This is a genomic window from Pedobacter nutrimenti (assembly GCF_003208655.1).
Taxonomy (GTDB): domain Bacteria; phylum Bacteroidota; class Bacteroidia; order Sphingobacteriales; family Sphingobacteriaceae; genus Pedobacter; species Pedobacter nutrimenti.
In genome coordinates this window covers 806,709-862,860 of sequence record NZ_QKLU01000001.1, presented here as the reverse complement: position 1 = coordinate 862,860, position 56,152 = coordinate 806,709, and the positions used below count along the sequence as shown (strand labels likewise).

Genomic DNA, 56,152 nt, shown 5'->3' with positions numbered 1-56,152 from the left:
CTTAAGCAGGGTAGGCGATAACCGGGTAAAGATCTTTCATAAAAAAAGACCGGCTTTCTACAAGAAAGCTGGTCTTTTTTTATACCATTAAGTCTGAATTATTTTTGCTTTTAGAATTGGAATTTTTTAGGATCAAAACTGTTGACCTTAAGTGCAATTTTAGTGGCATCGGTTGCATTAACCAGACCATAAGCCAATACACTGTAATAAATACCGTCTTTAAACTCTACATTTGGCAGGGTGGCCAGTACAGCACCGGTTGTGGTGTTTTTTAAAGTCAGGGTAACACCGGTTCCAATCGGGGTTGCTTTAAAGTCTGTATTGCCTTTGTAAGCCACATTTTCCAGTTTGGTGGTGGCATCGCTGGAAATTTCAACGTTTACGGCCGGAGCATCCGGAGAAAGGTTCAATAAACGTACAGCAGATTTTCCGGTGGCCAGTGTAATCCCGACATTCCTGATGAGCAGATAGTCCATGCGTTCTTTTTCTGCTTTGTCCCCAACAATATAACCTGAGTAGATATTTGGTGATTGAAGTGCTATCGTTTTAGCAAAAAGAACAGTTGTGCTGCCTGATAAAGTTACAGCAACCTGTCCATAACCCTGACCAAATCTGAAAAAATCAGTGGTATTCTGACCAAAGGAAAATGGTGTTGTATTTAGTTTTACAGGCGGATTATCACCGACATAGACATCCAACGAACTTGTGCTGACCAAAGCATTGAAAGTTTCCAGGTAGGTTATGGCAGGGGTATACACATAGTCTTTGTTTTTACTGCAGGAGCTAAATGCCAATGCAGCGGCAACAGCACTGAACAATACAGATTTCCTGAAAAAATTAGTAAAGGTTAATGGGGATCTCATAATCAATATGTTTTAATTTTATTAAATGTGTTTAAGACTAAAACGGGAGCCCGTTTGAAAACGCTACAATTTTTTTTTAAAAAAATATAGCCTGGTTAAAATGTGACGGCAAGAGATTTTTTGTGTTCTTTTTGATGAAGGGATTTTAAGGTTGTTTTTTGAATAGAGAAAAAGAATAAAAAAGATGAACTATTTTTGTAGCGTTTGTCTTCTTACACCCGTTTAGGGGTATACAAGTTCCGAAATCAGAGTTCCGGGAAAGCAATAATTAAACTACAGAAAGACAGGCCCAGCTGCGTGGAGAAAAAAAATATACTGTTCCGGGATATTATAAAGGGCCTTAAGGCCCGAGATCAGCGCATACAGGAGCCTATATATAAATATTACTGGGGTTATCTGATGGGCGTTGCTGTGCGCTATATCCAGGACAGGGATGTGGCCAGGGAGGTGGTGAACGATGGTTTTGTAAAAGCCTTTAAACATATGTACGATTTTAAACATAATGGCATTTTAGAAGACTTTGAAAAAACTTTTAAAGCATGGTTGGCCAGAATTACGGTCAGAACAGCACTGGACCTGATCCGGACAAATAAGTCGCAGCTGAGCTTTGTAGAAAATTATGAAGGGATAGAGATAGATAATGTACAGGTTTCAGATGCCCTGCACGTAGAAGATATTATGAAATTACTTTTTCACCTTCCGGACCTGCACCGGACGGTATTTAATATGTACGAAATAGAAGGTTTTAGTCATGAGGAGATTTCCAGCAGTCTGGAAATACCGGAAAGCTCCAGCCGGACCTATTTGAGCAGGGCGAAACAAAAATTGAGGGAGTTGTATTTAAAAAATCATTCACTGGCAAATGGAAACCCCGGATAAGAAAGAATTGATTGAAGAGATCTCAGCGCTCTTCCATGCCCATGAAGAGATTTATGAGCAGGGGGCCTGGGAGAACTTTGTGAAAGAAAAGAAGAAGAAAAGGATATTATTGCCCTGGATCGGGGTTGCTGCTGCGTTATTGCTCGTGTGTTCGGTTGTGCCTTTTGTATGGAAAAAAGACTTTGCATCTGGCCCGGAAATGGTGAAAGGCACCTTGAAACATCCTATAGAAACTTTGCCAAAAACTGCCGCCCCAGGACCTGTTGATTTGGGAACAAGAGTTACTGCGCCCAAAACAGACCCATCGGGTGTTGAAAGTACTGTAGCTGTAGGACAGGTATTTGCAAAAAATAAAAATGTGACAACCATGGGCAAGGTGAAGCAAGGGAAAGCGCTTCATGAGTACAATGTAATGGCCAAAGCTGGTGTGGAAAGATCGCTGATTGCTGCTGCGGGGACGGTAAAACCGGCAAATGATCAAATTGTGCAGGAGGGAAAACCGGTTGAAACAAGGGTTAAAACAGCAGCGGTTCCTGAAAAAAATACAGATGCTCAGCAAGCAATTGCACAGAACACAAAGAATCCGTCTGCTGCTGAAGAAAAGCAGCAGAAAAAAGAAAAAGATTTTCTGGATTTTCTGAAGGCAGAGAGCAGGAAAAAAGAGCTGGCCGCCCAGAAAGACAAAGCGAAAGAAGCAAAATGGAGTTTTGGATTGGATGTTTCCCCTGGTCTGATGCAGTCTAAACTGAGCATGAGCGGAGGTTTTAGTACAGAGCTTAAACTGGCCGGGAAGTTTTCCCTGAGTTCTGGAATTTCCTATACCGCTCTGAACGCAGGAAATCTGCCCTCAGCAGGTAATCCGTCTCTGAACAGTGCTTCCCCGGATGGGGGGGGATCTGCTGCGTATAGTTTGACCTCCTCCAATACCACCATCAAAAGAAAATTGGTTTCTATAGACGCCAGGATCCGGGCGATAGATGTTCCGGTGTCGCTGGTTTACCATTTGAACAAAAAAATGTATGTCTCGGCGGGGATTTCTTATTTTGGAGTGTTCAGTGAAGAACGGAATACGAATTATACGACCGAAACCATTCAGAACAAAACCTATCAGGACCTGAGTACGGGCCAGATCCGTACTGCAGAGCAGGTGGTGACCGGAGAAAGTAAAAGTGTTTCGGAAACTACTCCTCTAAAAGGCAACAGCTACATTGGATTTTTTAATTTTTCTACCGGACGCAAGCAGCAGATTTCACCAAAAAATTACCTTATTCTGGAACCTTTTATTAAAGTTCCTATCGGAAAGTTGTCACAGGATGAACTTCGCTTGACCAATGGCGGACTAAGACTGAAGCTTACGTTTTAGGAAGTATTTTGCGGTTTTCTGCGGTAAATTTTCTTTTTTGTACCAGAGGAATTTTTTCTTTTTTGTACGGGATTTGTAATTTCCTGAACAGAAATACAGTAAAAACGCTGTAAATAGAAAAAAAATGTCTACTTTTGGACCGAATTTGAATTTCGGTCTGTTTTGTAGGCCAACTCATGGAAAAAGACGAACTGGTCATAACGGAAATCCTAGCAGGTGCCAAGAAACTCTTTGGCAAACATGGTTTAAAAAAAACAACCATGGAAGAGATTGCTATGGCCGCCGGCAAGGGCAAGAGCACACTTTACTATTATTTTCCAAGCAAAAAAGAAATTTTTGAATCCGTAGTGGAAAGCGAAATGAAAAATGTCGTGAAGAAACTTCGGGAGGCTGTAAATGCTGCGTTTACTGCCAGAAATAAACTTAAAGCCTTTTTAAAATCGCAGATTACTGCGATTGCAGATTACCACTCGTTTAAAGAAGTGGTGCTGGAGGATTCTTTGGAAAGCCTAAAAGTATTGGTGTATCTTAAGTCCCGGTATGAACAGATCCAGATCGATATGATCCGTGAAATTTTATTGGGTGGTGCGCAAAGCGGGGAATTCAGAGATCTCTCTTTGGTGAAAATGAATAAGATTGCCTTTATGATGGTGACCGCTTTCAGAGGACTTCATTATCCATTGAGCATAGAGAGTGCTGAGTTTGAATCAGGAGAATATTTTGACGAAATGATCGATCTGCTGATTGAAGGGATCGGCAGCCGGAATTCATAAAACATTAGACTAAAAAAGGAAAACAGTCGGGAGATTTGTGATAGAGAAAATATATAAGAATAGCTTTAAACAATAAAAAGGGAAAACTCAAGGGGATTTTTTTATTTGACAAAAATATTATAGACCAAAATATAGATAAAGTCGGGTAATGAATTACTTTTGTTTCATCTTAAATTAACATATTTTTAATATATTAGATCGAGTTTTGATTGGACGGATACGGTCTGATCGGACGTAATAACAGAATATTATGAACCCCGCTGAAGTAAAAAATACATCATTCAGGCATGCGTAAAAAATTACACGATAGGATTGCATCATTCAAGGATGCAAATGCAATCAAAGAGAAAGGTCTTTATCCTTATTTCCGTTCTATTGAATCGGCACAGGATACAGAGGTGATCATTGATGGCAAAAAAGTATTAATGTTTGGATCTAATTCATATTTAGGATTGACCAATCACCCAAAAATTAAAGAAGCAGCAAAACAGGCAGTAGAAAAATACGGTACCGGATGTGCTGGGTCGAGATTTTTGAATGGTACACTTGATATTCATCTGGAACTGGAAAGAAGGCTGGCGAATTATGTTGGGAAAGAAGCTGCTGTTTTATTCAGTACAGGCTTCCAGGTGAACCTTGGCGTAATTTCCTGTTTACTGGACAGGAACGATTACCTGATCCTGGATGAGTATGACCATGCTTCTATTATTGATGGCAGCAGGCTTTCTTTCTCGAGGTCTATTAAATATGCTCATAATGACATGGACGACCTGAGGAAAAAATTAAGCCGTTTGCCGGAAGATGCAGCAAAATTGATTGTTGCTGATGGTATTTTCAGCATGGAAGGGGATTTGGTCAATTTGCCGGAAATTGTAAAGATTGCAGAAGAGTTTGGTGCGAACATCATGATGGACGATGCCCACAGTCTTGGGGTAATTGGTTTTAACGGATCAGGAACAGCTTCACATTTTGGACTAAATGATCAGGTAGACCTGATTATGGGTACGTTCAGTAAATCCCTGGCTTCATTGGGTGGTTTTATTGCAGCCGACGAGCAGACTGTTGAATATATTAAACACAGGGCCCGTTCATTAATGTTTAGTGCAAGTATGCCTCCAAGCGCAGTTGCAAGTGTGATCGCCGCACTGGATATTATTGAATCAGAACCGGAAAGAATTGATAAACTTTGGGACAATACCAATTATGCAAAAAAATTACTTTTAGAAGCTGGTTTTGATATTGGGGCGACAGACAGCCCGATTATCCCTGTATACATCAGAGACAACGATAAAACTTTCCAGATTACAAACATTCTTCACAACAATGGGATTTTTGTAAATCCGGTAGTTTCTCCGGCTGTTCCTTCGGATTCTTCTCTGATCAGATTTTCTTTGATGGCCACACATACTTTTGCACAGATTGAAGAAGCTGTGGATAAATTGTATGAGGCTTTTAAAGAAGTACAGCTGACTCCAGTTAAAGTTAGTTTATAATCTCGCAGGATTGAGATGACCATTGAACGCTATGGGCATGGTTATTTCGGTCCTCAACGGATTCACCCGGCAAACGAACCACAATAAATAAAAACTGATGAAACGTATAGTTGCCGTTAATGGCAAGAAGGAACTTGGAACTTTTATTGACTTTCCACACGAATTATATAAACAGGACCCGAACTATGTGCCTGAATTATTTATTGCACAAAGGGATTTGCTAAGCCCGGGAAAACATCCTTTTTTTAAGCATTCTACCCTGCAAACCTTTCTTGCCTATGACGGAGACAAGGTTGTGGGCAGAATTGCTGCCATTCAAAACAACAACCACAATACCATAAATGGAGCCAACGATGGCTTCTTTGGTTTTTTTGATTGTTATAACGATCAGGAAACTGCGGACCTGTTGTTGAATACTGCGGCAAAATGGTTGAAGGATAAAAAACTGGACAGTATGATCGGACCGGTGAATTTTTCAACCAACGAAATCTGTGCTTTACTGATCCAGGGCTTTGATGGCCCTCCGGTAGCCATGATGCCTTACAACAAACCTTATTATTTACAATTGCTGGAAACTGCCGGTTTTCATAAAAAGGTCGATTTAAGGGCTTACCGTTTTACGGCAGGCAATTACAATGACCGTTCTTCCAAACTGGTTACTGCCCTTGAAGAAAGGCTCACCAGAAGCAATATTATTATCCGCAAAATTGAGGTTAAGAATTTTAATAAGGAAGCGGAAGCCATCCGGGAAGTGTACAACAAAGCCTGGGACAAGAACACGGGTTTTGTGCCGATGACACCCGATGAATTTGATTATACGGCAAAAGATTTAAAAATGATCCTGGACCCTGATTTTTGTCTGTTGGCAGAACAGGAAGGGAAAATTGTGGGTTTCGCTTTGGCGGTTCCTGACATCAACCAGGTTTTGATAAAAATCAAAAGAGGAAGGTTGTTTCCAACAGGTTTGTTTAAACTATTGACCCAAAAGAGTAAAATACAAGGCATCCGGATTTTATTACTGGGTGTGGTAGATGGTTACCGTAAAATGGGTATAGAAGCCTGTTTGTATGGCCGGATCATTCAGTCTTTCCAAAAAAAGAAAATGACCTATGCAGAGGCTTCCTGGACCCTGGACCATAATGAAATGATCAATAAGCCGATTGAGCAGATTGGTGGGGAGTTGTACAGGAAATACAGGATCCTGGAAAAAGCGATATGAAGAAAAAGGTGTTAATTACTGGTGCAAGCGGTTTTGTCGGCTACCACCTGATTACTGAGGCCCTGGCCGCAGGATTAGAGGTGTATGCAGCTTTACGTCCCAGTAGTAATGTAAAGCACCTGGAGGGCCTTCCGATCCAGTATGTAAATCTGGATTTTTCTTCGGTCGATGCCTTGAAACAAGAAATTGAAGAAAAAAAGTATCCCTATATCATTCATGCGGCAGGGATTACCAAAGCAAAGACGACAGACATTTACAATAAAGTGAACGCAGAATATTCCAGGAACCTGGCACAGGCAGCGATGTCATTGGGTGATGGTCTTGAAAAGTTTGTTTTTGTGAGCAGTCTGGCGGCAATGGGCCCTTTAAAGGATTTATCCGGGGAAATTGAAGAATTGTCATCCGCCAGGCCGGTAACCAGTTATGGTAAAAGTAAATTGCTTGCCGAACAATTTTTAAAGGAAATACCGGGTCTACCCCTGGTGGTCATCAGACCAACAGCGGTATACGGGCCAAGAGAAAAGGATATTTTTATTTTGTTTAAAAGCATCAGCAGGGGACTGGAGCCTTATATTGGCAGTTTTCCTCAGCAGCTGAGTTTTGTATATGTTAAAGATCTTGCAGGTCTCATTGTGAAAGCCTTGGGATCGGGTGTGATTAACAAAAGCTATAATGTTTCTGATGGAGAAGTTTATGGGAGGTACGCCTTAGGGGACCTGACAAAAAACTTGCTCCATAAAAAAACGTTTAAATTCCATTTACCGGTAGGAGCGGTAGATGCCCTGGCTTCTTTAATGGAAATGATGTACAGGGGAAGTAAAGACACTCCTGCCCTGAATAAAGAAAAAATGGCAGAACTTACTGCGGTAAACTGGGCCTGCAGTATAAAAAATGTAAAAAATGATTTGGGATATGTGCCCAGGTTTAATTTGGAACGGGGATTGACAGAAACCCTGAAATGGTATAAAACAAATCATTGGTTATAAGCGTATTAATAATAAGTGCACCTGAATGTTGTTTCATAAAATTACATCGACCAGCTTTGGCATAGGTTATATCGGAAAAGGAGCGGGCACTGCTGCTGCAGCGGTGACTTGTCTGGTCTGGTATATGACCCAGTCTGGGGGTGCCCATTTTTTACCTGCGCTGGGGATTACCCTGGCGATTTCTCTTTTAGGGATCTGGTCTGCAAATAAAGTAGAGGTGATCTGGGGCAAAGACCACCAACGGGTCGTGATTGATGAAGTAGCAGGGATGTGCATCGCTTTATTATGGGTACCGGTTACCCCGGTTAATGTACTGATCGGACTGGTCCTTTTTCGCTTCTTTGATATTGTAAAGCCCTTATATATCCGTAAACTGGAAAAACTTCCCGGAGGCTGGGGGGTGATGTTTGATGATATCCTTGCCGGAATTTATGCGAACATCCTTTTACAAATTATTTTAAAACTTAGAATCACTTAAATATGGCGACTTTTTTAAAGGCTCAGGTCGCCTCTTTATCGGCGTCAATCTTTGACTTTCTTACCACATTAGTCTGTACGCAGTATTTGCACTTCTGGTATGTGCTCGGTAGTGCAACCGGTACAACGGTAGGCGGAATTATTAATTTCAGTATGGGAAGACATTGGGTATTCGGAGCTGCACATAAAAGGGTCCATCACCAGATCTTAAAGTACATTATGGTCTGGGGCGGAAACTTACTATTAACCACATCAGGGGTTTATCTGGTGACACATTATTTAAATATTAACTATATTATATCTAAAATTATCGTTACCTGTACCGTAGGGGTAACGTATAATTACCTGATGCAAAAGAAATTTGTATTCGCATAAGCAATTTACACCCATGAAGAAACAGATCAATAGAATCATATATATACTCGGACTGCTGCTGCCCCTGACGGCATGGTCTGTATCGGCCCAAACCGTAGTTTCCGGTGTGGTCACCGATTCCAAGGATAAAGACCCGCTGCCTTATGTAACGGTGTTGTTTAAAGGAACCAATATCATTACCAAAACAGACGGTGATGGAAAGTTTAGCATCAGCACTTCAGAAAGCCATACCCAGTTGCAATTCAGTTTTGTAGGTTACAAAACTAAACTGGTTGACATTAAAGCGGGTCAAAGCCAGAACATAATGGTAAAACTGGATCCGGAGGCCACTTCTTTGAACGAGGTGGTGATCAGCCGGGGTAAAAGGCCATCTTATAAAAACAAAGGGAACCCTGCTGTAGAGCTGATCCGTAAGGTCATTGACCATAAGGAAGCCAACCGTATGGAAAGCTATGACCAGGTCCAGTTTAAGCAATATGAAAAGATGATCTTTTCGATGAGCAATCTTTCTGAGAAATTTAAAAATAAAAGGCTGTTCCGTAAATACCAGTTTCTTTTTGAGGAGCAGGATTCATCAAAAATAGGAGGTAAAAACATCCTTCCTATTTTCATTGAAGAAAAGCTTTCCCAGAACTATTTTAACAAGAACCCGGAGAAAAACAAAACCATTATCCTGGGTGAAAAAACAGTAGACTACAACAGCCCGCTGATTGATAATAAAGGTTTGAGCCAGTATTTTGAGCGGATGTATGCGCACATTAATATTTATGATAATAATATTTCGCTGCTGAGCAATGAGTTTTTAAGCCCAATTGCGGATGCTTCCCCAACATTTTATAAGTTTTTTATCACAGATACCATTAAAACACATAGTCCTCAGCTGATCGAGTTGTCCTTTATTCCAAGGAACAATACCGATATTTTGTTTGAAGGAAAGATTTACATTACAATGGATGGGCGTTATGCGGTTCAGGATGCTTTTTTAACGGTCAACAAAAACATTAACCTGAACTTTGTACGGGCAATGGAAGTAAAGCTGGATTTTGATAAGGCACCTGATGACCGTTATTACCTGAGTAAAACCCGTTTGCTAATGGATTTTGGGATCAACAAAAACAAAGGTGGTGGTTTTACAGGAGAAAGAACGGTTACCGTTAAAGATTATCAGATCAATGTAAAGCAACCGGAAAGTGTTTTTCAGGGACCAAAGGTTGCCATTGTACCCGAGGCAGATAAACGTTCGGAGCAATACTGGACGGAAAACCGTTTGGATACTTTAACTGCTGCCAACCTGAAAATTTACAAGAATATTGATACCCTGTCCAAAATGAGTTCTTTTAAAAAGACCATGGACCTGGTGACCTTATTGTTTGCCGGTTACAAAGACTTTGGACCTTTTGAGGTTGGGCCGGTAAACACTTTTTACAGTTTTAACAGCACCGAAGGTTTAAGACTGCGTCTTGGAGGAAGGACCACGCCGGCATTGAGCAAAAGGTATTATTTTGAGACCTATGCCGCTTATGGTTTCAAGGATGAGAAATGGAAGTACTTTTTAAGTGCCACTTATTCTTTGAACAATAAATCTATTTATTCTTTTCCTCAGCAATACATTAGGGGAAGTTTTCAGCGGGATACCAAAATTCCGGGACAAGAGCTGCAGTTTGTGCAGGAAGATAACTTTTTGCTGTCTTTCAAAAGAGGGGAAAACAATATGCTCCTGTACAATGACTTTTACAGACTGGAGTTCATGAATGAATTTGAAAACCATTTTTCAATCAATGTACTTTTCAAAAAATGGAACCAGAAACCCGGAGGAAGTCTTTATTTTAACAATATTGTAAATGGCCAGCCCAATGTGGTGGACCATTTAAATACCACCGAATTAACCGTTGGCCTTCGTTATGCACCAAATGAGAAATTCTACCAGGGAAAAATATACAGGATTCCAATTTTTGACCGTTACCCGATCTTTAACCTGCGTTACACTGCCGGTTTAAAAGGGGTATTTGCAGGAGACTACAACTATCATAACATTTCCGGAAGCATAGACAAACGGTTTTACCTTTCGCAGCTCGGTTATGCCGACATCACAGCAGAGGGAAGCTATATTTTTGGAAAAATACCTTTCCCTTTAATGGACATTCACCGGGCGAACCAGACTTATGCTTACCAGCTGAACTCTTATAACCTGATGAATTTCCTTGAATTTGTCTCGGATCATTATGCGAGTGTAAATATTGATCAAAATTTCAACGGATTCTTCTTTAATAAAATACCTTTGTTAAAGAAATTAAAATTAAGAGAGATTGTTTCCTTTAAAATCCTTTACGGTGGGATCAGGAATGAGAATAATCCGGTCAATGACCCTTCTCTGCTGAGCTTTCCGGTAAACAGCGCAGGCGTGGCCACCACTTATTCTTTAGGTAAAGAGCCTTATATGGAAGGAAGTGTGGGAATTGGAAACATCTTTAAAATTTTAAGGGTGGATATGGTGCGAAGGTTTAGTTACCTGGATCATCCTGTGGTATCCAAATATGGGGTGCGTGCAAGGGTGAAATTTGATTTTTAAAAAAATAATAAAGAATAGATGGCTGCTATAACTTTAAGAGATCGTCTTCAGCAAGGGATTTATGTGGTGATTAACCCTTTTGTAAAAGGGCTGATCCGTATGGGACTGACCCCCAATGCGGTGACGACTATTGGTTTGATTTTAAATATTGGCGTTGCGGTAATTTTTATATTCGGTGCTGAAAGAAGCAACAGAGGGGACCTTTCTTTTGTAGGATGGGGCGGAGCACTGGTGCTTTTTGCAGGCCTTTTTGATATGCTCGATGGCCAGGTCGCCCGTTTGGGAAACATGAGCTCCACCTTTGGGGCCCTGTATGATTCTGTGCTGGACCGTTACAGTGAACTGATTATGTTTTTGGGCATTTGTTATTACCTGGTTTCCCATCATTATTTTCTAAGTTCTCTTTTTGCCTTTATTGCATTGATGGGTTCAATGATGGTGAGCTACACCAGGGCCAGGGCTGAAGGCTTGGGCATTGAATGCAAGGGCGGGCTGATGCAACGCCCGGAGCGTGTGATTACCATAGGTGTGGTGGCCATCGCTTGTGGGGTAACCGGACATTTTATAGGAGGTGATTACAAAATTTATGTTCCGGGGATTTCCTTTCACGTTTTTGAAACCATGTCTATTTTCACCATCCCGATTACCATTATGGCCTTTATGACCAATATCACTGCGATTAACCGTTTAAGAGATGCAAAAAAAGCACTGATGTTAAGGGACCAGCAACAGAAAAATTCTTTTAAAGGCACAAAAGTTTTAGTTATTGCCGGTTTGCTGATCAGTTCTGTTTTTGCTCAGGTTTCAGTAGGGCATGCCCAGGATAAAAGCGATCCTTCTCCTTTGAAGTTTCCTACGCCCAAGGGCATTGCCAATCAGCTTTTTTATTTACAGCGTGACCCGAATACCAATACCATTATCTGTGAGCTGAATGTCAATTCGAAAGGAGAGGTGGATAAAGAGGAGCCGATTAAGGTGTATTGGATCCGGTATCAGGACAATGGTGAAAAAAAAGACCTGAATTATATACAACGTAAATTTGCTTATGGGATCCGCTCGGAAGCGATTGGAAACGATCAGTACAAACTTCATTTTGTGTCCTACAAAAAGTTCCCTATGTATTTGATGCGATCAGAGCAGGATAAAAAATATCATGTTTACGTAACGGTCAACAATAAAAAAATTGAACTGGAAAGAATTTTTGTGAGAATTGAAGGCGGTTCTTTCTGGGTACCGAATGTGAAATATGTTGAAGTGAAGGGTACCCATGCCGGAACAGATACACCGGTTACAGAGCGCTTAAAGGTTTAGCTGTTCCCCTGTTTGTGATTTGAATAATTTACCCCCCTTCTGGGTTTTAGACTGGTATCCTGGTTTAAAATGCAGATAAAAATAAATACCAATGAAGAAAAATTTTGTTTCGAATTCTTCTGAGTCTATCAGAATGTTCAAAAGTGGATTTTTAGAAAGTTTATCAAAAGTTAGTTTTTATGTACCGCTGATTGTGTACGTACCTGTGATATTGTACCTCTGCTGGAAAGCATTGTTCGAGTTGAATATGGGCATATTGAGTTTTGCCGGTTACCTGCTGCTTGGCCTTTTTGTCTGGACGTTTACCGAATATGTGCTGCACCGTTACGTTTTTCATTTTTATCCCAAATCGGAGTGGGGCAAAAAAATACATTTTATTTTTCACGGGGTACACCATGACTACCCTAATGATGCAAAACGTCTGGTGATGCCACCTTCAGCAAGTATCCCTCTGGCCCTGGGTTTTTATTTTCTGTTTAAATATTTGTTGCCGGCCGGAACGAATGATGCCTTTTTTATTGGTTTTATTGGAGGCTACCTGGTATACGATATGACGCATTATGCCTTGCACCATGCGAATTTTAAAAGTGGCTTCTGGAAAAAATTAAAGCAACACCATATGCTGCACCATTATTCAGATTCGACCAAAGGATATGGGGTGAGTTCAGACATCTGGGATAAAATTTTAGGCTCCAATTTTTTAAAGAAAAAGGATGTCTGAAAATTTACCGGTTAAGCTGCCACTTTTTACCGCTAAAAATTTAATAGCAACCACAGCCGTTTCCATTTTTTATTTGCTGCTTTCTTACGTTCTGGTTGGATTTAAATCCGATCAGCTGGTGCTTATTGCCATTTTTAACGGCTGCTTTTATGCCTCAGATGCAACCCGGAAATTTATTCTGGGTTTTTCGATCTTTATCGTTTACTGGATACTGTTCGATTACATGAAGGCTTTTCCAAATTACCGTTATCAGCAGGTGAGCATAGAAGGGCTTTATCAGTTGGAAAAGCATATTTTTGGAATTCATAGTGGGGGAAGCCTGTTGACGCCGAATGAATATTGGCTCGCCCACAGCAATACGCTGATAGATGTAACAACGGGTTTCTTTTACCTGATGTGGGTCCCTGTCCCTTTGGCTTTTGCAGCGTATTTGTTTTTCAGGAACCGGGAGCAGTTTCTGTTGTTTTCCTTGACTTTTGTGCTGGTCAATTTATTGGGATTTGTGGTGTATTACATCTTTCCGGCTGCACCTCCCTGGTATGTACAACTGCATGGTTTTAAATTTATCGCACATACCCCTGGCAATACAGGCGGCTTGATCCGCTTTGACAGGTTTTTCAATTTCTCTCTGTTCCAGTCTATTTACAGTAAAGGCTCCAATGTATTTGCGGCAATGCCGTCTTTGCATTCTTCCTATCCGGTAATTGTTTTGTATTATGGTCTTAAAAATAAGCTGGGCCTGATCAATGTCTTTTTTGCTGTGGTCATGATTGGGATATGGTTCACCGCGGTCTATACCAGTCACCATTACGTACTGGATGTCCTGGCCGGAATTTGCACCGCCTTTGCAGGCATATTTCTTTTCAACTGGTTGTTTAAGCATGCAAGATTAAACAACTGGATTGCACGCTTTTCCAGGGGGATAGCTTAGTTATATGTGCTCTACATGATCTTCGAAATCTTCTGAATCTCTAACGAAACGGTTTCTGATACTGGTATTTACCCTTTCACTGACCCTGTTGCCCAGGTCCCGGAATGGGAGCGGCATTTCCCTGATTTCTTCAGGATCGGAACTTGATTTTAGATATAAAGCAATTGCGGCACCTGCTGCAATACCTGCCAGGAAACCTATAAGTGTAGCGGAACTTCTGCCCATAAAGTTTAGGAATTAATATAGGCTAATAACGGTTTAAATCCTGTATTTGTTTTGGAATGATTAACTTTAGACCTAAATGTGATAAAGCCCTTGAGCCCTGTTTTACCTCTAAAATTATCCGATCTTACCCGCCAGATTCAGCAAAGCATCCAGGACAGCTTTCAGGGGCGACAGTATTGGGTGATTGCTGACGTCAGCAACCATACTTTTAAAGCAGAGACAAATTATCATTACTTTGAACTGATTGAAAAAGAGAAGTCTTCTTCCAGAATTCTGGCCAGAATAGCCGCGAAAGCCTGGGGCAATGCAGCGGTGAACCTTATGAATTTTGAAAAAGCGACGGGGCAGAAATTTAAGAGCGACATTCAGGTGCTGGTACAGGTTGCTGTAGAATATAGCCCTGCTTTTGGTTTACAGCTAAGCCTTTTGGATATTGACACCAATTTTACCCTGGGGCAGTTTGAACAGCAGCGGAATGCAACACTGCAGCGCTTGCTTGCAGAAAACCCTGGTTTTATCCGCAAAGAAGGGGACTTTTATTTTACAAAAAACAGCCAGTTGCCATTCCCGGCTGTATTACAGCATATCGCGGTCATTTCTTCAGATACTTCTGCCGGATACCAGGACTTTGTACACACGCTGGAACACAATCCTTTTAAATATTTGTTTAAAGTTGAACCTTATTTTACAAAGGTGCAGGGCGAATTGAATGCCAGGCCTTTTTTGAATAAATTAATAGAAGTTTTTAATTCAGGAAAAAACTATGACGTGCTGGTCATCATCCGGGGCGGAGGGGCGCAAAGTGATTTTCTGATTTTTGACAATTATGAACTGAGCCGGGCCGTTGCTAAATTTCCAATTCCTGTCATTACAGGTATAGGACATCAAAAAAACGAAACAATAGTGGACCTAATGGCCCATAGCTCTACCAAAACCCCAACCAAGGCCGCAGAAATGCTGATTGCCCACAACAGGGGATTTGAGGAGAAACTTTTAAACAGGCAGCAGTCGCTGCTGATTAAAACACAACAGCTGTTTTCCCTGCACAGCAGGACATTAACGGATTTGAAATACCAGTTGGGCAGGGATGTTCTGAATTTAATCCATGGCCACCGGAGCAATTTGTTGTCCCTTTCAGGACTTTTACTGGTGCAGCCTAAAATGATCCTTAATGATCAAAAAAATGCATTGGAAAAGCTGAAAACACAACTCAAATCAGCCAGCAGGCTCTATTTTTTACATAAAAACGGACAGCTTGACCATTATCAGTCCCTGGTAAAGCTCATGAGCCCGGAGAATATTTTAAACAAGGGCTTTGCGATTGTAAAAATGAATGGTGAAATTATCTCTAGTGCAGACCAGATTGCTGAAGGAACAGCGTTGACCATACAGTTGGCTGACGCTGAAATGGAAACCATAGTGACCTCTAAAACGAAAAAATAATGGAAAAAGAAATGACTTATGAGCTTGCTTATCAAGAGCTGGCAGAGATTGCACAAGAAATTGAAACAGAATCTGTTTCAGTAGATATTTTGGCAAAAAAAGTAAAAAGAGCTTCTGATCTGATTACTTTTTGTCAGACAAAACTGCGTTCAACCGAAGAGGAGGTTGTAAAAATCATCAAACAAATGGAAAACGAAACAGGTGCCTAGTATTTTGGATGCGCCCGTTTTCCGCTTTGTTTATGATAAGAACGGTCTTCTTTGAAAAAAGTATAATAGACTACGCAAAGGAACAAAAGCGCAATCCCAAGGACAATCAGGCTAAAGCCCGAACGCATCACATCTACCCATTCTACAATCTGTATGTTCCAGATGCGCAGGATCAACAGCGTAAAAAAGGCCAGTCCGATCAGTACGGCAACGATTCCTATAAACTTTTTCATAAGCCTTTTACATTTTGTTTAAAATTTCTTTTTTCTTGCCGTCAAACTCTTCCTGGGTCAAAATACCTTCGTCCAGTAATAACTTCAGTTTTTTTAGCTGGACGACAGGGTCTGTCTGGTCATGTACTGCGGTGATTTCTTCTTTTTTGTCATTTAGTACTTTTCCCATTTCCAGCCCAAAGCCAAGCTGTACACCTGCACCGGCTATTCCCCCCTCATTGCGCGCGGCATCTCTTAAGGCTTTTAGCTTTTCTATTTCAAGATAGGAGAGCCCGCCTTCGGCTGCTGCCCTGCTTTCTGCGGTGATGTCGGCAATTTTTCCAACCCTTTCCTGGGTTTTCTGATCAAATGAAGTCCCCTGGATTTTAAAATTGAGCAATTGTAAACCAAGACTTTCAAATTCTGCATTGAGCTTTTGTTGTAAGGTCTGTGAAAGTTTGTCCAGGGCTGCATCAATATCCAGATAAGAAAGTTTTGACTGGGCCAGGGTAGAGATAATGGTTTGAGGCAGTCTGGAAAGCAACAGGTTTTTTGATTCAGTAGTGGTATAGAGGTTTTTAGAACCGATCAGGTCTTTGAACAGTAAAACCGCATTACTGATTTGCATGCTGTAATTGCCATACATCCCCAGTTCGACAGGAATATTATATTGACTGTCCATGTATTTTATAGGAGAAGGGGTGCCCCAGGGCTGGTTCAGCGCAGCTGCTTTTCGGTAAAAATACAAATGCATTTTATGCTCGCTTTCAAAAAGCTGTCTGAGTTTGACCAGATTGGTGATGAAGGGATGGTTATCCGTTTCCAGGTCATAGATGCCTTCTTCGGTAATGACATCGGTGATTTTACCTTCATAGACCAGTAAACAACCTTGTCCAGGGGAAACGACCAGTTTACTGGCATTTTTAATTTCGTCTGTGACGGCAGGAAATTTATACAATAATACTTCCGGCTGCTGATCAGTCCATTCGATAACCGAACTGAATTGTCTTTTAAAAAAGCTTGCTATTCCCATAATTTCTAATCCAATTTGTAATTATCTGTCATTTTGCCTGCGGCATTAATCGTCATGATCTCTCCATTGATAAAGCTGGCCAGAAAGCCGCTTTTCAATGGGATGATGTAGCTAATGTACCTTTGATCTATAGCTACCGTCCATTCCACTGCGCCTGTATCGGTATTGAGTTTTTGTATGCTCTTAGGGCTGGATGGGGCTGCACTGTTGTTGAATTGTATAATGAGGTTATGCTCATCTGAATAAAGTACTTTTGGATCGAAATACAGGCGGCCCGGTGTCAGGTCTTTCCAACTCAGGATTCTTCCACTTTCTTTTGCATAATGTCCCACGAGTACTTTTTTATAAGGATCCCTGTCTGTGAAAATACCTGAGCCTCCATAATCTTTACCCCAGCTGATGCTGGTTCTCATGGATTTAGGCCCCCCCAGGTTGTCTTTATAAGCAATTTTTAGCAATTGCCTTTTTTCCTCCGGGTATTCAGAACTGGAAGAGGTGAAGGTATAATATACCGCATCCTTTGCTCCGGGAAGAAGGGTTTTAAAACCGGTCATCTGGTCATAGATGCGTTCTTTGGAATAGATTTTTTTAACAAGAGGGTAATAGGTGTAATTTTTCCCGTCATTGGTCAAAATAACCAGACCATCACCCTGGTCATCGTATACAAAATCGATCGTGGCCACACCCACTTGAAGTTCAGGCTGTACGCTGAAAAGGTCCTTGTAGGCATCTTTCAGTTTGAGGTCTTTTTCATCTATTTTATAAATGGCGGTTTTATTTACAATCAGGTATAAACTGCCATCACTAAACTTGCGGAGTTTGACATCACTGCCCGAAAGTTTTTCATCATCCAGTTTCTGTTCAGATTCAATTTCTTTTTTCTGAACATTATAATAAGTTAAGTAAACTCCTTCTTTTGACTTATCACTGTTTGAATTGTAATTCCGGTTTTCGACAAAAAGGATCAGGGCCTGATCAGTACCACTGCGTACAAAAGGATAACCTTGATAGCGGCTGGCATAATATTTTTTTTCTTTAACTACGGTCTTCCCACTTTCTGATGTACTGTAGGTAGATTTTGTACTGCTGGAGAGGACCGCAGGTAATATTCCCCCGAATATAATGGCCAGTGCAAAAACGATCACTGCCCCAATAGCGACTGTTCTGGCTTGTTTATTGGTGGCGCTACCAAAGCTGTGGGTGTAATTGTGATTATAATTGATGTTTATATCGTCATTGTCTAAAAAATACTCCGTATTGCAGTTGTTGCATCTAAAAAAATCGGGTCTTAATTCAGTTTTGTCCGTACTTCCGCATTGCGGACACTTTATTGGCTTAATTTGTTTGGCCATAGGTTAGGTAGATGGTATAAAATGCTTAGATAAAACAAATTAATATTTTTTTTGTTTGAATAAAAGCCTTAAATTTAATAAGTGCTTGTTTATGAAATAATTATAATTGATGCTCGTTATAATGGTTTGACCTGTTGAAAACTTAAAATCAAAATCATGACTGCAAATGCCGTGAACACACCAAAAAGTGCTGTACTGGAAGAGCTGACAAGCGAGCAGCAAAAAGAAATTAATCAATATGCCCAGAAAGGCAATGATGAAATGGACAATGCCAATTATGTACATGCCATTGACTGGTTTAGTAAAGCCCTGGAGGTTGTCCCTGAACCAAAGGACAAGTGGGAAGCCACAGGCTGGTTAACTGCTTCCATTGGTGATGCCTATTTTAGCCTGATGGATTATGAAGAAGGGGCTGGCAATCTGCAAAGATCTTATCAAATTTATGGACCGGAAGAGGCAAATCCCTTTATCCTGCTCCGTTTGGGGCAATGTTATTTCCATCTGGGAAACGAGCAGAAAGCAAAGGAATATTTATTGGGGGCCTATATGCTGGAAGGAAAAGAATTGTTTGAAGACGAGCAACTTTATTTTGATTTCCTGCAGTCTAAAGTTCTATTGTAATTCCAGCTGGAAATAAACCTTATCGACCAGATCTCCGATGTTAAAAGGCTTGGCCACAATGTCATCCGGTGCATGTTCTTGTTTTAGTGTATCTGCAAGTTCTGGGGAACCAGAAATGAGAATGACCGGAATATGCCTCAGGGCCGCATTGGTTTTAATGTTTTTGCAAATGACCCTGCCGTCGCTGTCGCCCATCAGGATGTCCATTAAAATCAGATTGGGTTGCTCTTTTTCGATGACCTCCAGTGCATGGAGCCCGCGGCTGACCAGAACCAGGTCCCAGTCTGCATAATCAAGAACGTCACTGAGCGCATTCAGAACCTGCTGATCGTCATCAAAAATCAGTATTTTTTTGTTCATAAAACTAATATACGACGATGTAACTAATTTTATGCCAAAAACTTACAATCTGAAAGAAGAGTTTTTACTTTTTGAGGGCACTTCTTTCGGGTTCGTAATGTAAACCAGGGGACAGCCAGTACAACAGCACCATTCTGGAGTAACGGTAATTGAATGGAGAGAACAGAAAAACCCCAACAAGCAGCAAGCCCGCAAAGTACCATAAATTTTCATAAACCAGGGCCAGTCCCAGAATATAGGCCGCCACACTGATGGTCACCATTTCCGCAACATTCATCGCATAGCTGACAAACATGGAAACATAAAAATAACCAGGTTCTCTTTCGAACTTCAGTCCGCAATGCGGGCAGTTTTCGTTCATTTTCTGTACTTTAAAGCCATAGGTCGGTCCGTCGAAGACTTTCCCCACACGGCACCTTGGACATTTTGCATTAGAAAAGGCATGCCATTGAGAGATGTGAAGGGTTTGCGGTGTGTTTTTAGTGCTTTCCATTTTATTGCGTGTTTTGTTTTCTGAATTTATCCGGAGTAGTTTCTTCGTACTTTTTGAAGAATTTAATAAAATAACTTTGATCGTTAAAATTTAACCGTTCGGAGATTTCCGAAACGCTCAGGTCAAGATTGATCAATAAACGTTTGGCTTCCAATATGATCCTTTCCCGGATCAGCTCTCCAGCCGCTTTTCCCAAAAGGTCGTTGCACAAAGCATTGAGGTGATTGGGGGTAATGTACAACAGTTCTGCATACTGTTTAGGAAACTTAAGCTGTACATAATTGCTTTCTATCAGGGCCAGGAAGTTTTTTAACAAAGTATGGCTGTAAGAATTCCCAGATTGTCCGGCTGGTTTTTCATGGGTCCTGCTCACATAAATAAAGATCTGCAGGAGTAGGGTACGGACCAGGTCGTCTTCAAATTGCTGCTGTACGATGCCTTCTTTAAGTATTTGTTCAAAAAGGTAGTTTAGTTTTTGGGCGGTGTCCCCGTCAATTTCCAGTACCTGTCTTTCGGGGATTCCGCTAAAAAACGAAAAGTGATCCAAATAGGCCGGGTTCAGTAGCATGGAACTGAAGTAGTCCTTGGAAAAATTAATGATATAACCATCGGGTTCTGTTTCAAAATCCCAGCTGTGGACCTGCCCGGGAATCATAAAATAAATCAGTCCGGGTTTGACTTCAAAACGTTTAAAATCTATATGTTGTTTTCCGCTTCCTTTGGTAAAGTAAACCAGGTGATAAAAAGAATGTCGGTGTGCCGTGTGCAGATGCTTGTGGTTTTTTGAATAATAACCAAACCTGCTTACAAAAATACCCTGATTTTTATATTCCTCGAAAGTATTGATGTCATAAACAGGTATGTTGTACCTCATTTTTTCTGCTCTTTAATCTATATCAAAGGTACAGGTTTTCGCTTTCTGATAAAAGGTATTAAATGGAGTTAAAATGGTGTTTTTTACTGATTGTTGTTTTTTAAAGTTTTGTTTTTTTGATATATAGCCATAAAATGGTAGTTATAGATTGTGTTTTTTAGTAAACGAGAATGGTAATAATTAAAATAGGAGCAGCTGTGTGGAATTGATCCTGTTCTGTATTGCTGCCTGGATTTTGATTGGTGCATAATATAGCTGATTTTTGACATATGGAGCATCAGGAAAAACACCTTAAAAGTTCAGATTTTATAACAGATATCGTTATTGGGATCAGTGATGGTTTGACTGTTCCTTTTGCCCTGGCGGCAGGTCTGAGCAGTGCGGTAAGCCACAATTCCATTATTACCACTGCTGGTGTTGCTGAAATTATAGCGGGCAGTATTGCCATGGGGCTGGGGGGCTATCTGGCGGGCAAAACAGAACAGGAACACTACCAGTCGGAGCTTTTACGGGAATACCAGGAAGTGGAACATGTTCCGGAAAAGGAAAAGCAGGAGATTAAAGATATTTTTGCGGAGTATGGTTTTTCTCCAGAGTCCCAAACCTTGCTGGCAGAAGAGCTGTCCAGGGATAAGGACAAATGGGTGAAATTTATGATGAAATATGAACTTGGCCTGGAGGAACCCAATCCCAATCGCGCCCGCAACAGTGCCTCCACCATTGGGGCTTCCTATGCAATAGGCGGCCTGATCCCGCTGCTGCCTTATTTCTTTACCGACAGCCCTTCAGAAGGATTGAAATATTCCTCCATCATCGGACTGATCAGTTTGTTTCTATTTGGTTTTTTTAAAAGCAAGGTGACCGGACAACCTTTATTACAAGGCGCTTTTAAGGTGATGATCATCGGTGCTCTGGCTGCAAGTGCGGCTTATGGGGTGGCAAAACTGTTCAGTTAGTTGTTAATCAGGTGTGGAATAAAACAGGAGGTATTTCCTGTGATCAGGCTGTCGTCTTCGCGGATGCCCATGCCTGCAGGCTGCTGACCAATGACCCAGGAACCAATCACCGGAATTTTGCCTTCAAAACGGGGCAGGTCATATAATTTTTGACAGATATAACCTTCTTTACCATACACTCCTTTGCTCTGCTGGATAATGTGTTCGTTTTTTACAATGCTGATGTTGGCACCTTCTCTGGAGTAAAGCGGTTTTTTAACATAGTCTGTCAGACTATTTTCCTTTTCAAAATAAGATTCCAGCAGGTAAGGGCAATTTGGAAAGAGTTTCCACAATACGGGCAATAAAGCTTTATTGGAAAGAATCATTTTCCAGGCGGGCTCTATCCAGTACATTTGCGGATTAGCGAGCAGCTGATCAAAGAAAGGCTCATTCACCATCCATTCCCATGGATAAAGTTTAAATATGTTTTTTATTTCCTGATCTTCCAGGTCAATAAACTCACCTTCTTCCTGGTCCCAGCCAATGTCATCTATAAAAATCAGTTTGGTTTCAATTCCGGCCTGTATGGCGCAATCCCGCAGGTACTCTACGGTTGTCAGGTCCTCCAAGCTTTGTTTTACGCAGCTGAAATGGAGAATGCCATCATACAAATAGGGTTTAAGGTATTTCCAGTAATCAATCAGTCTTTCGTGAACTGAATTGAACTGGTCTTTATGGGCCGCGTAATCCTGAAGCCAAAACCACTGTACGATGCCTGCTTCAAACAAAGAAGTAGGTGTATCTGCATTAAATTCAAAAAGCTTCAGGTCTTTGCCATCAAAACCAAAATCAAAGCGGCCGTAAATGGCAGGTGCATCTTCATTCCAGCTTTTTTCAATAGCCGCAATTGCTTTTTCCGGAATGGCAAATTTTGCATACAGCTGATGGTCTATGACATATTGAACTGCTTCCAGGCACATGGACCAGAGTTCAGCAGTAGCCTGTTCTATTTTGGTGATTTCAGCCAGGCTGAATTCATAATAAGCATCTTCTTTCCAGTAAGGGACCTCAGCGGTATGAAAACCAAAGCCTAATTTTTCTACAGCAGCCTGCCAGTTGTTCCTGGGGCTGATTGCAATTCTGTTCATCTGTTTGTAATTTATGGTTAGTCCTTAAGAGGAAACGGAAAAAGCATGAGAACCTCCAAAACCACCTCTGATGGCTGCGCCTTTTGCGACCGAACGTCCGATATTGGAACTTTCAGAAATTGAGGAAGAATAATAGCCCGAATGGTGGTAACGTCCGCCATAATACATGCCATAGGGCCTGAAGGCATAATACCATAAAATAGGAGATAGGTGATGCCCCTGCGTACGGGTATAATTTGCAGTACTGTCCGAACGCATGTAGACTTCGTTGGAGTCCCAGCTTGCTTCGGGTTTCGGTTTATGACAGGAAGCCAGTGCCCCGGTAATGAGCACCAGTTTGATTACACTGGATTTTTTCATTTTAGTTCACCGTAATAAAGATCTGATAATTTTTCTTCACATTCAGGGTGGTATCTTTCCCGGAACTGTCTTCTCCCTGTTCTTTGGCCATACCCAGTGAAGGGATGGTGTCCAGGTGTACGACTTTTTTGACAGCTGTTCCTTTGATCCAGTATATGTTTTCGGTTTTCATCACATCCAGAGAGTCGCTGAGATGTTCAATATGGATTTTGCTTTCTACGGAACCATTTTTATCTATGGTTTTAACTTTATCTTCATTTTCTTTATTGCAGGCCATCAAAGACAACAGGAAAATGCAGAAGGGTAATCGTTTCATTGGTTTAAATTAGATGTCCGAAAGGTAATAAGATTTAATAATAATAATTAATATTGCCCGGAAAATTTATTTCACACAAAAGATGTCTAAAAAACTAACTGAAAAAGAACTCAAAGCAATTGCCAGGCAGTTGGGCCATCCACAAGGTGAACAAGGCATTCGGACTGCGGAAAAAATGGCCCAGAACAACGCGGGTATGACGCTCGCTAGTATGGCAGCGCTGGATCTTCAAAGTGGGGAACAGGTCCTGGAAATTGGTCCTGGAAATGCCAGCCACCTGCAGGATTTGCTCCAAAAGGCAAGCGGACTTCATTACATTGGTGTAGACATTTCTCAAACAATGGTACAGGAAGCTGCAAGAATCAATGCAGCGGCTGTTGAAGAAAAGAAAGCCCTTTTTTTGTTTTCTGACGGAGCACACATTCCTATGGCCGATCATTATGCAGATAAAATTTTCACAGTGAATACCTTGTATTTCTGGTCGGAGCCATTGGTTTATGCCAAAGAAATACACCGGGTATTAAGGCCTGGGGGGAAATTTTGCCTGACTTTTGCAGACCGGGATTTTATGGAAAGTCTTCCTTTTACTTCTTTTGGCTTTAATTTATATCATTTGGATCAGGTGCTTGCTTTACTCACACAGGCAGGGTTTAAAGTGCTCAAAACAGACAGGCACAGTGAAACTTTAAGCAGTAACGCTACCGGCGAGCAGGTAGAACGGATTTTCTTTAATGTTGTAGCTGAGGCTTAAGCTTTCTTTTTTCCATCTGGGTCCGGAGCAGGATCATCAGCAGGGCCAGTATACCAAAACACATGCCCACCCAGGGCGCAAAAACAATACCTTGTCGGGCAATGACCAGTCCGCTCAGGAAAGTTCCGGTAGTAACACCAAGATTGCCAAAGGATACGGCCAGGCTATTGGCAAATTCAAGGGCACCCGGTGCAGCTGAAATCATGTAAGCGGCCGCATTGAGAAAACAAGGCGCATACATAAAACCCCATAAAGCAATTACAGCAATCGTTGTCCAGGTATTGGCTCCTGAATAAAAAAGGGCAATGGGGATCAGGATTGTCCCAGTGAGGAAAAAGGCCGTGGTTTTAGGGATACTTTTTCCGAGCATTTTGCCCGCCACCCAGTTGGAAACGATTCCGGTAAGCCCAAATAAGAACAACATATAACTCACCATTTGAGGGTCCATTTCTTTGGCTTTACCCAGGTAATCTGCAAAATAGCTGTACGTGGAAAACCAGGCAGAGATCATAAAGAAATTCATGGCCACACTGATTAGAAATGCCGGAATGCGTAATATTTTTAGCTGGCTGCCAAAGGATTTCTTTTGCTGGCTGGGCATGGGCGGCATAAATTTCAGAATGGCAATAAAAGCCATTGCACTGATAAAGGTCTGAACAATAAAAGAAGCCTTCCAGGTAAAGATACTAGCTATATAGGTGGCAAAGGGAACTGTAGTGACCATAGAAATGGCAATACCACCAAGTACAATGCCCATAAGCTGGTGTTCTTGTTTCTTATGACCGCTGGAAACTGCTGCTGCAATGGCATTGGAAATGTATACGGGTTGTAAAAAAGCAGGTAAAATTCTAACCAGGACCAGCAGCCAGAATGGGGGCGCCATGGCCGATACCACACCGGTGATCAGGAAAACAGCAATGGCGCTGTACATGAGTTTTTTTCGGTCGTAACCCGAAGTGACCAGGGTCATAAAAGGACCGGTTAAAGCAATGACCAGGGCAAAAGCACTTAAAAGCAGGCCCGCTTTGTCTATAGTGATGTGATAATGGGCGGCGATTTGTGGCAAGATGCCAATTACGCCGAATTCAGTACTGATGATGCCAATTACACCCAGGCATCCTACATAGGCTATTCTTTTTGTCATTTTCTTTTGTTGTTCCTGGCAGCAAAACTAAGTGCCCTTTTTTAATCTGCAGGCCTGTACAGCCCATTGTATGGAACTAACAAAAAAGTAAGTCGGGGCCTTTCTATTTACTATCCAGCCATTTCCTTGCTGAAGGAAGGTCTGTGAAAAGTTGGGTAATGACATTACCTTCTGCAATGTCTACACTCTTTCTGGCCGAAAGCTGACTAAAAGCAATAGGAGAGAAGACCCAGGCAAAATATTGAAGGCCAGACTTTTCTAGCATGGGGAAACCACTTTTTCCAACCCATTCAGAAGCCTCAGACCAGGTTCCTAAAACATGATTGTTGTCATTGAGGATTTTATGGACTTTAGTTTTTTGTAGCCTGTCCGCCAGGAGCTGACAACCATGTTGTACGGTTTCTAAATTTTGAAAGCCCAACCAGTCTACCTCAAGACGCTGCTTGTCTGGATTATAAGTAATGCTAATGGTATTGTCTTTGTAAAAATGGTTTTCATTGGCTTCTGGCCCTACATTTTCCGGTGAGGGAAGCGGAAGACGGAAATAAAAAGTAGAACCCTGATCTGGTTCGCTTTCAATCCAGAAGGAACCCTGGTGTCCTTTTAAGATTTCTGAAGAAATGAAAAGCCCAAGGCCAAGACCTTCAAAGCGCATGGCAGAATTGTCTGCCCGGTAATACCTTTCGAACAGTCGGTCGAGTTCCTGTTCCGGAATCCCTATACCAAAGTCCTGTACGGAAAGAATAATGTTCTGGAGCTGTATACTACTTTTGACGAGTATTTTATCTGCTCCCGGAGAGTATTTAATAGCGTTGGTCAGAAAATTATTGACCACCTGCTCGATCCTGAACCGGTCTCCGGTATATAGGACCTCATTTTCACATTCCAGACTGATTTGATGGGAAGGAGAAGTATATTGTACACTTTCAATACTGTCCCTGAGCATTTGCGAAAAGTTAAATTCCTCCAGATTATAAATCATTTTGCCAGCATTGATCCTGGTCACATCCAGAAGGTCATTGATGAGTTTTTCCAGGCGAAATATCCGTTCTGCAGATTTATGGATAAAACTGTTTAATTTTTCCGGATCGCTGGTCCGTTGCATCAGTTGATTGAACGCCTTGATACTGGTTAAGGGTGTTTTGAGCTCATGGCTGGCAATGGATAAAAACTCATCTTTTTTTTGCTCATTATTTTTTTGCAGGTCAATGTTGATATTGGTCCCAAGCCATAAGGTGGTCTGGCCGTTTTCAATTAAGGGGACAGCCCTTCCCAGATGCCATTTGTAGGCCCCGGTATGCATTTGAAGCCTGAATTCAACCATGTATTCTTTGCCCGTTTCCAGGGCAGTCTGCCAGGTTTTCAGACAGGCGTCGATGTCCTGCGGGTGTACAAAAGCCTGCCAGCCGTGGTCTGTAATGTAATTGATGTCCTTTCCAAAATAGGTGCAGCTGAATTCATTGACATAATCCAGGGTTCCATCGGGCCTGGCGGTCCAGACCTGCTGAGGCATGGCATTGAGCAGAAATGCAAAACGCTGTTCTGAAAGTGTCATTTCATTCGAGGGGGGCCGGAGTACCGCTTTTGCTTTATGTTCTGTAAAAATCAGGTCTGTTACATTTTCCGTTTGATGGATGATGTAGCTGATTTGACCATCTGTATTTAATACTGGGGTATGTGAACTCAACCAGTAACGTTCCAGTAAGCGCTGTTTATCGGCTGGGTCTGGCAGATCGTACCTGGTTACAGGAAGTTGATGGGCTTTTTTAGTATGCAATACCTGTTGGAGGGAAGTCTGGATATCTGTAAGACCAGGCATATCGTTGTCCTGGTAAAAAACATCAAAAATAAATTTCCCCTGTACATCAGTGCTCTTTTTGTTCACTGCTGTTAAATAAGCCTGACTTGCGGTTAATATCATCAGATCAGGGGAAAGGATCAGGTACATATTGGGCAAGGTTTCAAATACTTTCAACATGTCGGCAGTCAACCCCGATTTTTCAGCTATTTCCATAATCAAAATCCCTGTTTAGATTTTGAAATACTAACTAAAGCCGTACCAGAAATTAAAAAAAGAAAATTCTTTCCTTCTTTATTGATCCTTTAACCGGATCATACACCTTACATCTCTGATCCTACAGCCCTGTTCGGGGTTAAAATAAATTTCCACGCAATAAGCATCTGGATCAAGGATACCAGGATTCTCCAGCATCTTCTGAAAGGCAAGTCCAATGGCCTGGGGCTTGTCCATAAAATTTTCGATAACGGTACTGATGTACCTGCCTTTTTTGATTTGCATGGAAGAACAGTTTAAAGCCTGGGCTTCACCCGGGTAAAGCTCAGCAGCGGCAGCTTTGTATACGATGCCAGCGCCCTGGGGACGGGATAAACCATAATTTGTTCTGTCTTTTGGTTCCGGCAAAACCTCATTTAACTGTTGAAAAGCTTCCTGAATGCCATCTGGAAAGGATTTTGCGGTCACACAGATCACCTGAATATCTTTTTCTATATGATATGTTTCTGTTGTCATACCTTTTGCTATTTAGGATCCAAACCTTTTTTGTTGTATTCAAAGATAGTGTCTTTTTATGCTTAAAAAGACGGGCATTCAGGACAAAAAAGAGGGGCTTTAGAGACAAAATCAGTGAACTGGGCCTGGCGGTTGTCTAAGGATAATCCCATTGCCCGGTTCTCGCAGAAGAATACTGTTTTCATCAAGCAGGGTTTTCAGCCGCAGGTCTTTTAAAGAATCAATAAAAATATTTTTCAGGTAAAAATCCTGATGTTGTCCCTGATGTTCCCAGCGGATAATTTTGCATTTGCAGCTGCTGTTTTCAAGGGTATTGATAATTTCCTCTACCTGACCACCTTTGCCCAGTTTAACATAAACTTCCCGGATACCAATTAGGTCATTTTTATTTCCGGCTTCAAAATTCCAGGAAGTGGACAGGACCACAAAGTCTTTTTTGCCCTTGTCGAGCCTCATTAGCGAGAGACGTGGTGATTCAATTTTGCCAGTATTGTTTTTCAGGTAAGAATGAATAGAGAGAAGGTCTTTATTTTCAAACTGCATATAGCCGGAATGGTTAAAATTTGCGCCATAACGGTTGAAAGTAAAATAACCGTTTTTGAAACGGACATCGACCATATTGGTAACGGCCATGTGGTACCTGCTGCTGTCTGAACTCCTGGCCTGGGGAGAACCTATATAAACCATCCAAAGGCCTTCCATATGGTCAATTTCTGCTTTGGAAGGATTATAAGGCAGGATTTTGAGGTCTTTTTTTAAGTTTTCCCAGGTTTGATGACTTAAAAACCAGCCCGTTGCCGTCATCATCAGCAGAAGAAAAAGAAGAGAAATGCAAATCAGACTGGCTTTTTTTTGTTGCCTGAGCATTTTTCTCAAGGGAAAACGGCTGGAGGAATGATTCGGTTGCGCTATGGGTTTTTCCAGCAATTGCTGATCCAATGGGTTTTCCTGAAAACCTTTTCTGCCTATTCCATACAAATAGATGTAACAGGCATCTACCAGAAAGGGGCGGGGATTGGAAACCATACCGGTGTAGGCATCTTTAATTTGCCCGCCGGTAATGTCATATTTTAAATAGGGGTATTCCAGTTTCTGGGTGTTTCTTTCAGGTGGATAAGGATCGTGGTGGAGAAGCTGCGAGGTATTGGGAAGCTCATTGCTGATTTTGCTGAGTACTTTTGCAAGTTCCTCGTAGTTTTTCCGGTTGGTATTCAGCACCAGGGCCTGCCCGGTTGAAATTTCATATTTTTTAAAAACTTTGGTGAGTAAATAAACGATTTCATCTTTACCGGTTTTTAGTTTCATTTTGCTGGTTTGTGCCAGTTGTTTGCTGGCCTGGTTGTATAAACAGAATGTCTAAGTTAGCCAATTATTTGAAATTCCCCCGACCAAAGGACAGCTGCAGGTTTTTAGCATTAATAGTATTAAGTATTTGATTTTTAATTTATTATGCTGTTTTCCGAAAAAAAGAATATCTTTTCCGAAAATAGAACATAAAATTCTTAATGGCTTTGCTGTTTCAATTTTGGGGACTGGCCCTTTATATTTAGCCAACCAATTGTAAATAATAAACCTATTAACCAAACATGACCAACCACGCCACTAAGGGGATTTTTCCTCTATTGCCCAATTGTATGCCATTGAGTTTAACCTTAAAACCCTGTAGCATATGAAATATCTGAAAATATTATATGTACAAGTCCTGATTGGCATCTTTTTGGGTGTTGTTGCAGGCTATTTCTTTCCTGCTTTTGCACCTGTGGCAAAAATGATCAGTGAAATATTTATCAACCTGATTAAAATGATCATTGCACCGGTGATCTTTTTTTCAATTGTACTTGGTATAGCCGGTGCGGGTGACCTGAAAAAAGTGGGCCGGGCCGGGGTAAAAGGCCTGATCTATTTTGAAGTTGTAACCACACTGGCCATTATTATTGGACTGGTGATGGGTAACGTGATCCAGCCTGGCAAAGGTGTAAACAAAGATTTACTGGCTGCAGAAGCCGCCCATGCAGGGGTTAAAACAACTACCGAAGGCATCGACTGGAAAGAGTTTATTGTGCATATTGTACCAGGAAATGTAGTGGAAGCCTTTGCCAAAGGCGAAATTATACAAGTACTGCTTTTTGCAGTTCTTTTTGCTGTTGCACTGAGTAAAATGGGAGCGGCCGGAAAATCTGTGCTGCACTCTTTTGATAAACTCAACAAAGTATTGTTTAATATTCTTCATATGGTCATCAGGATCAGTCCTATAGGGGCTTTTGGCGGAATGGCTTATACCATAGGAAAGTTCGGCTTTGCAACCCTGGTCGTGCTTGGAAAACTAATGGCTACGTTTTACCTGACCGGTCTACTGTTTATTTTTGTTGTGCTGTACCTGATTATGAAGTATAATGGCTTTAGTTTATGGCGTTTACTGGGCTATATTAAGGCTGAACTTTTAATTGTACTGGGGGCCAGCAGCAGTGAACCTGTGTTGCCCAATTTAATGGAAAAGCTGGAAAGAGCAGGTTGTAACAAGAGTACAGTAGGCCTTATTATACCGGCTGGCTATAGTTTTAACCTGGACGGGACCAGTATATACCTGAGTTTGAGCGTGATTTTTCTGGCGCAGCTTTTTCATATAGAGATGACCCTTGCCCAGCAGCTGAGCGTGATCGGAATTCTTTTGCTCACCAGTAAGGGCGCAGCAGGGGTTACCGGGAGCGGTTTTCTGGTCCTGACCTCTACACTGACGGCTTTAAAAATTATACCGCTGGAAGGTTTGGCGGTACTGGTAGGTGTAGACCGGTTTATGAGCGAGGGCCGGGCGCTGGTGAATGTGATCGGCAATACTGTAGCGGCGATCGTGGTTTCCAAAAGTGAAAATGAAATTGATATAAAGCAGTATAAAGCTGTTGTAGAATTTGAGAAACCGAGAACGGAATTTGATCAAACAAAAAGGGTGCTTTAAGCACCCTTTTTGTTTGATCACGGTTTTACTTCGTAATACTCATCAGTAAATTCCCTGTATTTTCCCTGCATGTCTTTTTTAAAATTTTTGGCCTTATCCATCCATTCAGGGGCTTTGTCCCTGATGTCGTCTGCGATGGACCTTCCATAAGCATCTTTTTTGGTGATATATTTAATGGCGCCATATACTGCGGCTCCGATTAATGCTGTTTTTAATAGTCCCATAGTTTTAAAATTTGAGGTTTACTACATAACGGTTTCAAGAAGAAAATGTTTTCCTCTTTTCTTTTAGACCCGGATACAATGGGGATGTTACAAGCCTTTATTTTACCACAAATAGGCGGTGAGTCCCAGGCCGAAGGTCAGGTGATTGAATTTTATTTTTTCCCGGCCCAGTTTTAGAAAATGAGCATGTCCCTGGTCATCTACATCATTTAAAGCAGCAAGGGAAAAGGTATTGTCCGAATCAAAATAGCTGACATAAGCTTTTACACCCAAATTTTGCCGGATTTGCTTTTGTATGCCCAGGCCGGCAGACCAGCTGAAAACGGTTTCCGGTTTATAACGGAAAAGGGGGAGTTCTTTGGCTTGGAAAACTTCCTGGTATTCCGGTTTGAGCCTAAAAATAATTTGCCCAGGTACCCCTGCGGCTGTACCTGCGTTTAGTTTCGCGGTAACAAACCAGCGGTTGGGTAATGGGAGGCTAAAAAACGGACCGGCATGCAGGTAACGTATACCCACCGGTTGGGTATAGTGTCCGTTACTGATTTGCAGCAGCTCGGGATCTTCGATGTTCAGGTTGCTGTCGTTAATGGGAAAACTGGAAAAAGAAAAGTCGCCGCCAATACCTATGTTTTTATGAAAAAACCAGGCACCTTCAGCGCCGAAGTTGAAGCCGGTTTTTGCATAAAGCTCACTGGAAGGTGAAGAAAGATCTGTGCCAAGTGCAAGCGCATAACCCATTTTAAGTTCTATGAAGCTGGGGTGGTCCTGGACCGTTATGCGGCGCGCCGGTTTGAAATTTTCCTGTTTGTCTTTAAAAATCTTTTCAGCGATATAATAACCAAGCTCCGTAGACAAAATACCTATTCCAGCTCCGGCCAGTACATCGGAAACCCAGTGTCTGTTGTTGAGTTGCCGGCCAACAGCGGTAGCCGTAGCCGCCGTATAGGCACCAATGCTATATAATGGAGAGCGGAAAGTGCCATATTCCTCATGTAAAAAAGTAGCATTCATAAAGGAATTGGCCGTATGACCAGAAGGAAAGGAATTGTTGGCACTGCCATCGGGACGCTCTATTTTTGTGGTGTGTTTAATGGTATTGACCAAAGCAGCCATAATGGCTGCTGAAAAACCATAAGACACCAGTGTCCTTCCCGTTTTGTGTTTCCCTTTTACCCCTGCAGCATTTAAAGCAAAAACAGTAACTGCAGGGGCATATTGAAGGTAATCGTCAAAATGATACCTAAAGGTTGGGATATAACGGTTGCGAAGCTCTCTTACATCTTTCCTGGCGCTCCAGGTGGCTGCCGTACCAGCGAAAAACAAAACAGGGACAATAGACATTTTTACAGCCCTGGACTGGAAAAAATACGGTTGGCTTTGGGTATTGCTGTCCACCGGCAAAGAAAACTGGGCACAAAGCCTTAAGGAAAAAAGGTTAAAGGAAAGAAAAAGGGTGAAGGCAACAAAAAATGCTTTGTACATGAAATTTAAAATCGGATCAGTTGGCTTAACCGGGGAAAAATATACTTTTTTTAAAGTAAAGCCAAATTTCTCAGGATTCCAGTTCCGCTTCCATTTGAATGTTGCTGCGCTCGTAAGGGGTCGGGCGTCCGGCCACCTTTTTAAAGCCGAGTTTATGGTATAAATTAATGGCTGGTTTTAAAATGGTGTTGCTTTCCAGGTAAATCTTTTTAGCACCCAGGGACTTTGCTTTTTCTTTAATGGCATTTCCCAGGATCCAGCCAATGCTTTTTCCCTGGGCCAGGGGAGAAACCGCCATTTTAGCCAGTTCGTAATCGTAGTCGGGATCATTCATTTTGATCAGGGCACAGACACCCACCGGCTGCTGGTCATACAGGGCGACCAAAATATATCCGCCATTGTCAAGAATGTATTTTTTTGGATTGTCCAGTGCCTTGTAATCGGTTTCTTCCATTTTAAAATAGGTGGTGATCCATTCTACGTTCAGGTTTCTGAAGGCCTCCTGATAAGCGGGGGTATAATCTACAACTTCGACCTTCAGACTTTCTCTTTTCTTTTTTTGTTCAGTAACCCGTCGAAGCAAGCTTTTTTGCTCCAGTAAAAACTCCCATTCCTGGATCGCTTTCCAGAGGTCATTGCGGGTGCTGGCCGAAAGTTCTTCTACCGCATCGTTGATGTCAGCATATTGTCCCTCTATTTTAGCATTGATTTCTTTTCCCTTGGAAGAGAGGCTGACCATATTTTTTCTTCCATCTGTTTTATCCTTATTTTCCTTTACATAACCCTTTTTGACCATCTCCCCAATAATTTTGCTTACCGAAGCATGGGAATGCCCAATTTCCTTTGCAATGGCGGTAACGGTTTTGGTTTCCCCTTTAGACAACACATAAAATACAGGGAACCACTTAGGGTTCATGTCTATGTCGTACAAGCCATAAATCTGTGCGGCATCTTCTGTAATTTTTTCAGTGAGAAGGCGTAACCTGCTTCCGATGGCCATTTTTCCTACGGTGTCAAAAAAGTTTGCTGTTTCCATTGTTTGTGTAATGAGTTGTGTAGTTAATTATGTAACTGGTTACGCAAATATAAAATGAATAATTTTAATTCCAAAAAATAAATATAGCCGCAAGTGAGGGGCTCAAGTCTTTTTGTAAAATCAAATGGGGAAGAGCCGGATTTGTTATTCCTGAGGCATGAACTTTTTAATCTGGGGATGGTAAATGAAAATTTCTGCTTTTGCCCCGCTTTGTTTAAAACTGATGTCGTCATAGCCATCATTGTTGTAATCCCTGATAGAATATTGCCGGGCATTACCGTTTTTAAGGGGGCTTAGTTTAAAGGACGTTTCCTGTCCATTCGGATAAAGCAATTTAAAATCATTTTTATAAAAGACATAAAAATGAAGTTGTATGCCATAAAGCAGCAACATGTTTTTGCCATCGTAAGGTTTTTTGTCTTCCAGGTATTCCAGTTCAAACTTTTTGTTGTCCCTGGCCCGGACATAAGAGACCTGGTAAATGTTGTGTTGCATCATGGTCAATGCATAGGTCCCGTTTATTTTTCCTTGATAGATTTCTGACCATCTGTAGCTTTCTTCATCGGGTTGGTTTGTACCGGCCTGGGCTTTATCTCTTTTGTAAGCACTTACCTGAAGGGCCATAGGAGAATTTTGTCCTTCGTACCAGACATATGCCCCTTTTCCCTTTTCTCCCCAGCCAATGTTTAGAAAAAACGGTTTGCCCGGGCCGGTCGATTTAAACCGGAAGGGTTGGGCGTAACTGCTTAAAGTACAGAGCAACATAAAGAGACAGCATATTCTTTTCATCGGTTTTTTATCAGGTTTGCAGGACAAAAATATCGTTTGAATATAACATTTTTGAGAAAGCATCTTTAAAATTAAGAGATTGAATGCAGCTATCCAGAAAATCGTTACTTTTATACTATAAAGTTCTACATATGAGAAAGCCATTTGCCTTCAATGCTTTTTATCCGGACCGGACCCGGCTTAAATATTTACTGGTATTGTTACCTGTTTTTTTATCTTGTTCCCATGGGAAATCTGCGGAAGGACAGCAGGGAAAAGCAGCCGCAATGACCGTAGCAAAAGCCCAGGGGCATTCGGGGGAAAACATAGAAGAGGTTTGGAAGGACTTTGCCCAAGCCATTGTTGCAAATGACGCCAAAAGGATAGCCCAGTTGTCTGCCGACTGTATCCGCTGTTCTGAATGTGTCATCAATACCCCGGCAGAAGATGATGCTTTTAACGATTTTAAGGATGAAAACCCGGACAGCTGGTATGATAAACTGAATACAGAGCTGAGTTATATCCCTATTGACCGTTTTATTAAAGAAGATGAAAAACTCATTTTTGATCAGGCTGCCAAATCACGGCTGATGGACCCGTCAAAAGTGAAAATTATGGATGATAATGTGAATAAAAAACTATACGAAAAATCCTGTGTAGCCGAACAGTCAGATTTGGATGAAGCTAAACTAAAAGAAGTTTTGGTGACCGTTTCAGGTCCTTCCAATAAGAGTGAGGGGATCCAGAAAGTGTTTACTTTTATTGACACCGAAGAGGGTTATAAATTTTGCGGATATTCCACTATCCCTTGAAATTGACCTTTTTATTTAAAATACCGGGCCCCTGATCAGGGGCCTTTTTTTGTTTTGCATAAGACCTGGCCCGACTCTGTTTCCAGGTGTTTTATGGAAAAGCCTTTTGGCCTGCATCCATAAATAAAACCGATGCTTATGAAACATTATGCTTACAGCCGCCTGAATCTAATCCTGATTCTTTTTACCTTACTGAGTTTAGCTTCCTGCAAGGAAGCTTTATCGCAGGTGCCAGTCCTGAAAATAGCCACTGAAGGCAATGAGCAGTCGGTGCGCCTGGAGTCTTTGCATACCCAGGTACGCATTAGCGGAAATATTGCAAGTACTGTGATGACAATGACCTTTCGCAACAGCAGCAATAGAATATTAGAGGGGGAATTGACATTTCCATTGCCTGAAGGGGTTAGTGTAAGCCGTTACGCTTTAGATATTAATGGAAAAATGAGAGAAGCGGTCCCTGTTGAAAAAGCAAAAGCAACAGAGGTATTTGAAGATGTAGAACACAGAAGGGTAGACCCGGGTTTACTGGAAAAAGTAGAAGGAAATAATTTCCGGACCAGAATATATCCTTTACCTGCAGGTGGCACGCGTAAAGTTTTGATTGCTTATGAGCAGGAACTTCGCTTTACTGCACAGAAAACGCTGACCTACCGGCTTCCGCTGAATTACAAAACGTCTATACCTTCCTTTTCCCTTAAGGTAACAGTGTTTGAAAGCAGTCAGAAACCCGAATTGTCCGAGCAGCCCGATGGCAGCTTTAGCTTTAACAGCAAGGGAAATACCTATATCGCCGAAATGACCCGTAAAGACTATAATTCCAAACATTCCCTGGTTTTAAACCTGCCAAAAGGAAATGATGTAACTGAATCTTTAATGCAGCAAGCTGGGGACAGTTATTATTTTTTAAGCAACATTTTTATGGATGCTCCCTCCAGGCCCCATGCCTGGAGTAAAAATATTGGCCTGATCTGGGATGTTTCTTTAAGTGGCCTGCAGCGTGACCATGAAAAGGAATTGGATTTACTGGATGCTTTTATCCGCAAACGCAAAAACCTGACTATTGAACTGGGCCTTTTGAACCATGAGTTTAAAGCGGCTGGCATCTACACCATTAAAAACGGAGACTGGACCATGCTGAGGGAAAAGTTAACGAAACTGGTCTATGATGGTGGAACGGATTACAGCAGTATCCATGCTAAAGCTCTTAATGCCGACGAATACCTGTTTTTTACAGATGGCCTTTCTGGTTTTGGAGAAAATAAGGTTCCGCTGGGCAAGCCTGTTTATACCATTTGTTCAGCGGTACGGGCCGATTTTTCACAGTTGAACAGGATCAGCCAGCAAAGCGGTGCTAAGTTTATTAACCTGGTACAGTTGTCCGCAAAGGAGGCCCTGGAGCAACTGGAAAATGATGAACTCCAGCTGATCGGGGTTAAAAAGGGAGCAGGAATCTCTGAGCTATATCCCGGGCTGCCTGCTCCGGTTAGAGGAAATCTTTCTATCAGTGGAATTTCTGCCAGCGCAGATGCAGACCTGGTATTGCAGTTTGGTTTTGGAAAACAGGTTTGGACCGAACGTAAATTAAACCTGCATGCTTTGAAACAGGATGCCGGAATGATTGATGTGAGCCGGATTTGGGCACAAAAGAAATTGAGTGCAATGGACCTGGACTACGAAAAAAACAAAGCAGAGATCACTTCACTCGGACAGCAATTTGGTATCGTTACCCGTAATACCAGTTTACTGGTACTGGAAAACCTAGAGGACTACATCCGTTATGATATCCAGCCGCCTGCGGAGCTTAAAAAAGAATATGACCTGTTTAAAAAAGAAAAAAGAACCAGTTTTCAGGAGCAGAAAAAAGACCTTATGCCGGGCGCATTTTCCATGGCTGCGGAGCTAAAGACCTGGTGGAGTAAAGTGTTTAAACCTGGAAAAGTTTTTCCTAAACCCAACCGGATTATGGAAGGAGATCCCAGTGCAAGGGCAGATATGGCCGCTGCAGCGCCAGTTGCTTCGGTACAGAATGTAGTGATCAGGGGCGCATCTTCTGCCCCACGAACAGCCAGGTATGAAAGTGAGGCGAGAAGCAGCCAAAGCTTAAGTGAGGTGGTTGTGACCAGAAAAGATCAGCTTTCCGGAAAAGTATCTGGTCTGCAGGTTCTTTCCAGTCGTGGTGCTCGGGACAACCGGCCTGAAATTGTAATCCCGGAGTTTAAAAGCGATAAGGATTATATAAAAAAGCTTAAGGGAGACCCTGACCAGGTGTATGAACAATATCTTGGGCTCCGAAAAGATTACCAGACCACGCCTTCATTTTATCTGGATATGGCCAATTGGTTTTATCAGCATAAAGATGCACAAAGGGGCCTGATGATTTTAAGTAACCTGACCGAATTGGAACTGGAAAATGCCGAAATCTATAAAAGCCTGGCTTACAAATTGAAACAAACAGGGAACTACCAGAAAGAACTTTTTATTTCCCGTAAAATCATGGAATGGCGTCCTATGGAGGCACAAAGTTACCGGGATTATGCATTGGCGCTGGCCGATTGCGGATCTTACCAGGCTGCACTGGATACCTTGTATGGCGTATTAAATAAAAATTACAATGCACAAATTTCAAACCGGGACAGGGGAATAGAAGAAATTATCCTTTCTGAAATAAATAACCTGGTTCGTTTACACGGTGCCAAGCTAAACAGCAGTAAAATTGATAAGAAATTATTGTTTGATTTGGCCGTAGAGGTAAGGGTGGTGCTGAACTGGAATAAAAACGATACGGACATTGATTTATGGGTAACAGATCCTAACCAGGAAAAGTGCTTTTACAGCAATAAAAGTACCGCTGCAGGGGGAAGAATCAGCGCAGATGTAACCAGAGGGTACGGGCCAGAACAGTTTATGATCAAAAAAGCAGTCCGGGGAAAATATAAAATTGAAGTGAATTATTATGGCGATAGCCAGCTGAGCATCAGTGGCCCCACTACCGTAATGGCAGAGATTTATACGCATTATGGTACCGCTGCCCAGCAACGTAAAATTATAACCCTTCAACTTTCAAATGGGCAAAATGGGGGCGTGCTTATTGGTGAATTTAGTTTTTGATTTTAAAGGAGGGACATTAATGTCCCTCCTTTAAAATATAGGTAATGGCGCTCATGTGGCTGGCCAGCTCTTTACTTTTTTCAGGAGAGATTTTTTCAAGGAGATCGGAAATCTGTTTTTCGGATTTTTGGTTTAAGATTTCAAATTCGGCCTGCCCTTTTTCGGTCAGCAGAATTTCTATAGCCCTTGCGTCTGTAGGCGAAGGTCTGCGGATAATTAATTGCTCCATTTCCAATTTTTTTAACAGTCTGCTGAGGTAGCTTTTGTCTATATGCATGGAGGCCATGATCTGGGAAGCCTGGATACTTCCTGCATTGGAAATTTCAAACAAGATCCTTCCTTCGACCAGAGAATAGGTACTGCTGAGAAAGTGCTGGTTAAGCAAACCAATAAGGTCCGTATAAAATCGGTTGAACTTACGGATCTGTTGAATGGCTGCTTTTTTTTGTTTGTCCTGCATTTGTACAAATTTAACTTTTTTTATGTTTTAGGGCCTATTTGTGAAAAATGGATGTCCCTTCTTGTTTCAAAGCCCAGGAATTCATAAAGGCGAACCGCCCTTTGGTTACTTTGAAGTACATGCAAAAAGGGAACTGCGCTGCTTTCCCGGATTTGATGGAACAAATGGCCCATCAGCTGCTGGGCAAAACCCCTGCCTGAAAATTCGGGATGGGTACAGACTGCACTGATTTCTGTAAAGCCTGTCATTTTTAACCTTTCGCCCGCTATAGCCGCCAGTTTTCCGTGGACGCGGATCCCATAATAATTACCCAGCATGGGGGTGTTGATTTTGAAATATCCGGGCTGTATGCTGTTTACAAAATCAAACATCTCCGTCCTGTGCTGCTGACCAAGCATGGTAATTTGCAAGGTTTTGTTTTGTTCAAAATTCTTCAGGCCGGTCCAAACCATTTGCAGACATTCCAGATCTGAATGCAGCGTCCAGTTTTCAGGCAGCTGGGGCCGATCGCCAATCAGAAACAGCTTTTCAGCAGCGTCCACATAAGGCGTGATTTCAGAAAGAAAATGGGTGTTGTGTTCTTTAATTGCTATAAAGGGCAAGATTTCGGCAGGATAACGGCTGACATTTGCTGTTCCGGTTGCGTAGGGCTGATGTAAGCTTTGTAAGGCATTCCAGGCGGGATTATCTAAAGGTGATGTAAGGCTTTTCATAAAGCAAATGTAAAATTAATGGTTGACATTGTCAACTAAATAAAGGCATTGAAAAAAAGATTTTTATCCTGATATTACCTTCCCTTTTCAGGATGGGTTTATTTAAGCATAACAAATGAAAAATAGTATACTTGCCAGTACTTCTACTTTATTTGGAGAAGAGTACCTGGCTTATCTTCAAACAGAACTGAAAGCTTTTTTTAAAGAAGTGGCTGAAATTGTTTTTATACCTTATGCCAGGCCAGGGGGGATCAGTCATGAGGCTTATACCCAAAAGGTCCGTGCTGTTTTTGCCCAAATGGGCATCGGGGTAAAAGGGCTTCATGAGTTTGAAAATCCAGTCGCGGCCCTTAACTCGGCCAAAGCTTTATTTACAGGTGGGGGAAATACTTTTTTGTTGGTTAAGCAGCTACATGAACTTGGCCTGATGTCGGTGCTGAAAGCGGCTGTAGAAAAGGGGGTACCTTATCTGGGCACCAGTGCCGGGAGCAATATTGGTGGTGTGAACATGCAAACAACCAATGATATGCCCATTGTTTATCCGCCTTCTTTTGAAACCATGGGGCTTGTTCCTTTTAACCTGAATGCACATTATCTGGATCCTGACCCAAGCTCGACACACAATGGAGAAACCCGTGAAACCAGAATTAAGGAATTCCATGTTTTTAATGACATTCCCGTTGTAGGTTTAAGGGAAGGAAGCTGGATCCGTATAAAAGGAACTGAAATAAGTACTTAGGGAAGCCGTCCTTCCAGAATATTTCTGCCAGGCGAATTGCCATATGAAGTCAGTGCAGGTTCTGTTTTAGCGTTTTAAAGCGAGCGGACATAACCCAGTCTTTCCAGGTCTTGTTCTGAATTGGTTTTATGTGTTTTTCCATTGGACAGGACATAGAGGTCATCTGAAATTTCCAGAATGTGCCTGAACATATGATCGGTAATAATCAGGCCTTTATGCGCTTTTTCTGACTGGATCAATTCTTTAATGCTTTCAATCAATATTGGACTCAATTGAGAAAAAGGTTCATCCAGAATGGCAAAATGACCAGGGGATTTAAGGATCATATAAATTTCGGTCAGCCTTCTCTGTCCGCCGGAAAGCGTTTTGATCCTGGAGTTGTATTTGCTTTTAAATTCCGGGAAACGCTGCTCAAAGAGAGAAAAATCCATATCGAAATCTGAAAAGACCCTTTTTAAAGAAAAATTACCAGGAATAAAATTGAACTGGGGAAGGTAACGCAGCAGTTCTGGGTTTTTAAAAGGGCTTTGTACGAAGGTCCCGTCAAAACGGATGCATTTGTAACTTGCATTCAGATGGCCATAAATAATATGGAGCAAACTGGTTTTTCCTTCTCCATTACGCCCCAGAAGCCCGGTAATTTTACCCGTAGTACATTTAATGTAAACATCGGAGAGTATAGGCCGGGAGCCAAATTCCAGTTGTATTCCGTCTGCTTCCAATACATGTATCATAGGGTATAGGCGGTAAGGACAAGGATAAGAATAAATAAAAGAAGGTCAGCAGCAAGAACAAGGCTCCATAAGATAACCTTGGAAAGACCCTGATTGGAATAATAGAAAAATTCCTGACGTTTATATTGATGGATGTAGCCCGCAATAAGTCCCATGGCGATGACTTTAAACCAGAAAATCAGGAACAAAGCCTGCTGCCCAAGTTTGGCCAGAAGGTAAGCACTTGCCAGGGTGATCAACAGGGCTGCCGGGAAAAACTGTCCATAAAAATAGCCTAAAAGACGAAGCCTGTTTTGTTTTTTCATTAGCCCGGAAAAGTATAGGTCATTCTATGGATGTTATAACTTTGATTTTCGATGGTAAGGGTGATCTCTTTCTCCGGGTTGTAGATAAAGCCAACCGCCTGATAACATTTAATTGCGGCCGTGTTTTTATCCCACACAAACAGATCGACCGCCTGTTTAAAATTTTTAGACCAGCACTCTTCCAAAAGCAAATTCACAAACTGCCTACCCAGTCCTTTCCCCCTGGAAGCGCTGTCGCCGATAATAATTCTTCCCAGGCGGGGTATGTTATTTTCTTGCGGGATGATTTCTCCGAAAGCAAAAGGTACCTGGTTGCCTGTGGTACCCATATAAAAACTGCGGTCCGGATGCAAATTCTGATAGTCGGAGAGTTGTTTTTCGGTCAAAGGCCAGCTGAAGTCCGTGCCTGCAAATTGCAGCAACAGTTCTGCACTGTCCACCCATTTTTCAAGAAAGGGAAAATCTGTTTTGGTATAGGGCCTGAGCATAAATGAAATGTTTTGGGTGATATACAATGATAATTAAATTTTTGGTTTGAAAATTGATAAATTACGGCAACATGACCCCTATGAAAAAATACTACAAATCCTTGCTGCTTTTAAATATCCTGCTTTGCAGCGCTGCCGGTTCGGGTAAAGCCCAGGACATTACCGGCGTATATGACAGAAGCCATCGCGGTGACCCACAGGGCGGCAGCGGATTGTTTGTTCTGGAAAACCATAAATTTGTGGTCACCTTTTTTGGTGGGGCTGTAACCGGGTCCTGGAGCATTCTAAAGGGAAATATCGTCGAATTTAAGCCGGCATCTTTTAATGAGCGGTTTAAAGTTTTTGGCCGGCACAATAAAGATCTGGGAGACAGCAGCCGGATATTTTTTAACGGTTTTTATGATGAACAGACTTTTATTGGTTTTGAGCAGCAGAAAGCCGTAAAGCCTTTACTAACCAGGGTTTTTAATCCCTCCCCGAACTGTTTCTCTTTTCCCTTTGTATATAAATTTGCGGCAGTGCCCCGGCAGATGGCTTTTTCTGATCGTCCTTTTGAATATGGACAAACAGAAAAGGATCGGCCTGCCCCAAGAGCAGTTTATGAATTTAGCAATACAGAGCAATACAATGACTTTGTAGCCTATTACATTACAGAAAGAAACAATAAGCGGCCTTTTTATGCTAAAATAAAGGACAATAAACTGTATTTTAATGAAAAAGAAGCTGCTGCCCGAAGAACGCTCCCTAAAAACGGCGAAGACATTGAATTCATCAGAAACCTGGCAGCGGCATCCCAGGAGCTGCACTCGGTGATGTATAATCCTTTTTACAAGGAATGTAATGAGGATGTAGAGAAAGATACGCTGAACTGGAAATTTGATGCTTCTAAAAATGCCTACATTGATTTTAACAATTATCAGCAAGGAGAGGAGTACCAGCACGACCGTCAGGATGCTTTCAACAGAATGGTTGTGGTGTATAAGTTTGAAGAACTTAAGACCATAAGCAGGGCAGTAAAAACGATTGCCGTTCAGGAGAAGCCCCTGTTTTTTGTCAAATGCCGGGAAGAGCGATAAAAAATAATCTACCTTTTTTATATGAATTGGTCCAAGAATTTGGTAAATTGGTTTAATGTTTGTTAAGCTTCAAACAGAGTTTGATATAAAATTTAAATTAAGAACTCTTAGAGCAAAAACCTTATGAAAAAATTATTGTCATTATTGACCATCTTGAGCTTCTGTGTAAGTTTAAGTATGGCACAAACAGCCCAGCCAGCGCAAACCGTTCCTGCTAAAGCAAAAAAAGAAACCAAAAAAGCAAAGGCTGCAGCTGCCAAAGAAGCGAAAGCTGCGAAAGAAACAGCGGCTCCGGCCACTGGTGTTAAACTAAAAAAGGACGGTACACCAGATAAACGTTATGCTACAAAAACAGCCCCTGCTGCTGCCGCGCCGGCTGCAACTCCTGCTCCGGCCAGTGGTGTTAAACTAAAAAAGGATGGTACACCGGATAAACGTTATGCACCAAAAACGGCTCCTGCTACCGCAACAGCTGCGGCTCCTGCTCCGGCCAGTGGTGTTAAGCTGAAAAAGGATGGTACACCGGATAAACGTTATACACCAAAAACAGCTCCTGCTGCGACTGGCCCGGCGGCAAGTCCGGCCCCTACAGCGCAAAAGCCAGTAGCCACCAGCACCGGATCTACAAAAAACTATACGCCAACTGTGGATAAAAGCCTTAAAGGTCCTAATGGGGAAGAAGTGCTTACCGGACCTCGTGGCGGAAAATATTACATCAATAAAAATGGCAACAAAACTTATTTGAAAAAACAATAAGTAAAGTGTTGTTTAAAAGAAAAAGCCCCGGAAAACGCTTCCGGGGCTTTTTTTATCACTCCTGTTAGTCAAGATAACCAAATTTACCGTGGTTAAAATCCATAATGGCCTGATGGATCTCTTCCTGGGTATTCATTACAAAAGGACCATAACTGGCAATGGGTTCCTGAATCGGTTCACCGCTTAACAGCAGGACGACACTTTCCCGGTTGGCTTTGATGCTGATCTGTTCACCTTTGTTTTCAAATAAAACAAAACTGTGTTCGGTGGCCATCTCTCCATTGACCTCTACACTTCCATTGACAACCAGCAAAGCTGTATTGTGGTTTTCAGGGATATCAGTTTCAAAAACACCATCTTCATTCAGTTTAATGTCAAACAGGTTTACAGGTGTATAGGTATTTGCAGGCCCGGTAATACCTCCAAAATTTCCCGCAATGACATTGACCATTCCGGCATGGTGATCGAGTTCTACTTTTCCCATTCCTGCTGCAGTCAGTGCCTGATAATGTGCCGGTGTTGATTTGTCTTTTTTAGGAAGGTTGACCCATAACTGTACCATCTCAAAGGGACCTCCTTTTTTAGAAAAGTTTTCTTCATGATATTCTTTGTGTAAAATACCGTTTCCTGCAGTCATCCATTGTACATCACCCGGGTTAATGACCCCGCTGTTTCCGGCACTGTCGTGATGGGCTACACTGCCCTTATAGGCAATGGTTACAGTCTCAAAACCTTTGTGCGGATGAACGTCTACGCCCCTAAGGTGATCAGATGGTCCAAAATCATATGCTGCATTAAAATCCAGCATTAAAAAAGGACTAATCCTTTGTTGAGGGATGTTTGCACCGGGAATGTAATTGAATACTCTGAATCCGTCACCAACCATACCTGGACGGGCAGGCTTTGCTACGATTTTTTCAATTAACCTTTTCATGTTTTTTCTCCTTGTTTTGTTTCCTGATTGCCAATAACTCCTGTTTAAAAAGAAGTTTTGTAAATCATTGATACAAAGGTAAGCTGCCTAAACGGGAAAGAAATTGATCTAGGATAAGAAGTGAAAGGCGGCAACCGTAGGTTATTTTTTTATTTCAATGGTCCTTCCGGTCACCAAATGAAAGGTATAGATCCTGTACAGGCCATCATCGCTGATGTCTATCTGTTCTACCAGGCCTGTTTTACTGAAAGTATCAGTAACCATATCGCCTTTTTTGACTTCCTGTAAAACTTCAGAAGGGGTATCCTGATTTAATCTGATCATCAGGTAAAGTTACGATCTTTTTGTCAGAGCTTTACCTGTCTGATGATGTTTTTGATATTGAGTTCAATGATATCGGTCATGGTTTTGCATTCCAGGTAATTGCGGTCATTAAAATAAGCGGCCATGCCATTTTTCAGACTTTCAATATTTTCAGCAGAGCTGAGGGTTTCGGTATTGGATACATCGCGCAAATCGGTCAGACGGTGCCTTTCGCTGCGGACCCGGTGTAAAATAGAAGATTTTTCCTCTTGCTGGTATTGCAAATAGGTTTTATCTGTCAAATGTTCCATACCGAGTTTTACGTAAGGGTAATTCTCTTTAAAAAACTGAGGCAAATAGACTTTGATGTTGCCTTCGTAAAATTGCTGGTCAAAGTCTATGGCCCGGATCCTGAATTGTATATCGTCAAAATCGGGGGTCACCTGCATCACAAAATTATAAGCCCTCATATCACCCAAAAGCATAATCAGGCAGCGTTCATTAAATTTAACGAACTCCTTGGCGATGCGGGTCGGGTTGTATTCCGGATTCTGCAGATAACTTTTGGCAAATACATCTCCGGGAATACCGGCAATATGCTCTTCAATGAGGGTTTCTCTGTCAACCAGGTAATTGACCTGGTTGGGCGAAAGGATCTCTTCAAGTTCAAGTCCGTAAATTCTGGAGGCATCGGCCCTTTTTACGTAGAAATAGTCGTACACGTCATTTAAACGGTTTACAATGCGGATCCGGAAGGGATGGGTGTTGCCAAAAGTACAGTATTCAATTTTGTCAATGTACTTATGCTGCACAATGCGCAAGTTACCGGAAGCCTTTAGGTTGGCATAAATGATCTTCAGGCCGTTGTGCAGTTCTTCAATACGGTCATTGGCATAAATAGGCCCTTCCCATAAAGAATCTTTGCCATACTTATCCATAATAGGGTAGGATTCGTTGAACAAAAGCAAATCTTCATAGCTGATCGGAAGCCTGGCTTCCCGCTGATAGGTCCTCAGGTATTTTTGTAAAGCAGGAGACACCGGAAAAATCGGTTTCTTTAACGCTATTTTTACATCACTGGTTTCCATGGGCAGGTAATTTGAAATCAATTTAGTGTTTTCCACAAATAATAAAGGGGCCTGATAAAAATTTTTGATTATTTGTCTGCCGCTTTATTGAATTAACGGAAAATTTATATATTTGCGGCCTTCCTGTTCGTTTTTATCTTCAGGGAACGCAAAACAGGGGATATTAGCTCAGTTGGTTTAGAGCACTACCTCGACAAGGTAGGGGTCACTGGTTCGAGTCCAGTATGTCCCACCACAGTGGACAAACAACATTAAAATGTGTTTGTCCACTATTTTATCCTCTAAACAGGTACAATAGAATTTATAGCAACGTGGTATCCTTTTTCAGGATTCCCTTTTCAATACTTTCCTTTAAGAGCTCTTCTGCGTAACTCCAAATTGTAGCCGAACCATTTTTTATGGCTTTTTTCTTGTTGTAAACGGTCTGATAGTCTACATTAAATTCAGCCCAGGTTCCACCATTATTGCTGAAATTTTGGAGTAAGGGTTCAAAACGGTCCATGGTCCGGGCAAATTTGGCCTCATCTGTTTTTCCTTCTTCAAATTCTTCCCAGAGCTGAATAAAATCCTGTGCTTGTGCCTGGGGCAACAACCCGAAAATCCGTATTGCAGCTAAACGCTCCGCATCTGTATTGCTGTGGTTTTTTGAGGTATCGTAAATAAAAGTGTCACCGGCATCTATTTCTACCAAATCATGGATGAGCACCATTTTTACAACCTTTAATACCTCAATCGGCCGATCTGAATGCTCTGCCAACACCAGGGTCATCATGGCCAAATGCCAGCTGTGTTCTGCATCGTTTTCGTGCCTGTCGCTATGGAATAATTTAGTCCTTCGCTGAATGTATTTTAATTTATCAATTTCTTTAATAAAAGCTATTTGTTGTAGCAAATCAGTTGTATTCATTCCTTTAAAAATTGGTTCTGCCATTTGGGCCCCTTAGGTGCCGGAGCAATCTGCGCAGCCATTAGGAGTTGCCCTTTGCCATTTTGTTGAAATATTGGCGAATACGACTAAGATACGGAATGTCTGTTGTACCGCAATACTTTATGGAAACATTGGCTCACCAATGCCGGATAGGTGTTAACAGATACTTAATACAGGTTTGTTGATTTTTTTATAAACTTAGTTTAGTTTTGCTAAACAATATTAATCAATCAACACCATGAAGCTAAAATTTCTGCTGATCTTATTTCTGGTTGTTGAGGCAGCAAGTGCCCAGACAACTAAAACCAAAAATGTCGTGCTCATTTCCATTGACGGCTACCGCTGGCAGGAAATTTTTAAAGGTGCAGATTCTGCCCTGTTGAAGAACAAAAAATACCGCAGCCAGGATTCTGCGGAGGTTTACAAAAAATTTTGGGCAAATACAGAAAAGGAACGGAGGGAAAAACTGATGCCTTTTTTCTGGACCACAATTTCAAAACAAGGCCAGTTGTATGGAAACCGTGGCCTGGGAAATCTGGTCAGTTTAAGAAACAAATACTGGTTTTCTTATCCTGGCAGGAGCGAAAGCCTTACAGGTTATTATGATGAGGCCATCAATTCAAATTCTTATCCCAACAATCCCAACGAAAACATTCTGGAATTTGTAAATAAACAAAAAGGCTACGAAAATAAGGTGGTTACCTTTGCGGGCTGGGCACCTGTTGCCAAAATTGTAAACCGTGACCGCAACCATATGCCCCTGATCAACCCTTTTGAAAAAGTGACGGGAAATAAACTGACTGAAGCCCAGGTTCTGGCCAATGAAGTGCAGGATTATTTGCCCAATTATTTTGGTAAATCGGTCAGATGGGACATGGGCACTTATGCCATCGCTAAAACTTATATTGCAGCCAATCATCCCAAAATGGTGTATATAGATTTCGTGGATCCGGATGACCTTGGACATGCCGGTCAATATGATTATTATCTGGATGCGGCAGTCTATCTGGATGCCATGATCGGCAACCTCTGGAAAGCCATGCAGGCCGATCCTTTCTATAAGAACAATACCACTTTTGTCATCTGTCCGGATCACGGACGGGGTGTTGGAAATAAATGGACCGGACATGGGGCCAGTGCAGAACATTCCAATGAAACCTGGCTGGCAGTGCTTGGTCCCGATACACCGGCCGGGGGTGAAATGAAGGAGGCCTCAGAAATTCATCAGGATCAGATTGCACAAACCATTGCAAAATTGCTGGGTTTCACTTTTAAAGCCAATCACCCGGTTGGAAATGTGATTCCATCGGTATTTAAGAAGTAAATTCCCAATAAAAATAATTCACCCAATCCGCTTAAAAATGGATTGGGCTTTTTTATTTGGTGGCCCTGGATAAAGTCTTTGTTTACAAATACTTAACAAAAGTTTATCAGTATGATTATAAACTAAGTTTAGTTTTGCTAAACAAACAACGAACAAATTATGAAACGATTTTATCATCAGCTGCGCATTTTTCTGACTGCTTTTTTTCTGCTTTGCAGTTTTCAAATGTATGCGCAAACCAGGTTCACCGGTAGGATTACAGACGCTTACGGGGCGGTTCCCGGTGCAACAGTTATCAATAAAACAACGGGAAAGAGTACTGCTACGGATCTAAAAGGTGATTTTACCCTTCCTGCCGATATTGGAAACACCATTGAAATCCGTTCCATTGGTTATGTGACCAAACTGGTAAAACTGGAAAATTCAGCCAGTCTGAACATTGTTTTGCAAAGTGACAGCAGGTCTTTAAACGATGTGGTTGTGACTGCACTGGGAATTAAAAAGGATAAAAAAGCGGTGGGTTATGCCGTTCAGGAAGTAAAAGGCAGCGAACTGGTCAAGGCCCGGGAGCCCAATGGAATCAATTCCCTTACCGGAAAAGTGGCTGGTTTGACCATTACGCCAAGTTCGAACCTTTTTGGTGACCCGGGTATTTATTTAAGGGGACAATCGGGGGTGCTTATTGTCGTTGACGGGGTGCCGATCAGCTCAGATTCCTGGAATTTAAGCCCTGACGATATAGAAAGTTATTCTGTTCTTAAAGGTGCGAATGCGGCGGCCCTTTATGGAAGCCGCGGACAAAAAGGGGCTATTCTGATCACCACGAAAAAAGGAACTGCAATAGATAAGGGGTTTAAGGTCGAATTTAATTCCAGTACCCAGTTACAAACCGGTTATAATGCCATTCCTGGCTATCAGACTTCTTATGGTGCGGGAGATAACTTTAAATATGCTTTTAAAGATGGAAAAGGGGGAGGGATTAATGACAATGACTATTTTGTCTGGGGGCCCCGCTTTGAAGGACAATTGATTACACAATACAACAGCCCTATTGATCCGGTCACCAAAGCCCTTGTACCTGTTCCATGGACAGCAAAAGGAAAAGATAACCTCAAAAACTTTTTAAGGGACGGTATTTTAAGCACAAACAACATTGCCATTTCGACCAAAAGTGAGGTGGGGGAAATGAGGCTTTCCCTTTCACAGATGTTCCAGAAAGGAACAGTTCCCAATACCAAACTCGGAAGTACCAATTTTAATTTCTCAGGTGGTTTAAATGCAGGGAAAAAAGTGAGGTTTGAAGCAAACATCAATTACAACAGGCAGGTTACACCAAATTACCCGGATGCAAATTATGGTCCCAACAGTTATGTGTACCTGATGAATATATGGGGCGGTGCAGATTTTGATGTCAGGGACCTTAGAAATTACTGGAAGCCGGGCCAGGAAGGTATTCAGCAATACAACAGGGAATATACCATTTATAACAACCCTTATTTTACGGCTTATGAGAACTTGCACAGTTATGCCAAGGACGATTTGTACGGGCATATTTTGATGAAGTATGACCTAACAGATAAACTTAATTTTAACCTGAGGACAAATGTGAGCACCTGGAGCAGGAGCAGGACAAAACAGATCCCGGTATCTGGTAATTTTTACAATGACGGGGTGAACCAGGTGGGTGGTTACCAGGAGATCTATGATAAATTCTGGGAAAACAATACCGAGGCTTCCTTAAGCTATTCTGACAAGTTTAAAGACTTTGGTTTTAAATCTTCTGTTTTTGGGAATTTGAGATCAGTAAAAGTAAGTTCTTTAAGTGCAAGCACCAATGGTGGCCTGATTGTACCGGGGGTATATGACCTGGCCAATACGGTATTGCCTTCGGTTCCTGTAAATGATTTTGGTCAGCGTCAGGTGGCAAGTGCCTATGGGCTTATTGATCTGGATTATAAAAACTATCTTTTCCTGAACCTTACCGGACGCTATGACAAATCGAGTACGCTACCCAAAAAACACAACGCTTATTTTTATCCTTCGGCATCTTTAAGTGCGGTAGTTTCCCAGATGCTCGAGCTTCCTAAAGCCATTTCTTATTTGAAAGTGAGAGGTTCTTATGCGAATGTGGCCTCTGACCTGGTTGATGAAACCAATCAGTACGATATTTACAAGCTAAACCCAACCTATACACCTTATTCTACCCGCTGGAACAACAATACAGGTGTAACCTATAGCGGGGTGCTCACCAATCCGGACATTCTTGCCGCAAGGGTTAAAACAACCGAGGTGGGTTTGGAAGCCCGTTTTTTAAACAACAGGTTAGGCTTTGATGCTGCTGCATTTTATAATGTAGAGGGGCCTAAAATTGTAAACGTAGATGTGAGCCCGGCCTCAGGAGTGACTTCTACCCAGAAAAATGCTTTTACCTATATCCGAAAAGGATTGGAACTGACCATTGACGCCAATCCGGTAAAGTCGGCAGATTTTTCCTGGAACATTGTGGCCAACTGGTCCACCAGCCACCGCTGGCTAAATAAAATTGATGGTGTTTTAAACCGGGACGGGCTGATTAAAATAGGGGACCGTGCAGATGGCTATTTTATAACAGATTTTCAGCGGGATGCCAATGGAAAAATGATTGTGGGCACCAACGGATTACCGGCACTTAATCCCTATAAAACCAGAATGGGTTACAGCGACAATGATTTCGTGGCCGGTATGAACAACTCTTTCAAATACAAGAACATTAGTTTTAGTTTCCAGCTTGATGGACGTTTTGGTGGAAAAATTGCCAATGTGGTGGATGACTCTCAGTGGAATTCGGGCACAGCTCCGGCATCGGATAGCCCTTACCGTCTGCTGGACTGGCAAAACAGGGCCAATACCAGCTGGAAAGGGAGTGTGATGACAGATGGTTTTAAAATTGTAAGCGGGGCATTAAATACCGATCAGGATGGGAATGTCATATCGGATACCAGGATTTTTGCAGCCAATGATGTTCCGGTGCTGTACCAGACCTGGGCAAGAAATTTTAACCGTTCCAACTATGAGTTGATGCGCAGCAGGACTTATGTAAAACTAAGGGAAGTCGTATTGACTTACACTTTTTCAAAGAAATTCCTGGAAAGGACAAAGATTGTACATGGAGCAAGCGTATCTCTGGTGGGCAGGAACCTGCTTTATTTTACGGGCAAAGGTACCCGGAACATGGACCTTGATCAGTTCATTGCCGGTGGCTCATTGCAAACCCCTTCTGTAAAAAGCTTTGGTCTTAATTTAAATGTCACTTTCTAAAAAAATGGTTATGAAAACTAAAATATATACAATTTTTACTTGTCTGATGATACTTTTGTTTTCATCCTGCAAAAAAACGGAAGATCTGCAGAAAGATCCTTCCGCAATTTTAAATGCTGCCCCTAAATTGATTTTTACCGGTTTGCTTTTAAACAGTTCTCAGTCTCCCTGGAACACCGATCAACGACACAATCAGTTTATGGTGATGAATGAGGCGTATTACGGAAACCAGAGTTATGGCTGGACGACCGCTGATTATGGAGTTTATACCCAGTTGAGAAATGTGCAGCGTATGGAAATAGAGGCCCAGAAAGTAGGCGCACCGGCCGTGGCTTACCTGGCACTTGCAAAATTTTTCAGGGCTTACTTTTTTATTGCAGCAACAGATATGTTTGGAGATGTGCCCATGAGCGAGGCCTTAAAAGGTGCAAATGAGAATAACTTTGCACCAAAATACGATTTACAGAAAGATGTTTACAACCAGTGCCTGAAATTGCTCGAGGATGCAAACACTGACCTGACACCCCTGGTGACCAATCAGACTAAGGTAGAAGGGGACTTCTTTTATAACGGGGATCTTTCCAAATGGCAAAAGCTTGTGAATTCGTTCCGTTTGAGGGTTTTGATCGGCCTGAGCAAAAGGGCAGACGATACGCCAGAGTTGAACATCAAGGGACAGTTTGCTTCAATGGTGGCCAACCCGCAAAAATATCCCCTGATCCTGACCAACGCAGATAATTTTCAGCTGGTGTACAATACCTCCAATGTATCCAATAATTACCCTTTGTGGCCATCCAATGGGGTGGTTTTGAAAAATGACCTTCGGAACAATCTGGGGGCAACCTACGTCAATATCCTGACCAGGACGAACGATCCCAGGTTATTTGTAGTGGCCCTGCCCACAGATTCAGCAAGATTGAGCGGTGATGCGGGTTATGCTACAAAATTCAGCTCCTTTAAAGGAGGTAAAACTGGTGAATTACAGACGACATTAAAAGACCAGGCCATTGCCGGAAAATTAAGCATGATCAACTTCGATTACTGGCTTTCTTCACCTTCTGGTATCCCATGTGTTCAATTGGGTGCCAGTGAAACCAATTTTAACCTCGCTGAGGGCATCAACAGGGGATGGGCTACAGGAAATGCAACCACTTATTATGAACAGGGCATTACCGAATCCATTAAGTTTTACGGGCAGAACAACCCCACTGTTATTTCAGCTTTCCTGACTAAAAATGCTTACATGGGCAATACCACAGATGGTTTAACACAGATCCTGGAACAGAAGTATGTTGCTTTTTTTGAAAATTCGGGTTTACAGGCGTATTATAATTACCGTAGGACCGGTATTCCCAAGTTTGATATAGGTCCGGCAAATGCCAATAACAACCAGATCCCTGTGCGCTGGGCATACCCTACCATTGAATATACGGTCAACACAGCCAACTTAAAGGCGGCCATACAGCGGCAGTTTGCTGGTGCAGATAATCAGAATGGTGTTACCTGGGCAATAAAGTAACATGGAAAGCACACAAAGAAGAGCTTTTTTAAAACAAGGCCTGCTGTTGGGCGGGGTGGCAGGATTGAATGTATTGTCATTGGAAGCATTGGCCCTGGAAGCTCCTGTTAAAGAAGTTTTAAAATTTGGTATACTTACCGACCTGCACCATGACCTGATCCGGGACGGGGTGGAAAGGGTTACTGCATTTGCACAGGAAATGAACAATCTAAAGCCAGATTTTATTATTCAGATGGGCGATTTTTGTACACCCAAACCCGCCAATGCTGCCTTAATGGAAGCCTGGAACAGGTTTAAAGGAGAGAAATATCATGTGATCGGCAATCATGACGTTGACGGTGGCTTTACGCAGGAGCAAGTGGTCGATTTCTGGAACGCAAAGGGCAAATATTATTCTTTTGACCTGAAGGGCTATCATTTTGTGGTCCTAAATGGCAATGAAAGGCCCGAAAACGATACGAGCAAAGCTTATCCGCGTTCTATTTGCCAGCAGCAATACAATTGGCTGGAAAAAGACCTGGAGGAAACAAAGCTTCCTGTTTTTGTTTTTTGTCATCAGGGGATGGATAATGACCTGGACGGAATTAAAGAGGGTGCAATGCTGCGCCTGCTTTTTGAAAGAGTCAATGAGCAGGCGGGATTCCGGAAAATTAAAGCTGTTTTCAGCGGACACAATCATGAAGACTATCTGAACATATACAATGACATTCATTATGTTCAGATCAACAGCGCTTCTTACCAGTTTGGCCGGAAAGGCAAAAACTATGAATTTGCACACAGTAAAGATCCTTTGTGGGCCCTGGTTCATGTGTACAGTGATGGAAGTATAAAACTGAAAGGCAAAAGTTCTGTATACCAGGACGGGAGCAAAGTTTATGCAGGTTCTGATTACAAAGGTTATCCTACAGTTCCGATCATCTCAGACAGATCCTTTAAATAGAAAAAAGGTTAAAATTGAGGGGTAAAGCGGTGCTTTATCCCTCTTATTTTATGCTTTTATTTAGTATTTTCGGCCAACCAATCACTATGGAAGAAAATACATTAATACTCATTAGTAACCGGATTAAAGAAATCCGAAGGGATAAAAACATCACTATTCAGGAACTCGCTGACCGGGTTAGCGTCAGTAAGGGCCTGATTTCTCAGATTGAAAATAATCGCACTGTTCCATCTCTTTTGGTTTTGGTTAATATTATACGTGCCCTGGAGGTGGATCTGAACCAGTTTTTTAAAGACATTTCGGCCAGTAATACCCTGGCGCCGGTTATTGTCCGGAGAAAGGAAGATTACGATTCTTTTGAAAAAGAGCAGGCACTGGGTTTTATGTACCAAAGGATCTTTACCAAAACAATAAAAAATTCTACAGTAGACATCGTTTTGCTGGAACTGGAACCCAATGCATCCCGGCCAATGGTGGTCACTGAAGCCTTTGAGTATAAGTATATTCTTTCAGGTCAGGTGGACTATGTTTTTGAAGACGGGAAATACAGTCTTTCTGAAGGAGACTCTATTCTTTTTGACGGACGTCTGCCACATACGCCCAAAAATTTCTCGGATAAAAAAGCGGTAATGCTGATTATCTATTTTTTTGAGCAGAACGGAAACGGGCCTGTTGGAAATTAAGGATTTTCCCGTACGACAATTCGGTGTAGTCTTTCAGGTATAAACCGCAGGGTGGAAGTTCTGTGGCAGTATGGCTGGTCAGTACACCTGCAACCTGCATTCCGGCATTCAAGGCTGCGCTCACCCCGGAATAAGAATCCTCAAAAACGATACAATTTTCGGGTTTTACACCCAAATTTGCTGCTGATTTTAAATAGACTTCAGGATCCGGTTTGTGCTTTTTAACATCTTCACTGGCCAGAATGGAGCCTACTTTATCCCTTAAGGCCACTTTTGTTAAAATCAGATTGAGGTTGGCCACCGGGGCAGAAGTGGCAATGCCAAGTTTAACTCCGTTCTGATGAAGCTCGTTTATAAAATCCATGATGCCTGCTATGGGGCTTATATGCGGCCCATAGAGTTTACGGAAAAGACTTTCTTTTTCTTCTTCCATTTGTTTGAATTCTTCACCCTTTATTGCTCTTTTAAAAAAATGGCTTAGGATGTAACTGTTGCTTTTGCCAAACATGTGCTGTGCAAATTCTTCTTCTGTGGGGAAAAGCTGATGGCTGGCAAAAAACTCACGGAAGGCAAGGGAATGATATGGATTGGTATGACAGATCACCCCATCCATATCAAAAATAACGGCAATTTCTGAATTCATGCCGCAAAGGTAAGTTTCCCTGTGGCTATTCTATAAATTTGTTGCCGCTGACTTTGTCAAAAAACACAATCACATCAAAGCCGGTAATGAATTTCTTAAGATCAGGGTCTTTGATCTGGATCTTATTCCTTTCGAGTGCCGATCGCAAGGGCCTTAAGTCAAAAATTACCCACTGGTTTTCTTTAACCTGGTTATAAAAATAATGAAGGGAAGACAGATCATCATCTTTAACCCAGATATAAGGTTTTATGGCCTCACTGTTGTTTACCGGTGCCATAAAATTGGAAGTACCTTGTTTGCCTGCAATGAGAATATGGAGGGTCTTTTTATTTGCGGCATCGGCGAGGTTGTCTGCCAGATTGCCCATTTCATATACCCTGAGCATGTCCTTACTACGGCTAACGTGGTTAGCGCCAAATTTGAAAAGTAGTTTGGGAAGGCTTATGGAATCTTTGGTCTGAATTGGAGACAGGTAATTCAGTAAGTTTCTTTTCATCAGGTTGACACGCATTGGGTAGTTGTTCGCAAATGCCGGAATACTTAGTTTAAGGTTGTTGAGCATTCTTTTACTGGCTGGGCTTTCGTTGTGAAAACGGGTCACCATAGAGTCAATGGTGGCTGCTTTTAAGGTATAGGCAGCAAATTCCCCAAATCTTTTTTCATCTGTAAAGATCGGTTTGTCGTGTTCTTTATACGTTTTTGCCATCGAAAGTGCCCATTTCTTGTTATCTGCAGATTTGGTAAGGGCAGCCAGATCGGTAAAAAAGCGTTCCATGCCCAGAAAATTTATTTCGTTAAGTCCCCAGATGTCTATGTTTTGAAGCTGCATTTTTCTGGCCAGTTCCATTTCGGTCTGCCAGCTGTAAAAAG

58 protein-coding genes and 1 tRNA gene (1 of these 59 running past the window's edge) are annotated in these 56,152 nt (G+C 41.9%); 29 read left to right on the top strand and 30 right to left on the bottom strand.

The window, feature by feature from the left end:
* Positions 1–110 precede the first annotated feature (110 nt).
* Entirely contained in the window at positions 111–863 is a 753-nt protein-coding gene (locus tag B0O44_RS03685) for a DUF4397 domain-containing protein (protein WP_110827321.1), read from the bottom strand.
* 297 nt (positions 864–1,160) lie between these two features.
* Between B0O44_RS03685 and B0O44_RS03680 the strand changes: the two genes are divergently transcribed.
* From B0O44_RS03680 to B0O44_RS03620, 12 genes are all read left to right on the top strand, one after another.
* A complete protein-coding gene (locus tag B0O44_RS03680) occupies positions 1,161–1,742 on the top strand; it encodes an RNA polymerase sigma factor (RefSeq protein WP_110827548.1) in 582 nt (193 codons plus the stop codon).
* Entirely contained in the window at positions 1,726–3,105 is a 1,380-nt protein-coding gene (locus B0O44_RS03675; protein WP_110827320.1) for a hypothetical protein, read from the top strand. Before B0O44_RS03680 ends, B0O44_RS03675 begins: the two co-directional genes overlap by 17 nt.
* Positions 3,106–3,281: 176 nt before the next feature.
* Positions 3,282–3,878, top strand: coding sequence for a TetR/AcrR family transcriptional regulator (locus tag B0O44_RS03665; RefSeq protein ID WP_110827318.1), 597 nt, complete (start codon positions 3,282–3,284; stop codon positions 3,876–3,878).
* A 287-nt stretch (positions 3,879–4,165) separates the two neighbouring features.
* Positions 4,166–5,371: a serine palmitoyltransferase gene (gene spt, locus B0O44_RS03660; protein ID WP_110827317.1), complete on the top strand. Its 1,206-nt coding sequence runs from the start codon at positions 4,166–4,168 to the stop codon at positions 5,369–5,371.
* Positions 5,372–5,468: 97 nt separating this feature from the next.
* Complete coding sequence (locus tag B0O44_RS03655) at positions 5,469–6,590, top strand: GNAT family N-acetyltransferase (RefSeq protein ID WP_110827316.1); 1,122 nt, start codon at positions 5,469–5,471, stop codon at positions 6,588–6,590.
* Positions 6,587–7,576, top strand: a complete 990-nt coding sequence (locus B0O44_RS03650; RefSeq protein WP_110827315.1) for an NAD-dependent epimerase/dehydratase family protein — start codon at positions 6,587–6,589, stop codon at positions 7,574–7,576. Before B0O44_RS03655 ends, B0O44_RS03650 begins: the two co-directional genes overlap by 4 nt.
* Before the next feature lie 25 nt (positions 7,577–7,601).
* Positions 7,602–8,054 (top strand): phosphatidylglycerophosphatase A family protein, encoded by a 453-nt coding sequence (locus tag B0O44_RS03645; RefSeq protein ID WP_110827314.1) that lies wholly within the window; start codon positions 7,602–7,604, stop codon positions 8,052–8,054.
* A 2-nt stretch (positions 8,055–8,056) separates the two neighbouring features.
* Positions 8,057–8,428, top strand: coding sequence for a GtrA family protein (locus B0O44_RS03640; protein ID WP_110827313.1), 372 nt, complete (start codon positions 8,057–8,059; stop codon positions 8,426–8,428).
* 13 nt (positions 8,429–8,441) lie between these two features.
* Entirely contained in the window at positions 8,442–10,997 is a 2,556-nt protein-coding gene (locus B0O44_RS03635; RefSeq protein WP_110827312.1) for a DUF5686 and carboxypeptidase-like regulatory domain-containing protein, read from the top strand.
* An 18-nt stretch (positions 10,998–11,015) separates the two neighbouring features.
* Complete coding sequence (locus B0O44_RS03630) at positions 11,016–12,308, top strand: DUF4833 domain-containing protein (protein ID WP_110827311.1); 1,293 nt, start codon at positions 11,016–11,018, stop codon at positions 12,306–12,308.
* 91 nt (positions 12,309–12,399) lie between these two features.
* On the top strand, positions 12,400–13,029 hold the full coding sequence (locus B0O44_RS03625; protein WP_110827310.1) for a sterol desaturase family protein: 630 nt from the start codon (positions 12,400–12,402) through the stop codon (positions 13,027–13,029).
* Positions 13,022–13,960, top strand: coding sequence for a phosphatase PAP2 family protein (locus tag B0O44_RS03620; protein ID WP_110827309.1), 939 nt, complete (start codon positions 13,022–13,024; stop codon positions 13,958–13,960). The genes B0O44_RS03625 and B0O44_RS03620 overlap by 8 nt, the downstream gene beginning before the upstream one ends.
* Here the strand turns inward: B0O44_RS03620 and B0O44_RS03615 are convergent, their stop codons facing one another.
* Complete coding sequence (locus B0O44_RS03615; protein WP_110827308.1) at positions 13,961–14,185, bottom strand: hypothetical protein; 225 nt, start codon at positions 14,183–14,185, stop codon at positions 13,961–13,963.
* Between the two features lie 78 nt (positions 14,186–14,263).
* On the opposite strand from B0O44_RS03615, the gene xseA reads away from it, so the two are divergent.
* Both xseA and xseB read left to right on the top strand, forming a co-directional pair.
* Complete coding sequence (xseA, locus tag B0O44_RS03610) at positions 14,264–15,628, top strand: exodeoxyribonuclease VII large subunit (RefSeq protein WP_211321303.1); 1,365 nt, start codon at positions 14,264–14,266, stop codon at positions 15,626–15,628.
* Positions 15,628–15,837 (top strand): exodeoxyribonuclease VII small subunit, encoded by a 210-nt coding sequence (gene xseB / locus B0O44_RS03605; protein ID WP_110827306.1) that lies wholly within the window; start codon positions 15,628–15,630, stop codon positions 15,835–15,837. The genes xseA and xseB overlap by 1 nt, the downstream gene beginning before the upstream one ends.
* On the opposite strand, the gene B0O44_RS03600 is transcribed toward xseB, so the two are convergent.
* Genes B0O44_RS03600 through B0O44_RS03590 form a run of 3 tightly spaced genes read right to left on the bottom strand, consistent with a single transcriptional unit; the run spans position 15,834 to position 18,434 of the window.
* A complete protein-coding gene (locus B0O44_RS03600; protein ID WP_110827305.1) occupies positions 15,834–16,070 on the bottom strand; it encodes a hypothetical protein in 237 nt (78 codons plus the stop codon). The genes xseB and B0O44_RS03600 overlap by 4 nt on opposite strands.
* 7 nt (positions 16,071–16,077) lie before the next feature.
* Complete coding sequence (locus B0O44_RS03595) at positions 16,078–17,082, bottom strand: SPFH domain-containing protein (RefSeq protein WP_110827304.1); 1,005 nt, start codon at positions 17,080–17,082, stop codon at positions 16,078–16,080.
* 5 nt (positions 17,083–17,087) lie between these two features.
* Entirely contained in the window at positions 17,088–18,434 is a 1,347-nt protein-coding gene (locus tag B0O44_RS03590) for a hypothetical protein (protein ID WP_110827303.1), read from the bottom strand.
* A 156-nt stretch (positions 18,435–18,590) separates the two neighbouring features.
* Here B0O44_RS03590 and B0O44_RS03585 point away from each other — a divergent pair, with 156 nt between their 5' ends.
* Positions 18,591–19,055: a tetratricopeptide repeat protein gene (locus B0O44_RS03585; protein ID WP_110827302.1), complete on the top strand. Its 465-nt coding sequence runs from the start codon at positions 18,591–18,593 to the stop codon at positions 19,053–19,055.
* Here the strand turns inward: B0O44_RS03585 and B0O44_RS03580 are convergent.
* The 3 genes from B0O44_RS03580 to B0O44_RS03570 form a co-directional block, all read right to left on the bottom strand.
* Positions 19,047–19,415, bottom strand: a complete 369-nt coding sequence (locus B0O44_RS03580) for a response regulator (RefSeq protein WP_110827301.1) — start codon at positions 19,413–19,415, stop codon at positions 19,047–19,049. The genes B0O44_RS03585 and B0O44_RS03580 overlap by 9 nt on opposite strands.
* A gap of 64 nt (positions 19,416–19,479) precedes the next feature.
* Entirely contained in the window at positions 19,480–19,908 is a 429-nt protein-coding gene (locus B0O44_RS03575) for a DUF983 domain-containing protein (protein WP_211321302.1), read from the bottom strand.
* A gap of 1 nt (position 19,909) precedes the next feature.
* Positions 19,910–20,782 (bottom strand): AraC family transcriptional regulator, encoded by an 873-nt coding sequence (locus tag B0O44_RS03570; protein WP_110827300.1) that lies wholly within the window; start codon positions 20,780–20,782, stop codon positions 19,910–19,912.
* A gap of 269 nt (positions 20,783–21,051) precedes the next feature.
* Here B0O44_RS03570 and B0O44_RS03560 point away from each other — a divergent pair, with 269 nt between their 5' ends.
* A complete protein-coding gene (locus B0O44_RS03560; protein ID WP_110827298.1) occupies positions 21,052–21,738 on the top strand; it encodes a VIT1/CCC1 transporter family protein in 687 nt (228 codons plus the stop codon).
* Here the strand turns inward: B0O44_RS03560 and B0O44_RS03555 are convergent.
* The 3 genes from B0O44_RS03555 to B0O44_RS03545 are packed head-to-tail and all read right to left on the bottom strand — an operon-like array spanning position 21,735 to position 23,544.
* The gene (locus tag B0O44_RS03555) at positions 21,735–22,868 is read right to left on the bottom strand and encodes a glutathionylspermidine synthase family protein (RefSeq protein ID WP_110827297.1); all 1,134 of its coding nucleotides are present in this window, start codon (positions 22,866–22,868) and stop codon (positions 21,735–21,737) included. The two genes, B0O44_RS03560 and B0O44_RS03555, sit on opposite strands and share 4 nt — an antisense overlap.
* A 24-nt stretch (positions 22,869–22,892) precedes the next feature.
* Positions 22,893–23,228 carry a hypothetical protein gene (locus B0O44_RS03550; RefSeq protein WP_110827296.1) on the bottom strand — a complete coding sequence of 112 codons (336 nt, stop codon included), beginning with the start codon at positions 23,226–23,228 and terminating at the stop codon, positions 22,893–22,895.
* Between the two features lies 1 nt (position 23,229).
* Positions 23,230–23,544 (bottom strand): hypothetical protein, encoded by a 315-nt coding sequence (locus tag B0O44_RS03545; RefSeq protein ID WP_146229763.1) that lies wholly within the window; start codon positions 23,542–23,544, stop codon positions 23,230–23,232.
* Between the two features lie 82 nt (positions 23,545–23,626).
* Between B0O44_RS03545 and B0O44_RS03540 the strand changes: the two genes are divergently transcribed.
* Entirely contained in the window at positions 23,627–24,295 is a 669-nt protein-coding gene (locus B0O44_RS03540) for a class I SAM-dependent methyltransferase (RefSeq protein ID WP_110827294.1), read from the top strand.
* Here B0O44_RS03540 and B0O44_RS03535 read toward each other — a convergent pair.
* From B0O44_RS03535 to B0O44_RS03520, 4 genes are all read right to left on the bottom strand, one after another.
* Positions 24,273–25,439, bottom strand: coding sequence for an MFS transporter (locus B0O44_RS03535; protein WP_110827293.1), 1,167 nt, complete (start codon positions 25,437–25,439; stop codon positions 24,273–24,275). The two genes, B0O44_RS03540 and B0O44_RS03535, sit on opposite strands and share 23 nt — an antisense overlap.
* 103 nt (positions 25,440–25,542) lie before the next feature.
* Positions 25,543–27,453, bottom strand: coding sequence for a PAS domain-containing sensor histidine kinase (locus B0O44_RS03530; protein ID WP_110827292.1), 1,911 nt, complete (start codon positions 27,451–27,453; stop codon positions 25,543–25,545).
* Positions 27,454–27,531: 78 nt separating this feature from the next.
* Positions 27,532–27,969, bottom strand: coding sequence for a transcriptional regulator (locus B0O44_RS03525; protein ID WP_110827291.1), 438 nt, complete (start codon positions 27,967–27,969; stop codon positions 27,532–27,534).
* A gap of 111 nt (positions 27,970–28,080) precedes the next feature.
* Positions 28,081–29,274 (bottom strand): hypothetical protein, encoded by a 1,194-nt coding sequence (locus tag B0O44_RS03520; protein ID WP_110827290.1) that lies wholly within the window; start codon positions 29,272–29,274, stop codon positions 28,081–28,083.
* Positions 29,275–29,638: 364 nt separating this feature from the next.
* On the opposite strand from B0O44_RS03520, the gene dctA reads away from it, so the two are divergent.
* Positions 29,639–30,922, top strand: coding sequence for a C4-dicarboxylate transporter DctA (dctA, locus tag B0O44_RS03515; protein ID WP_110827289.1), 1,284 nt, complete (start codon positions 29,639–29,641; stop codon positions 30,920–30,922).
* 17 nt (positions 30,923–30,939) lie between these two features.
* Here the strand turns inward: dctA and B0O44_RS03510 are convergent, their stop codons facing one another.
* The 4 genes from B0O44_RS03510 to B0O44_RS03495 all read right to left on the bottom strand — a co-directional run bounded on the left by B0O44_RS03510 (position 30,940) and on the right by B0O44_RS03495 (position 34,453).
* The gene (locus B0O44_RS03510) at positions 30,940–31,146 is read right to left on the bottom strand and encodes a YtxH domain-containing protein (RefSeq protein WP_110827288.1); all 207 of its coding nucleotides are present in this window, start codon (positions 31,144–31,146) and stop codon (positions 30,940–30,942) included.
* A 102-nt stretch (positions 31,147–31,248) separates the two neighbouring features.
* Positions 31,249–32,628: a phosphatase PAP2 family protein gene (locus tag B0O44_RS03505; protein ID WP_110827287.1), complete on the bottom strand. Its 1,380-nt coding sequence runs from the start codon at positions 32,626–32,628 to the stop codon at positions 31,249–31,251.
* Between the two features lie 70 nt (positions 32,629–32,698).
* Entirely contained in the window at positions 32,699–33,664 is a 966-nt protein-coding gene (locus B0O44_RS03500) for a bifunctional helix-turn-helix transcriptional regulator/GNAT family N-acetyltransferase (protein ID WP_211321301.1), read from the bottom strand.
* 144 nt (positions 33,665–33,808) lie between these two features.
* Complete coding sequence (locus tag B0O44_RS03495; protein WP_146229762.1) at positions 33,809–34,453, bottom strand: hypothetical protein; 645 nt, start codon at positions 34,451–34,453, stop codon at positions 33,809–33,811.
* A gap of 131 nt (positions 34,454–34,584) precedes the next feature.
* Here B0O44_RS03495 and B0O44_RS03490 point away from each other — a divergent pair, with 131 nt between their 5' ends.
* Both B0O44_RS03490 and B0O44_RS03485 read left to right on the top strand, forming a co-directional pair.
* A complete protein-coding gene (locus B0O44_RS03490; protein WP_110827285.1) occupies positions 34,585–35,244 on the top strand; it encodes a hypothetical protein in 660 nt (219 codons plus the stop codon).
* Between the two features lie 138 nt (positions 35,245–35,382).
* A complete protein-coding gene (locus tag B0O44_RS03485; RefSeq protein WP_170123258.1) occupies positions 35,383–38,352 on the top strand; it encodes a VIT domain-containing protein in 2,970 nt (989 codons plus the stop codon).
* Positions 38,353–38,368: 16 nt separating this feature from the next.
* On the opposite strand, the gene B0O44_RS03480 is transcribed toward B0O44_RS03485, so the two are convergent.
* Together B0O44_RS03480 and B0O44_RS03475 are read right to left on the bottom strand one after the other, a co-directional pair.
* Positions 38,369–38,812: a MarR family winged helix-turn-helix transcriptional regulator gene (locus tag B0O44_RS03480; RefSeq protein WP_110827283.1), complete on the bottom strand. Its 444-nt coding sequence runs from the start codon at positions 38,810–38,812 to the stop codon at positions 38,369–38,371.
* A gap of 20 nt (positions 38,813–38,832) precedes the next feature.
* Positions 38,833–39,525, bottom strand: coding sequence for a GNAT family N-acetyltransferase (locus tag B0O44_RS03475; RefSeq protein ID WP_110827282.1), 693 nt, complete (start codon positions 39,523–39,525; stop codon positions 38,833–38,835).
* Positions 39,526–39,640: 115 nt separating this feature from the next.
* On the opposite strand from B0O44_RS03475, the gene pepE reads away from it, so the two are divergent.
* Positions 39,641–40,264 (top strand): dipeptidase PepE, encoded by a 624-nt coding sequence (pepE, locus tag B0O44_RS03470; protein WP_170123257.1) that lies wholly within the window; start codon positions 39,641–39,643, stop codon positions 40,262–40,264.
* Between the two features lie 74 nt (positions 40,265–40,338).
* Here the strand turns inward: pepE and B0O44_RS03465 are convergent, their stop codons facing one another.
* From B0O44_RS03465 to B0O44_RS03455, 3 genes are read right to left on the bottom strand one after another with little or no spacing between them, the layout of a single operon-like run.
* The gene (locus tag B0O44_RS03465; protein ID WP_110827281.1) at positions 40,339–40,998 is read right to left on the bottom strand and encodes an ATP-binding cassette domain-containing protein; all 660 of its coding nucleotides are present in this window, start codon (positions 40,996–40,998) and stop codon (positions 40,339–40,341) included.
* Entirely contained in the window at positions 40,995–41,303 is a 309-nt protein-coding gene (locus B0O44_RS03460; RefSeq protein ID WP_110827280.1) for a hypothetical protein, read from the bottom strand. The genes B0O44_RS03465 and B0O44_RS03460 overlap by 4 nt, the downstream gene beginning before the upstream one ends.
* A complete protein-coding gene (locus B0O44_RS03455; protein WP_110827279.1) occupies positions 41,303–41,791 on the bottom strand; it encodes a GNAT family N-acetyltransferase in 489 nt (162 codons plus the stop codon). Before B0O44_RS03455 ends, B0O44_RS03460 begins: the two co-directional genes overlap by 1 nt.
* An 80-nt stretch (positions 41,792–41,871) precedes the next feature.
* Between B0O44_RS03455 and B0O44_RS03450 the strand changes: the two genes are divergently transcribed.
* Both B0O44_RS03450 and B0O44_RS03445 read left to right on the top strand, forming a co-directional pair.
* On the top strand, positions 41,872–42,867 hold the full coding sequence (locus tag B0O44_RS03450) for a hypothetical protein (RefSeq protein ID WP_110827278.1): 996 nt from the start codon (positions 41,872–41,874) through the stop codon (positions 42,865–42,867).
* Between the two features lie 123 nt (positions 42,868–42,990).
* Positions 42,991–43,623, top strand: a complete 633-nt coding sequence (locus tag B0O44_RS03445) for a hypothetical protein (RefSeq protein ID WP_110827277.1) — start codon at positions 42,991–42,993, stop codon at positions 43,621–43,623.
* 64 nt (positions 43,624–43,687) lie between these two features.
* Here B0O44_RS03445 and B0O44_RS03440 read toward each other — a convergent pair whose 3' ends face one another.
* The 3 genes from B0O44_RS03440 to B0O44_RS03430 all read right to left on the bottom strand — a co-directional run bounded on the left by B0O44_RS03440 (position 43,688) and on the right by B0O44_RS03430 (position 45,948).
* On the bottom strand, positions 43,688–44,557 hold the full coding sequence (locus B0O44_RS03440) for a pirin family protein (RefSeq protein WP_110827276.1): 870 nt from the start codon (positions 44,555–44,557) through the stop codon (positions 43,688–43,690).
* Positions 44,558–44,698: 141 nt separating this feature from the next.
* The gene (locus B0O44_RS03435; RefSeq protein ID WP_110827275.1) at positions 44,699–44,881 is read right to left on the bottom strand and encodes a hypothetical protein; all 183 of its coding nucleotides are present in this window, start codon (positions 44,879–44,881) and stop codon (positions 44,699–44,701) included.
* Between the two features lie 23 nt (positions 44,882–44,904).
* The gene (locus tag B0O44_RS03430; protein WP_110827542.1) at positions 44,905–45,948 is read right to left on the bottom strand and encodes a hypothetical protein; all 1,044 of its coding nucleotides are present in this window, start codon (positions 45,946–45,948) and stop codon (positions 44,905–44,907) included.
* A gap of 157 nt (positions 45,949–46,105) precedes the next feature.
* Here B0O44_RS03430 and B0O44_RS03425 point away from each other — a divergent pair.
* Positions 46,106–46,183: transfer RNA gene (locus tag B0O44_RS03425), tRNA-Val, on the top strand.
* 66 nt (positions 46,184–46,249) lie between these two features.
* Here B0O44_RS03425 and B0O44_RS03420 read toward each other — a convergent pair.
* Complete coding sequence (locus tag B0O44_RS03420) at positions 46,250–46,879, bottom strand: HD domain-containing protein (RefSeq protein WP_245943551.1); 630 nt, start codon at positions 46,877–46,879, stop codon at positions 46,250–46,252.
* 235 nt (positions 46,880–47,114) lie between these two features.
* On the opposite strand from B0O44_RS03420, the gene B0O44_RS03415 reads away from it, so the two are divergent.
* The 5 genes from B0O44_RS03415 (at position 47,115) to B0O44_RS03395 (ending at position 54,639) form a co-directional block, all read left to right on the top strand.
* Entirely contained in the window at positions 47,115–48,200 is a 1,086-nt protein-coding gene (locus B0O44_RS03415; RefSeq protein ID WP_110827274.1) for a sulfatase-like hydrolase/transferase, read from the top strand.
* Between the two features lie 159 nt (positions 48,201–48,359).
* Complete coding sequence (locus tag B0O44_RS03410) at positions 48,360–51,497, top strand: SusC/RagA family TonB-linked outer membrane protein (protein WP_110827273.1); 3,138 nt, start codon at positions 48,360–48,362, stop codon at positions 51,495–51,497.
* A 10-nt stretch (positions 51,498–51,507) separates the two neighbouring features.
* Positions 51,508–53,016 (top strand): SusD/RagB family nutrient-binding outer membrane lipoprotein, encoded by a 1,509-nt coding sequence (locus B0O44_RS03405; protein WP_110827540.1) that lies wholly within the window; start codon positions 51,508–51,510, stop codon positions 53,014–53,016.
* Between the two features lies 1 nt (position 53,017).
* Positions 53,018–53,956 carry a metallophosphoesterase family protein gene (locus B0O44_RS03400; protein WP_110827272.1) on the top strand — a complete coding sequence of 313 codons (939 nt, stop codon included), beginning with the start codon at positions 53,018–53,020 and terminating at the stop codon, positions 53,954–53,956.
* 86 nt (positions 53,957–54,042) lie between these two features.
* Positions 54,043–54,639 carry a helix-turn-helix domain-containing protein gene (locus tag B0O44_RS03395; protein ID WP_110827271.1) on the top strand — a complete coding sequence of 199 codons (597 nt, stop codon included), beginning with the start codon at positions 54,043–54,045 and terminating at the stop codon, positions 54,637–54,639.
* Here B0O44_RS03395 and B0O44_RS03390 read toward each other — a convergent pair.
* Positions 54,593–55,282 (bottom strand): HAD family hydrolase, encoded by a 690-nt coding sequence (locus B0O44_RS03390; RefSeq protein WP_110827270.1) that lies wholly within the window; start codon positions 55,280–55,282, stop codon positions 54,593–54,595. The two genes, B0O44_RS03395 and B0O44_RS03390, sit on opposite strands and share 47 nt — an antisense overlap.
* 25 nt (positions 55,283–55,307) lie before the next feature.
* Positions 55,308–56,152: the 3' portion of a hypothetical protein gene (locus B0O44_RS03385; protein ID WP_110827269.1), read on the bottom strand. Its footprint extends 373 nt past the window's final position; 845 of the gene's 1,218 nt are visible here — the last part of the coding sequence; its start codon lies off the right edge, out of view; the stop codon is at positions 55,308–55,310.

Excerpts from the sequence above, each read along its gene's own strand:
- B0O44_RS03685 (WP_110827321.1), bottom strand. The coding sequence starts at position 863 with ATGAGATCCCCATTAACCTTTACTAATTTTTTCAGGAAATCTGTATTG.
- B0O44_RS03675 (WP_110827320.1), top strand. The coding sequence starts at position 1,726 with ATGGAAACCCCGGATAAGAAAGAATTGATTGAAGAGATCTCAGCGCTC.
- B0O44_RS03665 (WP_110827318.1), top strand. The coding sequence starts at position 3,282 with ATGGAAAAAGACGAACTGGTCATAACGGAAATCCTAGCAGGTGCCAAG.
- spt (WP_110827317.1), top strand. The coding sequence starts at position 4,166 with ATGCGTAAAAAATTACACGATAGGATTGCATCATTCAAGGATGCAAAT.
- B0O44_RS03655 (WP_110827316.1), top strand. The coding sequence starts at position 5,469 with ATGAAACGTATAGTTGCCGTTAATGGCAAGAAGGAACTTGGAACTTTT.
- B0O44_RS03650 (WP_110827315.1), top strand. The coding sequence starts at position 6,587 with ATGAAGAAAAAGGTGTTAATTACTGGTGCAAGCGGTTTTGTCGGCTAC.
- B0O44_RS03645 (WP_110827314.1), top strand. The coding sequence starts at position 7,602 with ATGTTGTTTCATAAAATTACATCGACCAGCTTTGGCATAGGTTATATC.
- B0O44_RS03640 (WP_110827313.1), top strand. The coding sequence starts at position 8,057 with ATGGCGACTTTTTTAAAGGCTCAGGTCGCCTCTTTATCGGCGTCAATC.
- B0O44_RS03635 (WP_110827312.1), top strand. The coding sequence starts at position 8,442 with ATGAAGAAACAGATCAATAGAATCATATATATACTCGGACTGCTGCTG.
- B0O44_RS03630 (WP_110827311.1), top strand. The coding sequence starts at position 11,016 with ATGGCTGCTATAACTTTAAGAGATCGTCTTCAGCAAGGGATTTATGTG.
- B0O44_RS03625 (WP_110827310.1), top strand. The coding sequence starts at position 12,400 with ATGAAGAAAAATTTTGTTTCGAATTCTTCTGAGTCTATCAGAATGTTC.
- B0O44_RS03620 (WP_110827309.1), top strand. The coding sequence starts at position 13,022 with ATGTCTGAAAATTTACCGGTTAAGCTGCCACTTTTTACCGCTAAAAAT.
- B0O44_RS03615 (WP_110827308.1), bottom strand. The coding sequence starts at position 14,185 with ATGGGCAGAAGTTCCGCTACACTTATAGGTTTCCTGGCAGGTATTGCA.
- xseB (WP_110827306.1), top strand. The coding sequence starts at position 15,628 with ATGGAAAAAGAAATGACTTATGAGCTTGCTTATCAAGAGCTGGCAGAG.
- B0O44_RS03600 (WP_110827305.1), bottom strand. The coding sequence starts at position 16,070 with ATGAAAAAGTTTATAGGAATCGTTGCCGTACTGATCGGACTGGCCTTT.
- B0O44_RS03595 (WP_110827304.1), bottom strand. The coding sequence starts at position 17,082 with ATGGGAATAGCAAGCTTTTTTAAAAGACAATTCAGTTCGGTTATCGAA.
- B0O44_RS03590 (WP_110827303.1), bottom strand. The coding sequence starts at position 18,434 with ATGGCCAAACAAATTAAGCCAATAAAGTGTCCGCAATGCGGAAGTACG.
- B0O44_RS03585 (WP_110827302.1), top strand. The coding sequence starts at position 18,591 with ATGACTGCAAATGCCGTGAACACACCAAAAAGTGCTGTACTGGAAGAG.
- B0O44_RS03580 (WP_110827301.1), bottom strand. The coding sequence starts at position 19,415 with ATGAACAAAAAAATACTGATTTTTGATGACGATCAGCAGGTTCTGAAT.
- B0O44_RS03575 (WP_211321302.1), bottom strand. The coding sequence starts at position 19,908 with ATGGAAAGCACTAAAAACACACCGCAAACCCTTCACATCTCTCAATGG.
- B0O44_RS03570 (WP_110827300.1), bottom strand. The coding sequence starts at position 20,782 with ATGAGGTACAACATACCTGTTTATGACATCAATACTTTCGAGGAATAT.
- B0O44_RS03560 (WP_110827298.1), top strand. The coding sequence starts at position 21,052 with ATGGAGCATCAGGAAAAACACCTTAAAAGTTCAGATTTTATAACAGAT.
- B0O44_RS03555 (WP_110827297.1), bottom strand. The coding sequence starts at position 22,868 with ATGAACAGAATTGCAATCAGCCCCAGGAACAACTGGCAGGCTGCTGTA.
- B0O44_RS03550 (WP_110827296.1), bottom strand. The coding sequence starts at position 23,228 with ATGAAAAAATCCAGTGTAATCAAACTGGTGCTCATTACCGGGGCACTG.
- B0O44_RS03545 (WP_146229763.1), bottom strand. The coding sequence starts at position 23,544 with ATGAAACGATTACCCTTCTGCATTTTCCTGTTGTCTTTGATGGCCTGC.
- B0O44_RS03540 (WP_110827294.1), top strand. The coding sequence starts at position 23,627 with ATGTCTAAAAAACTAACTGAAAAAGAACTCAAAGCAATTGCCAGGCAG.
- B0O44_RS03535 (WP_110827293.1), bottom strand. The coding sequence starts at position 25,439 with ATGACAAAAAGAATAGCCTATGTAGGATGCCTGGGTGTAATTGGCATC.
- B0O44_RS03530 (WP_110827292.1), bottom strand. The coding sequence starts at position 27,453 with ATGGAAATAGCTGAAAAATCGGGGTTGACTGCCGACATGTTGAAAGTA.
- B0O44_RS03525 (WP_110827291.1), bottom strand. The coding sequence starts at position 27,969 with ATGACAACAGAAACATATCATATAGAAAAAGATATTCAGGTGATCTGT.
- B0O44_RS03520 (WP_110827290.1), bottom strand. The coding sequence starts at position 29,274 with ATGAAACTAAAAACCGGTAAAGATGAAATCGTTTATTTACTCACCAAA.
- dctA (WP_110827289.1), top strand. The coding sequence starts at position 29,639 with ATGAAATATCTGAAAATATTATATGTACAAGTCCTGATTGGCATCTTT.
- B0O44_RS03510 (WP_110827288.1), bottom strand. The coding sequence starts at position 31,146 with ATGGGACTATTAAAAACAGCATTAATCGGAGCCGCAGTATATGGCGCC.
- B0O44_RS03505 (WP_110827287.1), bottom strand. The coding sequence starts at position 32,628 with ATGTACAAAGCATTTTTTGTTGCCTTCACCCTTTTTCTTTCCTTTAAC.
- B0O44_RS03500 (WP_211321301.1), bottom strand. The coding sequence starts at position 33,664 with ATGGAAACAGCAAACTTTTTTGACACCGTAGGAAAAATGGCCATCGGA.
- B0O44_RS03495 (WP_146229762.1), bottom strand. The coding sequence starts at position 34,453 with ATGAAAAGAATATGCTGTCTCTTTATGTTGCTCTGTACTTTAAGCAGT.
- B0O44_RS03490 (WP_110827285.1), top strand. The coding sequence starts at position 34,585 with ATGAGAAAGCCATTTGCCTTCAATGCTTTTTATCCGGACCGGACCCGG.
- B0O44_RS03485 (WP_170123258.1), top strand. The coding sequence starts at position 35,383 with ATGAAACATTATGCTTACAGCCGCCTGAATCTAATCCTGATTCTTTTT.
- B0O44_RS03480 (WP_110827283.1), bottom strand. The coding sequence starts at position 38,812 with ATGCAGGACAAACAAAAAAAAGCAGCCATTCAACAGATCCGTAAGTTC.
- B0O44_RS03475 (WP_110827282.1), bottom strand. The coding sequence starts at position 39,525 with ATGAAAAGCCTTACATCACCTTTAGATAATCCCGCCTGGAATGCCTTA.
- pepE (WP_170123257.1), top strand. The coding sequence starts at position 39,641 with ATGAAAAATAGTATACTTGCCAGTACTTCTACTTTATTTGGAGAAGAG.
- B0O44_RS03465 (WP_110827281.1), bottom strand. The coding sequence starts at position 40,998 with ATGATACATGTATTGGAAGCAGACGGAATACAACTGGAATTTGGCTCC.
- B0O44_RS03460 (WP_110827280.1), bottom strand. The coding sequence starts at position 41,303 with ATGAAAAAACAAAACAGGCTTCGTCTTTTAGGCTATTTTTATGGACAG.
- B0O44_RS03455 (WP_110827279.1), bottom strand. The coding sequence starts at position 41,791 with ATGCTCAGGCCCTATACCAAAACAGATTTTCCCTTTCTTGAAAAATGG.
- B0O44_RS03450 (WP_110827278.1), top strand. The coding sequence starts at position 41,872 with ATGAAAAAATACTACAAATCCTTGCTGCTTTTAAATATCCTGCTTTGC.
- B0O44_RS03445 (WP_110827277.1), top strand. The coding sequence starts at position 42,991 with ATGAAAAAATTATTGTCATTATTGACCATCTTGAGCTTCTGTGTAAGT.
- B0O44_RS03440 (WP_110827276.1), bottom strand. The coding sequence starts at position 44,557 with ATGAAAAGGTTAATTGAAAAAATCGTAGCAAAGCCTGCCCGTCCAGGT.
- B0O44_RS03435 (WP_110827275.1), bottom strand. The coding sequence starts at position 44,881 with ATGATCAGATTAAATCAGGATACCCCTTCTGAAGTTTTACAGGAAGTC.
- B0O44_RS03430 (WP_110827542.1), bottom strand. The coding sequence starts at position 45,948 with ATGGAAACCAGTGATGTAAAAATAGCGTTAAAGAAACCGATTTTTCCG.
- B0O44_RS03420 (WP_245943551.1), bottom strand. The coding sequence starts at position 46,879 with ATGGCAGAACCAATTTTTAAAGGAATGAATACAACTGATTTGCTACAA.
- B0O44_RS03415 (WP_110827274.1), top strand. The coding sequence starts at position 47,115 with ATGAAGCTAAAATTTCTGCTGATCTTATTTCTGGTTGTTGAGGCAGCA.
- B0O44_RS03410 (WP_110827273.1), top strand. The coding sequence starts at position 48,360 with ATGAAACGATTTTATCATCAGCTGCGCATTTTTCTGACTGCTTTTTTT.
- B0O44_RS03405 (WP_110827540.1), top strand. The coding sequence starts at position 51,508 with ATGAAAACTAAAATATATACAATTTTTACTTGTCTGATGATACTTTTG.
- B0O44_RS03400 (WP_110827272.1), top strand. The coding sequence starts at position 53,018 with ATGGAAAGCACACAAAGAAGAGCTTTTTTAAAACAAGGCCTGCTGTTG.
- B0O44_RS03395 (WP_110827271.1), top strand. The coding sequence starts at position 54,043 with ATGGAAGAAAATACATTAATACTCATTAGTAACCGGATTAAAGAAATC.
- B0O44_RS03390 (WP_110827270.1), bottom strand. The coding sequence starts at position 55,282 with ATGAATTCAGAAATTGCCGTTATTTTTGATATGGATGGGGTGATCTGT.